Origin of the sequence: Nocardioides panacihumi, from assembly GCF_039530925.1 — a bacterium.
GTDB lineage: Bacteria > Actinomycetota > Actinomycetes > Propionibacteriales > Nocardioidaceae > Nocardioides > Nocardioides panacihumi.
This window is the reverse complement of sequence record NZ_BAAAPB010000001.1, coordinates 1,401,957-1,459,627: the sequence shown is the minus strand read 5'-3', so window position 1 is coordinate 1,459,627 and position 57,671 is coordinate 1,401,957. Positions and strand designations below refer to the sequence as shown.

Annotated in this window: 44 protein-coding genes and 1 pseudogene (2 of these 45 cut by a window edge); 17 read left to right on the top strand and 28 right to left on the bottom strand. The window is 69.3% G+C overall.

What is annotated here, in order from left to right; translation table 11 throughout:
• Window positions 1-1,156: the 5' portion of a TRAP transporter substrate-binding protein gene (locus ABD205_RS06825; protein WP_344043725.1), read on the bottom strand. The gene continues 263 nt to the left of window position 1, outside the view; 1,156 of the gene's 1,419 nt are visible here — the first part of the coding sequence; the start codon lies at window positions 1,154-1,156; the stop codon falls past the left edge of the window.
• A gap of 84 nt (window positions 1,157-1,240) precedes the next feature.
• Between ABD205_RS06825 and ABD205_RS06820 the strand changes: the two genes are divergently transcribed.
• On the top strand, window positions 1,241-2,959 hold the full coding sequence (locus ABD205_RS06820) for a sensor histidine kinase (protein ID WP_344043723.1): 1,719 nt from the start codon (window positions 1,241-1,243) through the stop codon (window positions 2,957-2,959).
• Window positions 2,947-3,597, top strand: coding sequence for a response regulator transcription factor (locus ABD205_RS06815; RefSeq protein WP_344043721.1), 651 nt, complete (start codon window positions 2,947-2,949; stop codon window positions 3,595-3,597). Before ABD205_RS06820 ends, ABD205_RS06815 begins: the two co-directional genes overlap by 13 nt.
• A gap of 93 nt (window positions 3,598-3,690) precedes the next feature.
• On the opposite strand, the gene ABD205_RS06810 is transcribed toward ABD205_RS06815, so the two are convergent.
• Both ABD205_RS06810 and ABD205_RS22625 read right to left on the bottom strand, forming a co-directional pair.
• Entirely contained in the window at window positions 3,691-5,835 is a 2,145-nt protein-coding gene (locus ABD205_RS06810) for a glycoside hydrolase family 32 protein (RefSeq protein WP_344043719.1), read from the bottom strand.
• A gap of 41 nt (window positions 5,836-5,876) precedes the next feature.
• A pseudogene (locus ABD205_RS22625) lies at window positions 5,877-6,140 on the bottom strand (hypothetical protein); the annotation flags it as partial.
• A 157-nt stretch (window positions 6,141-6,297) separates the two neighbouring features.
• Here ABD205_RS22625 and ABD205_RS06805 point away from each other — a divergent pair.
• The gene (locus ABD205_RS06805; RefSeq protein ID WP_344043717.1) at window positions 6,298-7,293 is read left to right on the top strand and encodes a carbohydrate kinase family protein; all 996 of its coding nucleotides are present in this window, start codon (window positions 6,298-6,300) and stop codon (window positions 7,291-7,293) included.
• Here ABD205_RS06805 and ABD205_RS06800 read toward each other — a convergent pair.
• A complete protein-coding gene (locus ABD205_RS06800; protein ID WP_344043715.1) occupies window positions 7,271-8,827 on the bottom strand; it encodes a glycoside hydrolase family 68 protein in 1,557 nt (518 codons plus the stop codon). The two genes, ABD205_RS06805 and ABD205_RS06800, sit on opposite strands and share 23 nt — an antisense overlap.
• Window positions 8,828-9,042: 215 nt before the next feature.
• Here ABD205_RS06800 and ABD205_RS06795 point away from each other — a divergent pair, with 215 nt between their 5' ends.
• The gene (locus tag ABD205_RS06795; RefSeq protein WP_344043713.1) at window positions 9,043-10,617 is read left to right on the top strand and encodes a glycoside hydrolase family 32 protein; all 1,575 of its coding nucleotides are present in this window, start codon (window positions 9,043-9,045) and stop codon (window positions 10,615-10,617) included.
• Here the strand turns inward: ABD205_RS06795 and ABD205_RS06790 are convergent, their stop codons facing one another.
• The 12 genes from ABD205_RS06790 to ABD205_RS06735 all read right to left on the bottom strand — a co-directional run bounded on the left by ABD205_RS06790 (window position 10,618) and on the right by ABD205_RS06735 (window position 24,293).
• On the bottom strand, window positions 10,618-11,646 hold the full coding sequence (locus ABD205_RS06790) for a LacI family DNA-binding transcriptional regulator (RefSeq protein WP_344043711.1): 1,029 nt from the start codon (window positions 11,644-11,646) through the stop codon (window positions 10,618-10,620). It lies immediately after the preceding gene.
• A gap of 9 nt (window positions 11,647-11,655) precedes the next feature.
• Window positions 11,656-13,116 (bottom strand): glycoside hydrolase family 32 protein, encoded by a 1,461-nt coding sequence (locus tag ABD205_RS06785; RefSeq protein ID WP_344043709.1) that lies wholly within the window; start codon window positions 13,114-13,116, stop codon window positions 11,656-11,658.
• Window positions 13,113-14,162, bottom strand: coding sequence for a LacI family DNA-binding transcriptional regulator (locus ABD205_RS06780; RefSeq protein WP_344043707.1), 1,050 nt, complete (start codon window positions 14,160-14,162; stop codon window positions 13,113-13,115). Before ABD205_RS06780 ends, ABD205_RS06785 begins: the two co-directional genes overlap by 4 nt.
• Entirely contained in the window at window positions 14,159-15,058 is a 900-nt protein-coding gene (locus ABD205_RS06775; protein ID WP_344043705.1) for a carbohydrate ABC transporter permease, read from the bottom strand. The genes ABD205_RS06780 and ABD205_RS06775 overlap by 4 nt, the downstream gene beginning before the upstream one ends.
• Complete coding sequence (locus ABD205_RS06770) at window positions 15,055-15,930, bottom strand: carbohydrate ABC transporter permease (protein WP_344043703.1); 876 nt, start codon at window positions 15,928-15,930, stop codon at window positions 15,055-15,057. The genes ABD205_RS06775 and ABD205_RS06770 overlap by 4 nt, the downstream gene beginning before the upstream one ends.
• 62 nt (window positions 15,931-15,992) lie before the next feature.
• Window positions 15,993-17,333: an ABC transporter substrate-binding protein gene (locus ABD205_RS06765; RefSeq protein WP_344043701.1), complete on the bottom strand. Its 1,341-nt coding sequence runs from the start codon at window positions 17,331-17,333 to the stop codon at window positions 15,993-15,995.
• Window positions 17,334-17,376: 43 nt separating this feature from the next.
• Window positions 17,377-18,804, bottom strand: coding sequence for a GH32 C-terminal domain-containing protein (locus ABD205_RS06760; RefSeq protein ID WP_344043698.1), 1,428 nt, complete (start codon window positions 18,802-18,804; stop codon window positions 17,377-17,379).
• 184 nt (window positions 18,805-18,988) lie between these two features.
• A complete protein-coding gene (locus tag ABD205_RS06755; RefSeq protein ID WP_344043696.1) occupies window positions 18,989-19,921 on the bottom strand; it encodes a carbohydrate kinase family protein in 933 nt (310 codons plus the stop codon).
• Window positions 19,922-19,923: 2 nt separating this feature from the next.
• Window positions 19,924-20,850 carry a carbohydrate ABC transporter permease gene (locus tag ABD205_RS06750; RefSeq protein ID WP_344043694.1) on the bottom strand — a complete coding sequence of 309 codons (927 nt, stop codon included), beginning with the start codon at window positions 20,848-20,850 and terminating at the stop codon, window positions 19,924-19,926.
• Window positions 20,847-21,713, bottom strand: coding sequence for a carbohydrate ABC transporter permease (locus ABD205_RS06745; RefSeq protein ID WP_344043692.1), 867 nt, complete (start codon window positions 21,711-21,713; stop codon window positions 20,847-20,849). Before ABD205_RS06745 ends, ABD205_RS06750 begins: the two co-directional genes overlap by 4 nt.
• Before the next feature lie 104 nt (window positions 21,714-21,817).
• Window positions 21,818-23,140, bottom strand: a complete 1,323-nt coding sequence (locus ABD205_RS06740) for an ABC transporter substrate-binding protein (RefSeq protein ID WP_344043690.1) — start codon at window positions 23,138-23,140, stop codon at window positions 21,818-21,820.
• A gap of 118 nt (window positions 23,141-23,258) precedes the next feature.
• Complete coding sequence (locus tag ABD205_RS06735) at window positions 23,259-24,293, bottom strand: LacI family DNA-binding transcriptional regulator (protein WP_344043688.1); 1,035 nt, start codon at window positions 24,291-24,293, stop codon at window positions 23,259-23,261.
• A 175-nt stretch (window positions 24,294-24,468) separates the two neighbouring features.
• Between ABD205_RS06735 and ABD205_RS06730 the strand changes: the two genes are divergently transcribed.
• The 3 genes from ABD205_RS06730 to ABD205_RS06720 all read left to right on the top strand — a co-directional run bounded on the left by ABD205_RS06730 (window position 24,469) and on the right by ABD205_RS06720 (window position 28,866).
• Complete coding sequence (locus tag ABD205_RS06730) at window positions 24,469-25,824, top strand: glycoside hydrolase family 172 protein (protein ID WP_344043686.1); 1,356 nt, start codon at window positions 24,469-24,471, stop codon at window positions 25,822-25,824.
• A 4-nt stretch (window positions 25,825-25,828) separates the two neighbouring features.
• Complete coding sequence (locus ABD205_RS06725) at window positions 25,829-27,079, top strand: glycoside hydrolase family 32 protein (RefSeq protein ID WP_344043685.1); 1,251 nt, start codon at window positions 25,829-25,831, stop codon at window positions 27,077-27,079.
• 251 nt (window positions 27,080-27,330) lie between these two features.
• A complete protein-coding gene (locus tag ABD205_RS06720) occupies window positions 27,331-28,866 on the top strand; it encodes a GMC family oxidoreductase (RefSeq protein ID WP_344043683.1) in 1,536 nt (511 codons plus the stop codon).
• 40 nt (window positions 28,867-28,906) lie between these two features.
• Here ABD205_RS06720 and ABD205_RS06715 read toward each other — a convergent pair whose 3' ends face one another.
• Entirely contained in the window at window positions 28,907-29,620 is a 714-nt protein-coding gene (locus tag ABD205_RS06715) for a winged helix-turn-helix transcriptional regulator (RefSeq protein ID WP_344043681.1), read from the bottom strand.
• Between the two features lie 319 nt (window positions 29,621-29,939).
• Here ABD205_RS06715 and ABD205_RS06710 point away from each other — a divergent pair, with 319 nt between their 5' ends.
• The gene (locus ABD205_RS06710) at window positions 29,940-31,454 is read left to right on the top strand and encodes a PucR family transcriptional regulator (protein ID WP_344043679.1); all 1,515 of its coding nucleotides are present in this window, start codon (window positions 29,940-29,942) and stop codon (window positions 31,452-31,454) included.
• A 126-nt stretch (window positions 31,455-31,580) separates the two neighbouring features.
• Here ABD205_RS06710 and purU read toward each other — a convergent pair whose 3' ends face one another.
• Both purU and ABD205_RS06700 read right to left on the bottom strand, forming a co-directional pair.
• Window positions 31,581-32,432 carry a formyltetrahydrofolate deformylase gene (gene purU, locus ABD205_RS06705; RefSeq protein ID WP_344043677.1) on the bottom strand — a complete coding sequence of 284 codons (852 nt, stop codon included), beginning with the start codon at window positions 32,430-32,432 and terminating at the stop codon, window positions 31,581-31,583.
• A complete protein-coding gene (locus ABD205_RS06700; protein WP_344043675.1) occupies window positions 32,432-34,882 on the bottom strand; it encodes a GcvT family protein in 2,451 nt (816 codons plus the stop codon). Before ABD205_RS06700 ends, purU begins: the two co-directional genes overlap by 1 nt.
• A gap of 344 nt (window positions 34,883-35,226) precedes the next feature.
• Between ABD205_RS06700 and ABD205_RS06695 the strand changes: the two genes are divergently transcribed.
• The 6 genes from ABD205_RS06695 (at window position 35,227) to ABD205_RS06670 (ending at window position 42,762) form a co-directional block, all read left to right on the top strand.
• Window positions 35,227-36,126: a bifunctional methylenetetrahydrofolate dehydrogenase/methenyltetrahydrofolate cyclohydrolase gene (locus ABD205_RS06695; protein ID WP_344044471.1), complete on the top strand. Its 900-nt coding sequence runs from the start codon at window positions 35,227-35,229 to the stop codon at window positions 36,124-36,126.
• Window positions 36,114-37,931 carry an aldehyde dehydrogenase family protein gene (locus ABD205_RS06690; protein ID WP_344043673.1) on the top strand — a complete coding sequence of 606 codons (1,818 nt, stop codon included), beginning with the start codon at window positions 36,114-36,116 and terminating at the stop codon, window positions 37,929-37,931. Before ABD205_RS06695 ends, ABD205_RS06690 begins: the two co-directional genes overlap by 13 nt.
• Window positions 37,932-38,017: 86 nt before the next feature.
• Window positions 38,018-39,316, top strand: a complete 1,299-nt coding sequence (locus ABD205_RS06685) for a flavin monoamine oxidase family protein (RefSeq protein WP_344043671.1) — start codon at window positions 38,018-38,020, stop codon at window positions 39,314-39,316.
• A gap of 20 nt (window positions 39,317-39,336) precedes the next feature.
• Window positions 39,337-40,842, top strand: a complete 1,506-nt coding sequence (locus tag ABD205_RS06680; RefSeq protein WP_344043669.1) for an APC family permease — start codon at window positions 39,337-39,339, stop codon at window positions 40,840-40,842.
• Window positions 40,843-41,175: 333 nt separating this feature from the next.
• On the top strand, window positions 41,176-41,628 hold the full coding sequence (locus tag ABD205_RS06675) for a pyridoxamine 5'-phosphate oxidase family protein (RefSeq protein ID WP_344043667.1): 453 nt from the start codon (window positions 41,176-41,178) through the stop codon (window positions 41,626-41,628).
• Window positions 41,629-41,778: 150 nt separating this feature from the next.
• A complete protein-coding gene (locus ABD205_RS06670; protein WP_344043665.1) occupies window positions 41,779-42,762 on the top strand; it encodes a TIGR03619 family F420-dependent LLM class oxidoreductase in 984 nt (327 codons plus the stop codon).
• On the opposite strand, the gene ABD205_RS06665 is transcribed toward ABD205_RS06670, so the two are convergent.
• Window positions 42,737-43,723 (bottom strand): LLM class flavin-dependent oxidoreductase, encoded by a 987-nt coding sequence (locus ABD205_RS06665; protein WP_344043663.1) that lies wholly within the window; start codon window positions 43,721-43,723, stop codon window positions 42,737-42,739. The genes ABD205_RS06670 and ABD205_RS06665 overlap by 26 nt on opposite strands.
• A gap of 101 nt (window positions 43,724-43,824) precedes the next feature.
• On the bottom strand, window positions 43,825-45,372 hold the full coding sequence (locus tag ABD205_RS06660; RefSeq protein WP_344043661.1) for an AMP-binding protein: 1,548 nt from the start codon (window positions 45,370-45,372) through the stop codon (window positions 43,825-43,827).
• A gap of 97 nt (window positions 45,373-45,469) precedes the next feature.
• Between ABD205_RS06660 and ABD205_RS06655 the strand changes: the two genes are divergently transcribed.
• Window positions 45,470-45,898, top strand: a complete 429-nt coding sequence (locus ABD205_RS06655) for a pyridoxamine 5'-phosphate oxidase family protein (RefSeq protein ID WP_344043659.1) — start codon at window positions 45,470-45,472, stop codon at window positions 45,896-45,898.
• On the opposite strand, the gene ABD205_RS06650 is transcribed toward ABD205_RS06655, so the two are convergent.
• The 5 genes from ABD205_RS06650 to ABD205_RS06630 form a co-directional block, all read right to left on the bottom strand.
• Window positions 45,870-47,663: a sensor histidine kinase gene (locus tag ABD205_RS06650; RefSeq protein WP_344043657.1), complete on the bottom strand. Its 1,794-nt coding sequence runs from the start codon at window positions 47,661-47,663 to the stop codon at window positions 45,870-45,872. The two genes, ABD205_RS06655 and ABD205_RS06650, sit on opposite strands and share 29 nt — an antisense overlap.
• Window positions 47,660-48,394, bottom strand: coding sequence for a response regulator (locus tag ABD205_RS06645; protein ID WP_344043655.1), 735 nt, complete (start codon window positions 48,392-48,394; stop codon window positions 47,660-47,662). The genes ABD205_RS06650 and ABD205_RS06645 overlap by 4 nt, the downstream gene beginning before the upstream one ends.
• A gap of 604 nt (window positions 48,395-48,998) precedes the next feature.
• Window positions 48,999-50,000 (bottom strand): 3-hydroxyacyl-CoA dehydrogenase, encoded by a 1,002-nt coding sequence (locus ABD205_RS06640; protein WP_344043653.1) that lies wholly within the window; start codon window positions 49,998-50,000, stop codon window positions 48,999-49,001.
• Window positions 49,997-51,244, bottom strand: a complete 1,248-nt coding sequence (locus ABD205_RS06635; protein ID WP_344043651.1) for an iron-containing alcohol dehydrogenase — start codon at window positions 51,242-51,244, stop codon at window positions 49,997-49,999. The genes ABD205_RS06640 and ABD205_RS06635 overlap by 4 nt, the downstream gene beginning before the upstream one ends.
• Window positions 51,241-52,731 carry an NAD-dependent succinate-semialdehyde dehydrogenase gene (locus ABD205_RS06630; RefSeq protein WP_344043649.1) on the bottom strand — a complete coding sequence of 497 codons (1,491 nt, stop codon included), beginning with the start codon at window positions 52,729-52,731 and terminating at the stop codon, window positions 51,241-51,243. The genes ABD205_RS06635 and ABD205_RS06630 overlap by 4 nt, the downstream gene beginning before the upstream one ends.
• Window positions 52,732-52,882: 151 nt before the next feature.
• Here ABD205_RS06630 and ABD205_RS06625 point away from each other — a divergent pair, with 151 nt between their 5' ends.
• Complete coding sequence (locus ABD205_RS06625) at window positions 52,883-53,584, top strand: GntR family transcriptional regulator (protein ID WP_344043647.1); 702 nt, start codon at window positions 52,883-52,885, stop codon at window positions 53,582-53,584.
• Window positions 53,585-53,702: 118 nt separating this feature from the next.
• The gene (locus ABD205_RS06620; protein WP_344043645.1) at window positions 53,703-55,445 is read left to right on the top strand and encodes a sigma-54-dependent Fis family transcriptional regulator; all 1,743 of its coding nucleotides are present in this window, start codon (window positions 53,703-53,705) and stop codon (window positions 55,443-55,445) included.
• Window positions 55,446-55,512: 67 nt separating this feature from the next.
• On the opposite strand, the gene ABD205_RS06615 is transcribed toward ABD205_RS06620, so the two are convergent.
• Together ABD205_RS06615 and ABD205_RS06610 are read right to left on the bottom strand one after the other, a co-directional pair.
• Window positions 55,513-56,568: an ABC transporter permease gene (locus tag ABD205_RS06615; protein ID WP_344043643.1), complete on the bottom strand. Its 1,056-nt coding sequence runs from the start codon at window positions 56,566-56,568 to the stop codon at window positions 55,513-55,515.
• On the bottom strand, window positions 56,565-57,671 hold the 3' portion of the coding sequence (locus tag ABD205_RS06610) for an ATP-binding cassette domain-containing protein (protein WP_344043641.1). 1,458 nt of this gene lie beyond the right edge of the window; only the last 1,107 of its 2,565 coding nucleotides appear in the window; its start codon lies off the right edge, out of view; it ends in the stop codon at window positions 56,565-56,567. Before ABD205_RS06610 ends, ABD205_RS06615 begins: the two co-directional genes overlap by 4 nt.

Below are 57,671 nucleotides of genomic sequence, written 5' to 3'. Positions count from 1 at the left end.
TCTGCTCGTCCATGCCGGCCTCACGCAGCTCCTGCTCCGTGAACGTCGTGCGGTACGTCCCGTCCAGGACCGCCGGGTCGATCGGCGTGCCGATGTCAGCCGCCGGAGCCTCACTCCGGCACTCCTTCGTCGTCGTGGAGGGCGTCGGTACGTCGGCCTTGAGGGCCTCGATCTTGCGGATGGTCGGACCGACCTCCGGGTCGGCGAGCATGCTGGCGCGCACGGGTTCGGCCGACCGCTCGAGCTCGGCGACCACCGCTGGGCCGGCCAGGGTCACCCCCTTGCCCTCGACGCAGGCGGTGCCGAGCAGTTGCGCTTCGCGGGGGCGCGCCTTCACCAGCCAGTCGCGGGTCGCGATCGCCGCCGAGGCGAGCGCCTTCCGGGCGCTTCCCGGAAGGCGGTCCCAGGCGCGGTCGTTGACCACGAGGGTGTCGATCTTGGCGTACATCGTGACGTCCGCGGTGATGATCGCCGGTGGCCCGAACGACCTGTCCGCTCCGGACTCCGCCCCGGCGAGGGTGCCCGCGGCGTACCCGGCGTTGAGGTCGGCGCCATCGAGCCAGACCGGTTCGCTCCCGAGCGCCTGGATCGTCGCGTGGACGTCACGTGAGTACGGCACCTGGAGCTGCACCCCTTGGAAGTCGGCCGGGGTGAGGATCGGCTTGCCGAACCCGATCGGGTGACGGAGCGTCTCGGGCCAGAGCGCGAGGCCACGGACACCGGTGCTGTCGAGCCCGGCGAGCAGCAGCTGAGCCAGCTCTCCGCCGACGACGCGATCGACGAGATCGTCGCTGTCCACGAGGAAGGGCGTCTGCAGCGCCCTCAGCCCCTCGACCTCGAGGTCGTCCCAGCTCCGGGCCGGCACGTTGCCGAGGTCGAAGGTCCCGTCCTGGACGAGACGGGCCACGTGCTGGTCGAACTTGCCCCCTTCAGCGCCGGCCTCGTAGCTGGTCCGGACCCGCACACGGCCGTCCGACTGGTCGGCGACCGCCGCGACGAAGTGCTTGATCGCGGGGTCCTGGGCAGCGCCGCGAGAGTCGGACGTGCCGAGGCTCAGCGTGATGACCGGTCCTGATCCACCGGACTTGTCCGTCCCCACCAGGGTGCACCCGGCGAGCAAGAGCCCGAAGGCAACAGCTGCGAACGCGGCACGCATGCTTGATGATGCACCTCCACCGACATCCTGGGGATCCGTGCCAGCCACAGTGGCCGCGCCTCCGGGGCGGTGCCACGATGTGGCATGGCCCCCGTGGCACGGCCCGTCCTCTGGTCGGTGGTGGTCGGCAGCGCCGTCATGCTGACGCTGCTGCCCCGCGGCCACGCGTGGCTGCCGACGTACTCCACCGTCTCGCCCCGGCTCGCCGCGGCCGAGGTGGTCGCCGCCCTGGCCCTGCTGACGGCGACGGTGGTCGGGCTGCTGCTCGACCCGACCAGGCCGGGACTCGTTGCGCTCGCCCTGGCCGCGCCCGTGTGGACGGTCCAGGACTGGGCGGGTTGGTACGACGGTCCCGGGTTCGCGCCCACCGCCGCGATCGTGCTCGCTCCCCTGCTTGTTCCGCTGCCCGTGCACGCCGTGCTCGCTGCCGCACATCCCCACCGGCGGGTGCCGCTGTCCTTGGTCGCGCTGTACGTCGTCGCCGGCGTCGTCGCCCTCGTCCACGCGCTGTTCGACGACCCGTTCCTCGATCGGGACTGCTGGAGCACGTGCCTGACCACAAACGTCCTGCTCGTCAGCGCACGGCCCGACGTCGTGCACGGCGTCGCGCTCGTCTGGCTGCTCGTGACAGCGACCGTGGGTCTCGCGCTCGTGGGGCTGGCCGTCCGGTGGGCCTGGGTCGCGACCCGAGCCGGGCTCCGGATGCGCGGCCCCGCGATCGTGGCCGGGTTCGCCCTCGGCGGTGTGTTGCTGGCCCAGTCGGTGGCCCGGTGGCGACGCCCTCGTGTGGACCCCGGGACATCGCTCGACGCGGGGCTCTACCTCGCCCTGGCCGCGGCGCTGGTGCTCGTCTCAGCAGGCTGGGCAGCAGGCCCGCTCCTCGACCGCTGGACGCGCCGAGGAGTCGCTCAGCTGGTCACGGGGCTGGGCGACGCCGCGGCAGCCGGCACGGTCGCTCGGGTCATCGCCGCGGCGACGGGTGACCCGAGCGTACGAGTGGTCTACCGGTTGCCGGCCGGCGGGTACGCCGACGCGGCGGGACGTTTCGTCGACGCACCTCGGCCCGGACCCGGCGCCTTGCCGGTGCTCCGCGACGGCCACGAGCTGGCCCTCGTCCTGCACGACCCGGACGCCACCGGCCCCGACGGCATCCGGGCAGCGCTCGGGACGGCGTTGACGCTTGCGCTGGACAACGAACGGCTGCGGGTGGAGGGGCTTGCTCAGCTCGCCGAACTCGAGGCGTCCCGGGCCCGGGTGGTGGAGACCGGCGACGCCGAGCGTCGCCAGCTCGAGCGCAACCTGCACGACGGCGCCCAGCAGCAGATGCTGGCCCTCGCCTTCGACCTACGGCGCGCGGTCGCGAACGCCCACACCCCCGATGCGTGCGCGGTCCTGACCTCCGCCGAGGCCGAGGCACGGGCAGCCCTCACGGAGCTGCGCGAGCTGGCCCACGGCATCCACCCGGCCGTACTCGAGGAGGCTGGGCTCGTGCCCGCGCTCGCCACTCTCGCCGACGGTGCTCCGGTGTCGGTCAAGGTTCAGGAGACGCTGGGGGGCCGACTCCCTCCAGGCGTCGAGCGGACGGCGTACGTCGTGGTGCGCGATGCCGTCGCCGCTGCGGCCGCGACCGGCTCGCCGGGCGTGGACGTCACGCTGACCGAGGCCGACGGTGACCTGGTGGTCGAGGTGCGGGGTGCCGGGCCCGGCCCGTTCGGGTCGGTCGAGGACCGGGTCGCGGGCGCGCGGGGTCACGTCGCGTTGGAGCCGGACCGGCTGCGGGCGGTGATCCCGTGCGTGTCGTAGTTGCGGACGACGTGCTGCTCACCCGGGCCGGTGTGGCCGGGTTGCTGGCCGAGGCGGGGTGCGAGGTCGTCGGTGAGGCGCACGACCTCGACTCCGCGCTGCGCGAGGCCGCGCTGAGCCGACCCGACGTCGTCGTGCTCGACATCCGGATGCCGCCGACCCACACCGACGAAGGGCTCGTGGCGGCGGCCCGGATCCGGCAGGACCTCCCGGGCACCGGTGTGCTGGTGTTGTCGAGCTACGTCGAGCCGACTTACGCCATGCGGCTGATCGAGGACCACCTCGAGGGCGCCGGCTATCTGCTGAAGGAGAGGGTGTCGGACCCCGCGGTCCTCGTCGACGCGCTGCGCAGGATCGCGGACGGCGAGTGCGTGGTCGACCCCACGATCGTCGCCCTGCTCGTCGGCCGACGTCGGCGTACCGATCCGCTTCACGGCCTGACCGACCGCGAGCGCGAGGTCCTCAGCCTGCTGGCCGAGGGCCTGTCCAACAGCGCGGTGGCCGACCGGATCACGGTCACTGAGCGAACGGTCGAGGCTCACACGAAGCTGATCTTCCAGAAGCTGGGGCTCGAGGCCGACCCCTCGTCCAACCGCAGAGTGCAAGCGGTACTGACCTACCTACGATCAGCGTCGTGAAGCCGGCAACACGTGCAGGTTTCCGAGCGCCTGAAGCGTGTGCGCAGGAGCGTTCGGATCACAAACGCCCCCGCGCAGCCTGCACTCGGTGGTCTATGAAGCCGGCCTGTCGGAGAAGGTGACCTGGTCGACGGCGACGTGACCCCAGGAGCCGGTGTTGTTGTCGACGACTTGAAGCTGTGCGGTCTGGCCTTCGAGGTCTCGGACGTCCCAGGAGGTCCACGAGAGGTGCTCGGCATCCTGTCCGGCCGTCGTGCGGACGACCTTGCCGTCGACCACGAGGTTGAGCGTCGTCTGGTTGTCCGGCTCTCCGAGTACGGCGCTCGGGACACTGCTGAACAGGACCTGGTCGACCATGAGGTGACCCCAAGCGCCGGTGGCGTGGTCGACGATCTCGAGGTGTGCGGTCCGGCCGACGAGGTCGTGGACGTCCCAGCTGACAGGAGCCATGGTGCTCGAGTCGTTGCCCGTTGCCGTGCGGACGACCGCGTTGTCGACGACGAGGTTCACGGCGGTGGCACCAGGGCCGAAGTATGGGTGCTTGCCGCCTGCGACGAGGAAGTCGAGGTAGTCGCGGGTGATGGTGAACTCGGGTGAGCGCACGGCACCCGTCGCGGTGTCGGCGCCGGCGTAGGTGTCGAGCACCTTCGAGCCGACCTGGTTCGGAAGGGAGTCAGCGCTCGGTCCGCGGCCTGCGAGGTCGCCGGAGGCGGTCCATCCCGGGCCCCAGCCGCTGCCCTCGAAGCCGGCGAACAGGTCGGATGGTCGCGGATGGTCGCCGCCTCCCACCAGCGCGTTGATGTAGTCCTTGCCGATCGTGAACGACGGAGAGGTGAGGGTGCCGGTTGCGGTGTCGCCGCCGTTGAAGCTCGTCGCCAGCTTGGAGCCCTCGTAGCCGCTGACCGGCTGCTGGCCAGCGAGCGTTCCGGAGGCGGGCCCCGACCCGAAGGCGGTGCCGGTGGTGGTCCAGCTCCCGTAGCCCGAACCCTCGAAGTCCTGGAACGGACTGTTGGGGTTGGCGGCCGTCTTGATGTCCTCGAACTCACGGATGGTCGTGTTGGCGAATGATGCGCTGCCGCCGGCGCTGTAGAGCATGACGCCGGTGTCGTTCGGGTCGAACATGACCTGGTTGGACAGCACGGTGCGGCCGTCGTCGGCGAAGACCTCGACGCTGGAACGGTCGACAAGGATCCGGAGGTGCATCGAGGTCCTGCCGGTCCCGATCGGGGCCTGTGATTGCTTGAGGCTTCCGAAGGCGTGGGCGGTGAAGTCTGACGCGGTGCGGTCGACGTAGAGGTTGCCCTGGTAGTAGCCGATGTTGGTCTTGTGGTCGAGGTCGGCCGAGAGGCCGACGGCGACGCCGACGTTGTTGGCCGTCGCCCAGCTGACGTCGGTGTCAAGCTCGTAGGCCGCGCCGTGGTACGGCAGCACGAGCTGCCCGTCCACGCTCTGCGTCGGCACACTCCAGGTGTGGCTGGTGATGCCGTCGAGGCCGACGCTCGGCTGCGACAGCAGGGAGTAGTTGCCACTCCCCTCAGCCTTGAGCGTCAGATCGCGTACGACAGACATCTGTCCGTTGTAGGTATCGGAGACGTCGGTCTTGATCGGGTGTGGTGCGTAGTTCCAGTTGTTCATCCAACCGATGGCGTGACGCACGGTGTCGGGGTTGGCCGTGTCGGGCCAGGTCACCGCCGCGTACCAGTCCCATCCCCAGTCGAGCCACTGTGGGTCCGTCTGGTCCGCGGTGTACGAGGCGCCGTTCCACGACCCGGGCCAGTACGCGTAGGTGTCGGGCTTGCCCGTGTAGTCACCCTGCATGCTGGCGCCGAGCACCCAGTGCCAGCTGCCGTCGTCGGCCTTCATCCGGAAGAGGTCGGGGCACTCGAAACCGCCGATGTTGGGATTGGTGTAGGCGAAGGTGGACCTGTAGGTCCAGTGCTTGAGATCGGTCGACGTGTAGAAGACGGCCTTCTGCTGCTTGCCGATGACGGCGACCCAGGTTGAGTGGTCGGCGTCCCAGACGATCTTGGGGTCCCGAAACCAGTTGGTGCTCTCGTCGTTGGTGATGACGGGCGGTCCGTACGGCGTGAAGGTGTTGCCGCCGTCGGTCGAGTACCAGAGGTACTGCTCCTGCTGGAAGGCGTCACCGTCGGTGGGCTGGGTGGCCAGCGCGACGACGGCCCCCGCGCCGAAGCCGGCGGTGTTGTTCGTGTCGACGACAGACGAGCCGGTCCACACCGGGAAGCGGGTGGAGAGCGGGATCGCCGCCCCGCCTCCTCGAAGACGACGTTGTCGTCGGTGGTCACGTGGCGCCAGCCGCCAGGTCCGTTGTCGAGGTCGCTGGCGAGGTAGTAGAGGTTGGTCGTTCCACCGGCCTGGATCGGACGTTGGGGGTCGCTCAGCCAGCCCGCGGACGGGGTGAGGTGGTAGACCGCACGCTGCGACCCGGTGAGCGCTGTCGTCTGGGTCGAGAGCCGGGCACCGGCCAGGTCGCCCGACCTCTGGCCGAGATCGTTGCCGGCGAACGCGGCGGCGAGGGCCACGGTCGCTCCGATGCCGATCAGGCGCCGCCAGCGGACACCCCGTTCTGTCAGCTTCACGCGCACTCCTTTGTCGCTTCGAATGAGTCTGATCAAACGCTTGACCAATGTGGCGCCCGTCACTGTATGCTCTGATCAAACGTTCGAGCAAGGAGTTGGCGTGAACGAGGCGGACGAGGCTCTCGTCGTGGGCGAGGCTCTCGTCGACGTCATTCGCGACGGCCGCGGCGCCGTCAGCGAACACGCCGGAGGGAGCCCCGCCAACGTCGCGGTCGGTCTTGCCCGGCTGGGTCGACCGACGACGCTCCTGACGAGGCTCGGCGAGGATCGGCACGGGCGTCTCGTCGCCGAGCACCTGCATCGCGAGGGCGTCGCACTGCCCCTGGGGAGACAGGCGGCGGCGACGTCGTACGCCGAGGCGCTGATCGGGCCGGACGGCAGCGCCGACTATCGGTTCAGCCTCGAGTGGACCCTCCCCGAGCTGCCTGACCTCGCTGAGGTCGCTGAGCTCCCCCGGCCGATCGTCGTCCACACCGGCTCGCTGGGTGCGGTCGTCCCACCCGGTGCCGACACCGTGATCGACCTCCTCAGCGCGCGCAGGGGCGAGGCGACGGTCACCTACGACCTCAACATCCGCCCCGCTGTCATGGGAGAGGGCGCCGACCTGTGGGCACGCGTCGCCCGGGTCGTCGCGCTCGCCGACGTGGTCAAGGCCTCCGACGAGGACCTCGCCCACCTGGTGCCGGGCGCGACGGCGTCGGACGCGGCGCGCCGGCTCCTCGACCTGGGGCCCGTCGCCGTCGTCGTGACCGGCGGCGGCGAGGGCGCTGTCTGCCTGACCCGCCACGGCTCGACGTCGACGCCTGCACCAGAGGTCGTGGTCGCCGACACGGTCGGCGCCGGCGACTCCTTCTGCTCGGCGATGATCGACCGGTTGTGGGAGTGGGGCGCACTCGGCGGCTCGGCGCGCCCGACCCTTCGCTCCCTGGACCTGGCCGCCTGGTCCGACGTGCTGGACCATGCCGCCGCCGCGGCCGCGATCACCGTCAGCCGGCCGGGCGCGAACCCGCCGACCCGGGCCGACCTGGAGAGTGCCCCGGGCCGGCGGCCCGGGGCACTCGGATCGGACCGGGTTACGGCATCAACTCGCGGTTAGCGGGCAGGTCCGCGTAGCCCCCGAGCCCGTCGTGCCCGTAGGAGCGGTCGACCTTGGTGGTGTCGCCGTCGATCTGGAGGCGGACGGTCGGGGCGAGGGTCCCGCCGCGACGCAGGTCGTTCGGACCGCCGATCGCGTCGATGAACGACTCGACCAGACCGTTGGGCATGACGTAGTGGGAGTACGCCTGGAACTCGTTGGCGGTCTGGTTCGGGTCAGGCGCGAACGGGGTGCCCGCCGGGTAGTTGAGGTTGGTCGGGTTGCCCAGCGCCAGGCCGGAGCCCCGGTTGACGGGCTGGAAGTCGCTGCGGATGCCGTTGCCGACGAAGCCGTAGACACCTTCCGGTCCGTCGATGCCGGACGCGAAGGTCGAGCGGTGGCTGATCGTGAACAGGTAGTACTTGCCGTCCTTCATGTAGATCTGAGGCCGCTCGGTCTGGTCGGTGACGCAGTTGGCCGAGAGGATGGGCGGCAGGAAGTGCCACCTGGTCAGGCTCTGGTTGTCGGCGACGGCGAGCCCGATGTTGGCCATCTGGTACATGGCTCCGTTGTCCATGACGGTCTTCAGGTTCTCGGCCCGCGGATCACCGGGCCGGTAGCCGAGGTCGTCGTCGGTGCAGTCACGGCCGCCGCGCTGCACGGCGCTGTTGCCCTCGAAGACCATGTAGGTCTTGCCCGGGTGAGCGGGGTCCTCGAAGGTGAACGGGTCGCGGAAGTTGAAGAACTCGTTCTGGTCGCCGTTCTGGTACCACTTCCCGTCGGCCTTCAGCAGCGGGTCGACCTTGTTGAAGCCGGTGAAGCTGACACCCTTCTTGTCGGCGTGGATGTGGCCGACGCTGAGCGCGATCTCCGGGTCGTACGGCTTGCGGTCACTGCCGTCCGGATTGCGGTAGAAGGCCACGTCGGTGAAGAAGAGCTTGATCTTGCCGCCGGGGTAGACGCGGGCTGACCCCGACCACTGCGTCTGATGGCTGTAGGACTGGTCCGGAAAGATCTTGCCGGTCACGCCGTCGGGGAAGACGAGCCCGCCGTACGTCCAGCCGCCGTTGGCGGGGCGCTGGTCAGCCGGGATGCCGGCCTTGCGGTAGAAGAAGCCGATCTTCGCGTAGACGTGGCGGGCGTCGAAGCCGAGGCTGCGGTCGGCGACCAGGGAGAAGGCAACCTCCCAGCCGTTGACGCTGTACTGGTTGGCCTGGGCGTCCGTGAGCGGCCAGGTGTCCCACGCCCAGACCTTGCCGTTGCTCATGTCCGGGAAGTCGTGCGAGACCGCCGGCATCGTGTAGTCGGTCGGCATCGAGTTCTGGCCGGGCCCTGCCGTCGGGTCGGACATCGCCTTGAGCTGGCGCGCGTCGGCGCGGGTCCAGCGGGAGGTGAAGTCCGAGTCGGGGTCGTGGGCCTGCTGGGTGTGGATCGTGGGCTCGGGGAACCCGGGGTCGGCGGCCCTGGCGGGGCCGGTGTTCGTCAGCAATGCGGTCGAGAGGAGACCCGAGAACGCGATCGCCGAGAAGGTGCGGGAGAGCTTGCTTGTCACCATCGTCGCTTCCATTTCGTAGGGGATGGATGTCGACGTGGTGCACGTTCCAAGCACGACCGTAACTGGCTCACAGCGCTGGCACAGGGTGTGATCCCACGGTACGGACGAGTAATGATCATACTTTTGCAAATCGTTTTGTGCATCCGTAATGTCCAGGGAGTCGGCGTGGTGCACGTTCCCCTCACACCCCCCGACCTCGACCCCGACGGAGCCTCGTGACCCACGGCCACCGCTCATCGACCGTCCGCCTCCGGATCGTTCTCGTCCTCGTCCTCGCCGCGCTGGCGGCACTCGTCATCGCGATCGCGTCCGGCGCGATCGAGACCCGGCCGGACACCCGTCCGGACGCACGGCCGGACCGGCCGGGCTGGCGACCGCGACTTCACCTCACGCCCGCCCACGGCTGGATGAACGACGTGCAGCGTCCGCTCCTCGTCGACGGCCGCTGGCGCCTCTACAACCTGGTGAACCCCGACTACCCCGGGGCAAACGGGACCTCCTGGCAGGCAGCCGAGTCGACCGACCTGGTGCACTGGAAGGTCGCCGGCACCGCCATCGAGAAGTACCGCAACGGTCTGGGCGACGTCGAGACCGGCAGTGCCGTCGTCGACACGCACGACACCTCCGGCTTCGGCCCCGGCGCTGTCGTCGTGATCGCCACCCAGCAGCTCGACGGGGTCCAGCGGCAGTCCCTCTTCTACAGCCGCGACGGCGGTCGCACCTTCGGTTCCTACCGAGGCAACCCGGTGCTGGACAACCCGGGTGCCGCCGACTTCCGCGATCCCAAGGTCGTCTGGGACGGCCGCCGCCACCAGTGGCTGATGGTTCTCGCCGAAGGACAGCGGATCGGCTTCTACACCTCCCCCGACCTGAAGCACTGGACCTACGTCTCCGACTACGCACGAGGGGACCTCGGCACCCTGGAGTGTCCGGACCTGTTCCGGATGAGCGTCGTCGGCGACCCCTCGCGGACGACGTGGGTGCTCGGCACCAGCGCGAACGGCGCCTCGTCGGGAGGCACGGCCGGCTACGCCTACTGGACCGGCCGGTGGGACGGGCGTCGGTTCACGGCGGACCGCCCGGACCCGCTGTGGCTGGACCACGGGTCGGACTTCTACGCCGGCGTCACTTGGTCGGACCCGCGAAGGTCCGTGTCCGGTCAGCTCGCCGAACGGTACGCGATCGGGTGGATGAACAACTGGTCCTACGCCCGCGACGTCCCCGGCCTTCCCTCGACCGGTGGCCCCAACACCCTCGTACGCCGCCTCCGGCTCGCGGACGTGGCCGGCCGACCGACCCTCGTCTCGTCGCCGATCGGCCTGGGCGCTGCCGTCGAAGCAGAGGTTCGGGGCCACACCGGCTCGGTGAGCAGCACGGCCACCATCGGTCGCACCGATCGGCGTACCTTCCGTCTGCACGTCCGACTGCGTCGGCACGGCGCTCAGGAGTCACGGATCGTCGTCGGCGCAGAGGACGGCTCGCAGCTGACCATCGGTTACGACTGGGGCCGACGCCAGGCGTTCGTCGTCCGCGACGCCGACGCGATCGCCAGGCGGATGCCCAAGACCTACCGACAGGTGCGGACCGCCACCACCGACCCGCTCGCCGACGGGTCGGTCGATCTCGACCTGGTCGTCGATGGCGCAGCAACCGAGGTCTTCGTCAACCACGGTGTCGCCAGCCTCAGCGATCTCGTCTTCCTCGGGCCGGGCCCACGCACGATCAACGCCGAGTCGGTCGGAGGGTCGACCGACGTCGACGCCGCCGACCTGTCGGTCCTCGGCGGGTGATCAGCGAGCCGGCGGGGTGACCGAGTCTCGCTCGACCAGGCGGCACTCGACGAGGGCCCGCTCCACCGGGTGGTCCGGGTCGGAGATCTGCGCGAGCAGCTGCCCGGCCGCCCACCGCCCCATCTGCTCGTGAGGCAGCGCGATGGTCGTCAGTCCGGGGAGGAGCGCGTCGGCGACCAGTGGCAGGTCGTCAACGCCGATGACCGAGACGTCCTCGGGCACGCTCAGCCCGAGACCGGCCGCCGCCTGGTAGACACCCATCGCGATCTGGTCGTTGAAGCAGAACACCGCCGTCGGACGGTCGGCGCGATCGAGCAGCACGGCTCCGCTGGCGCGACCGCCCGCGGCGGTCGAGGCCGACCGCGCGAGCAGTGGCTCACCGGCGATCCCGGCGGCCTCCAGCGCGCGACGGAAGCCGTGCTCGCGCCCCGTCGAGGCGGGTACGCCGTCGACGGTCTGGGCGAAGGCGATGCGCCGGTGGCCCCGGGCGAGCAGGTACTCCGCCGCCACTGTGCCGACGGCCTCCTCGTCCGGTGCGACGACCGGGACGTCGGAGGACTCGGTGGCGGCGTTCACGACGGCGAGCGGGATCCCGGGCAGCATTGGCGGGGTCACGAACTGGTGCCACATCCGCGCATAGAGAACGCCTTCGACGTTCCGCTGGCGCAGCATCGCGAGCAGCCGGAGCTCTCGGTCCGGGTCGCCGAGCGAGTCGACGGCCACGAGTGCCAGCCCCTGCTCCTCGAGGGCGTCGGCGGCGCCCAGCACCAGCCTCCCGGCGTACGGCGTCGTCACGACATGATCGCCAAGAAGGCCGATCAGACCGGTGCGCCGGAGGCGGAGCCCTCGGGCGCTGGGATCGGGGACGTACCCGAGCGCGGTCGCGGCGGCGACGATCCTCGACCGGGTCTCCTCGTGGACGGGGCGCGACCCGTTGAACGCCTGCGAGACGGTGGCCGGGGAGACCCCGGCCGCGGCGGCGACGTCGCGGATGCCCACCCGCCGCTGCACGTCCCGTTCGCCGGCCACCGGGACACCCTAGCCGCGGGGCTCCTCGACCGGATCGGCGCAAGGAACGAGCTCCCAGGCCTCGACAGCGTAGGCGGCCTGCCCGGTCCCGGACGTCGTGACCTCCAGTCGCCACGGCCCGGCCCCGACCGGGTAGAAGCGCGCGGTCACTGCCTCACCGGTGGCCAGGAAGACCTCCACGACCGAGTGGTCGAGGACGGCCCGCACCTCCACGCTCTCCCCCGGACCGATGCCGGTGGCCAGCCGCCACTCGCCGCGCTTGGCACGCAGGTCGAGCGACGCGGACTCCCGGCTGACGACGAGCTCGCCGGTGGTGCCGTCCAGGACGATGTCGAGGTGCTCGCGTCCGTCCGCCGAGGTGACGAGTCGCCACCCGGACGTCGCCCGCCCGCTGCCGGCCCAGGCCAGGCGCCCGACGACGTCGAGGCAGCGCGGGACCTCGCCCAGGACGACGGTGCCGGCCGCCGTGCCCGACGCCTCGACGACCATCTCCCCACGCAGGGCGTCCACCTCGCGGGCGGGGCGCTGGGCGACGCCGGTGCTCGTCAGGGTGAGCTCCCTCGGCAGCGAGAGCATCCCGGCCCAGCCGACCTCGTCCGTCCAGGAGCTGACCGCGCCGACGCGCGGCTCGTCCCGGGCCTCCCAGACCCAGCCCCAGACGAGCCAGCGACCGTCGGGGGCGTGCAACAGCGCGGGCGCGTAGAAGTCGGGCCCGTGGTCGAACCGCTGAGGCGCGGTCGCCTCGAACGCGTCGCCCCGGTCCCGGCCGACGTAGACGGCCGTCTGGCCAGCACCCTCCTCCGGGTCCCAGGCGCTGAGGACCAGTGCGCCGCGCTGGACCCCGAAGTCGGCGTACTGCACGCACTCCCAGCCCTCCTCGGTGTCTCCTCCGCCCGGCAGCGGCGTGGGAGGCTCTGCGAGGAAGGGGCCGCCGAGCTCCCAGCGGCAGAGGTCCTCGGAGAAGTACTGCATCGCCGCGCCCCGGCCGTCGGCCAGGGCGGCGCCGACGAGCATGCGCCAGCGGCCGCCGTCGCGCCACACATACGGGTCGCGGAACATGACCGTCTCCGGAGGGGGCTCCTCGATGAGGAGACCGGGCCGCTTGGAGAACGTCACCCCGTCGACCGACGTCGCGGCCGCCACCGGCTGCCACCACCGGTCGTCCCGCTTGGCGGAGTAGAACGCGACCATCCCCTCGTCGGTGCTGACCGCGTTGCCGGACCACACCCCGTCGGCGTCGTCGCCGGCGGGGGTGGGCGCGAGGGCGACGGGCAGCTGCTCCCAGGAGACGAGGTCACGGCTCCGGACGTGGCCCCAGTGCATGTTCGCGTGCCGTGCGCTGTCGGGGTTGTACTGGAAGAAGACGTGATACCAGCCGTCGTGGAAGACCAGCCCGTTCGGGTCGTTGACCCAGTGCCGGGGCGGACGCAGGTGGACGGCGGGCAGGTGTCGGTCGACCGCCACCGTCATCCGGGGTCGCCGGCGGGTACGACGGCGGGCCGGGCGATGGAGGCCCGCTCGACCGGGGGGCAGCCGACCAGGACGCGCCCGTCGGAGGCGGGCGCGTCCAGGCCGAGCAGGACCCGGACGCCGGCGACACCGAGCTCGTAGTGCGGCAGCGCCACCGTCGAGAGCGGCGGGCGCAGGTGGGCCGCGATGACCTCCTGGTTGTCGAAGCCGACGACGGAGATGTCGCCGGGGACCTTGAGGCCGCGGTCGCGGAGCCCGTCGTAGAGGCCCATCGCGACCCGGTCGTTGTGGCAGAAGATGCCCGTCACCCCTTGGTCGAGGAGCAGTGCAGCAGCGTCGTACCCGCCCTCCTGCTCGGGCCGGGCTTCGACGACCAGGGCGGGGTCGAGGTCGATGCCGGCTGCGGCCAGCGCCTCGCGGTAGCCCCGGAGGCGGCCGTCATGGGCCGGTGAGGGGGTCGTGGTGTTGATGAACCCGATCCGCCGGTGGCCCTGATCGATCAGGAGCTGCGTCGCGTCGCGTCCACCGGCGATCTCGTCCGGGACGACGGCGGGGAGGTCGGCCGCCGCGTAGCAGTTCACCAGGACGCAGTCGCTCTCGTCGAGCCCCTCGGGCACCTCGACCTCACGGTGGTACCAGGTGGAGTAGAGGACGCCGCGGACCTTGTGCTCGAGCAGCATCGCGATGGCCTCGTGCTCGGCGTCCTGGTTGCCCTCGGTGTTGGCGACCAGGAGGACGAAGCCGTGCTTCCAGGCCTCGTCCTGCGCCCCGTGGATGATCTGGCCCGCGAAGGGGGTCGACGCGATGGCATCGGCGACGAGGCCGATGAACCTCGACTGGCCGGTGACCAGGTCCTTGGCCATCGCGTTGGGTCGGTAGCCGAGCCGCGCGATGGCGTCGTGGATCCGCACCCGGGCGTCAGCGCCGATGCGGGCACCCTCTTTCTTGTTGAGGACCACGGACACGGCCGAGACCGACACCCCGGCCGCCTGCGCGACGTCGCGCATCGTCACCGCCCGTTGGGACTCCCCGTCAGCTCGTCTCATCCCTTGTTCGCACCGCTCTCGAGTCCGTAGATCATCGCCTTGTTGAGCACCAGGAACACAAGAAGTAGAGGCGTGACCGTGACGCATACCGCCGCGAAGGTGGCGGTCCAGTCGGTCTTGCCCATCGCTCCGATGTAGTTCTGAAGGCCTAGCGGGATCGTCTTCAGGTTCTCCGAAAGGACGAAGGTGTTGGCGAAGATGAAGTCGTTCCAGATGAAGATGCTATTCACCATCACCACGGTGACGATGGTGTTGACCGACAACGGGAGCGTGATCTTCGAAAAGATCCGGTACGGGCCCGCTCCGTCGAGCGACGCCGCCTCGTAGGTCTCGCGCGAGATGTAGGAGAAGAACGAGGAGAACAGGTAGATCGACATCGGCAGGGAGAACCCGGCGAGCGGGATGATCATCGACTGGTAGGTGTCGAGCAGACCGACCTTGGAGTAGTCGATGAAGAGTGGCACGAGCGCGACCTGGACGGGGACGATGATGCCCAACAGGAACGCGGCTCGCACGACCTTGCTGCCGCGGAAGCCGAGTACCTCGATCGCGTAGGCGCCCATCATCCCGCACACGACGATGAGGAGATCAGCGCCGGCGGTCACGATGATGCTGTTGAGGACGTAGCGGCCGAGGTCACCCTGCTCGAAGGCTCGGCGGAAGTTGTCGAGTGTGAACGAGTGGGGCATGCCGAAGGCGTTGTTGGCGGCGAAGTCGTGGGCGTCGCGCAGGCTCGTCGTGAACAGCCACACCAGCGGGTAGACCTGGATGACGACGAGCAGGGCCACCAGGACCCGCGATGCCAGGCGATGGAGGTCGAGACGGCCCGGCCGTGCGGGCGCGGATGGGGACGACGGGCTCTCCGCGCGGCGGGACTCCATCAGCTGGGTGGTCATGACTCGGCCTTCCGCTGCAGGAGCAGCACGATCAGTCCGACCGCGACCAGGCACTCGACGACGATGAACACCGAGAGGGTGCTGGCGTAGCCGTAGTTGGTGCTGGTGAACGCGGTCTTGTACATGTAGGTGGTCACAAGCTCCGAGGACTGCCCGGGGCCGCCGTTGGTGAGCAGGTAGGGGATGTCGAAGCCGCGCAGGGCGTAGGTGGTGGCCATGATCGTCGTGGTCAGCCACACCGGCCGGATGTAGGGGAACCGGATGTGCGCGAACAGCTGCCACCGATTGGCTCCGTCGAGCCGTGCGGCCTCCTCCAGCTCCTTCGGAACCGCGATGAGGGCGGCGTAGATGATGACCATGTAGATGCCGATGAAGCGCCAGCCCTCGGGTGTGGAGACGGCAGCCAGGACGGTGTGGACGTCGGAGAGCCATGGCCGCGCGAGCCCACCGAGCCCGACCGCGTGGAGGATCGAGTTGATGAGTCCGTCGGTGGCGTAGATGCGCTGGAACAGGAAGGCGATCGCGACGGTCGAGATCACGGCGGGCATCAGGTAGAGGACCTTGATGACCTCGCGGCCGCGGGTCAACGACGCCAGCAGAGTGGCCACGACCAGGCCGCCACCGAGCTGAAGGACGAGGCAGATCGCGACGTAGACCAGCTGGTTGCCGAAGGTGGTCCAGAAGCTCGGGTCGTGCCGCAGCATGTGGGTGTAGTTCGAAAGTCCGACGAACTCCATGTCGGTGATGCCGTCCCAGGAGAAGAAGCTGAGGAAGAGCGACTGGAGAATCGGCAGGAGCACCGCGGCGCCGTAGAGCAGCAGGGGCGGCAGCAGGAAGACCAGGACGGAGAGCCTGGAGCGGTGCGGAAGCACGGGTGGTCCCTTCTTCGAGGGGAGCCGGCCGGGCGGCCGGCTCCCCTCGTGTCACTTGACGGTCACTTGAAGTACTTCGGTGCGTTCTCGTCGAGCGCCTTGTCCATGGTGGAAACGAACTCCTCGGGTGTCACCTGGCCTTGCACCAGCAGGGTCAGCTGCTGCTGCAGCGTCGTGTTGGTTGTCGGGTCCAGCTGGGTGTCCCACGGCATGGCCAAGCGCTTGCCGACCTTGTCAGCATCCGCGACCGCCTTGCTGTAGATCGGGGTGGCGTTGCTCGGGATGGTCGGCGCCGGGGTCGTGGTGGGGCCGAGCGCTCCGGTGGCGGCGTACGCGGCGGCGTACTTGCTGAGCGCGAACTTCAGGAAGTCGCGCACGAGCGGATCGAACGTCTTGGCGTTGACGGCCATCCCGATGCCCGAGGGTGCGACGTACTCGTTGGGGTCGGTAACCGAACCGGAGACTGTCGGGAGGGTGAAGTAGTCGACATCGTTACGAACCGCTGGGTCGAGTGCGTCCGTCGCGAGGCTGCCGAGCTCCCAGGACCCGATGCCGTAGACGGCTGCCTTGCCGGAGGTGAACAGTGCCTGGGCGTCCGCGTAGCCGACGGAGGAGAACCCATCCTCGAAGCACTTGGACTCGCCGAGGTCGCTGAGCCAGGATGCGGCCTTCTGACCGGCGGGGTCGCTGAAGCTGGCCTTTCCGGTCTTGAGGCTCTTGATGTAGTCAGGGCCGGCGACGCGGAACGGCTGATAGGCCATGTACCGCTCGAGGGGCCACTGATCCTGACCGTCCAGCGCGATCGGGGTGACGCCCGACTTGCGCAATGCGGTGCACATGGCGGGGAAGTCGTCGAGGGACGTCGGCACCTTGACGCCGGCCTTCTCGAGGAGCGCCTTGTTGTACCAGAACACCTCGATGCCGTACTCGAACGGAACCATGTAGAGGGAGCCGTCGTCGAAGCGCTGGTAGTCGAGCGCGGAGGGACGGTAGTTGTCGTAGACGCCCAGGCTCCTGAGGAGCTTGTCGGCGTCGATCATGCGGCCCTGCTTGGCGAGCTTCTCGGCGAACGGCGTGGCGTCGGTGTCGAAGAGCTCGGGCAGCTTGTTCGCCGCCGCCAGCGTCTCGTACTTCTGGATGTAGGACGGCCGGTCGGGCGTCGTGATCAGGTTGAGCTTGAAGCCGGGGTGGTCCTTGGCGTACTCGCCGGCGAGGCTCTCCATTGTCTTGATGACGGCGCCGTCGGCAGGCCGCGACAGCAGCCAGGAGATCGCATGCGGCTTGATCTGGCCCTTCGGGTTCACGTCCGTCGGACTGGTGCCGGTGTTGCCGCTGCCTCCGCAGGCGGTGGCGGTGAGGGCGACCGCGAGCGCAGCGGCGGCCGACCACAGTGTCTTCTTCATGGGTACCTCTCCTTTGAGATGAATGGTCGCGCCCGAACGCGGTTCAGGTGGTGGATCGCCGGCGAACGGTGAGGTTCTGGAACTTCACCGCGCCCTCGCCTGCGAAGATTCCGAGGCGGTCGTGGGAGTCGTCGTAGAGCCGGGTGCTCAGGCAGACCTCGCGGTTGAGCACGATGACCGCAAGGTCCCCGTCGAGTACGACCTCGATCACGTGCGACGTGGCCGCCAGGTCGGCGGGCCGCTCGAGCTCGATGACGTGCGGGACGTCACCTGAGACCTGCCACTGGGCCGGCCCGGTGCGGTGTCGGGGCCAACGGTCGAAGACCATCCGGTCACGCCGGGGCTCCAGCCGTATCACGTACCCCTGATCGCCGTCCTCGCTCGCACGCAGCAGCAGGCCGCACTCGGTCGTCCCGGGCTCGAACTCGATCTCGGCCCGGATGTAGCACTGGGCCGGCAACGGCTCGGTGCCGACGACAGCGTTGTAGCCGTCCGGGGCCTCCAGAGCTGTCGGCACGAGGCCCAGCTCGACGCTCTCGTCGAACGTGGCGATGATCTCCTCAGGGACCGAGAACGCCAGGGAACCGTCCCACCCGGCGCGCGCCTCGAGCAGCGACATCGTGCCCGCCCACTGCCAGGCGCCGTCATCGGTGTCGCCCTCGCGACTCGCGATCCAGCCGACGAGGATCCGGCGACCATCGAGCTCGGCAGACTTGGCGGCGTAGAAGGCGCGGCCGTCGATCGTGTCGCGGTCGGGCACCATCCACGGGCCGTCCGGGCTGTGGGCGATGCGGTAGCGGGTGGTGAACGACTCGGAGAACTCGGAGTAGACCAGGTACCACCACTTGCCGATCGAGAAGACCTCGGGGCACTCGTGGGTGATGTAGCGGCGCGGGTCCCAGAACGGCTCGACCGGCTCCCAGGTGACCAGGTCGCGCGAGGTCATCTGGGCGATGACCCCGCGTCGACGGTCCGGACCGTCCTGGTGCCGGGCGGCCAGGAGCATCCGCCACACGCCGGTCGAGGGGTCCTGGAAGACGAAGGGGTCGCGCCAGTCGGCGGACTCGTAGCCGGATGGCGCCCCGAAGGTGTGCTCGGGGTGCTTGTCCCAGGTGGACATGCCGTCGGTGCTCGAGGCGTGGGCGACGAGCTGGAGCGGCAGTCCGTCCGCTCCGACGCGGTCGGGGTTCTGGGCGGTGTAGAAGAGGTGGTGGGTGCCGTCGGCGCCCTCGACGATGCTGCCCGTGTAGGCGTTGAAGTCGGCGTCCCCTCGGGTGCCGTGAGGCAGTGCGATGCCTCGGTCCTCGAAGGTGACGAGGTCGCGCGTCGTCACCAGCGCCCAGGGGGTCCCGGGCTTGGGCGACTCGCGGAGCTCCAGCAGGTAGAAGAGCATCAGCTCGCCGTCCCGGCTGAACGGGATGACGTCGCCGACCCACCCCTGCGGCGGCTGGAAGAACACACGATCCGGCACTTGCGACTCCTTGATCAAACGATTGAGCACGACCATAGTGGCGCCGGTCACATCTGGTCAAGCGTTTGATCACGGAAAGCGACGCGACTCCGACGGCGCCTCTCGTCTGCGATGTGCGTGCACAGACGCGCTGAGCACGCCAGACGTCGACGTGCGCGCCCGCGGCCCGTCGACGAAGGGCCCGCTAGGCGAGCTGGCCCCGGTTCACGGTCACCAGCTCAGCCAGCCACGGCGGATCGGCCCCGGGCCGGCCGACAGTGATGGCTGCGACCTTCGCCGCGCTCCGCCCGAGCAGATCCAGCTCTTCCGGCCGGAGGGGCTCACCCGACCGCACCGCGTCCGTCAGGTCGCTGAGGATCACCTGGTGGATCAAGGCGCCCATGAAGGAGTCGCCGGCGCCGATCGTGTCGACGACGGTGGTCCGGGCCGCCGGGACCTCGACGAGGAAACCGCCCGAGGCCATCGTGCAGCCATGTCCGCCGCGGGTGATCGCGACCAGGGCCGGACCGGCGGCCAGCAGGCGGGCTGAGACCTCCCGATCCGTCATCCCGGGGTACAGCCACGCCGCGTCCTCGTCGCTGAGCTTCACGATCCGCGCGAGCGGCAGCAGCCGCTCGAACGCCGCCCTGGCCAGGTCGAGGTCAGGGAGCATCGTCGGGCGGATGTTGGGGTCAAGGGTGACGAAGGATGTGCACGCGGCGTCCTCGAGCCGACGGCGTACGAGATCGGCGCCCGGCTCCAGAAACAACCCGATGGAACCGGCGTGGGTGAAGGTCGCGGTTGGCGGCTGGACCGGCGTCGGGTCCCATTCCAGGTCGAACTCGTAGTGAGCCGAGCCGTCAGGCTGCAACGAAGCCGTGGCGGTGGAGGTTCGTATGAGCCGGCGCGCCCCCGGGAGGAGCTCGACTCCGGACTCCTCGAGGTGGGTCTGGATGAGGTCGGCTCGCTGGTCGTCCCCCAGGCCGGTGAGCAGCTGGGTACGCACGCCGAGTCGAGCCAGGGTCACAGCGACGTTGAGCGGGGAGCCGCCCGCCGTCTCGGCGACGACGCCATGGGGGTCGCGGACGACGTCGACCAGCGCCTCGCCGATGACGAGAGCCTGCGGAGGGGAGTCCACGGTCAGCCCTTCACCGCCCCGGCCGTCAGGCCGGCGATCACGTGGCGCTGGAAGAGCGCGTAGATGGCGAGCTGCGGAAGGAGGACGAGCGTTGCCGCAGCCATCATTCCCCCGTAGTTGACCGTGTACTGCCCCTGGAAGCGCGAAACGGCCAGCGAGACCGTCGCCAGGTTCGGGTCATTGATGAGGATGGAGACGAACGGGAACTCGTTGAACACGTAGACCACATTGAAGATGAGGACCGTCGCGATCACCGGCCGCATCGTCGGCAGCACGACCGACCAGCAGACGCGGAACAGGCCAGCGCCGTCCATGATCGCGGCTTCCTCGAGCTCTGCCGGGAACTCACGGAGGAAGCCCGTGAGGAGCAACGTGTTGAACGGGATCGACACGGCGATGTAGGGCAGGATCAGCGCCGCGTAGGTGCCGAAGATGCCGAGTGCGAGGTCGATCCGGTAGATCGGGAACAGCAGCACGTAGACCGGCACGGCGAGGCCGGCGAGGAAGTAGAACCGCACAGAGAACTGGGCCGCTCGCCGGCGAAACACCATGCGGGTGAGCGCGAACGACGCCATGAACGAGACGACCGCGCCGATCGTCACCGAGGCGACCGCAACGATGATCGTGTTCTTGTACATCTGCACCAGCGGCAGGGATGCGACCACATCCCGGTAGTTGTCGAAGGTGAGGCTGCGCAGCGAGAAGGGGTCGGACAGGATCGTCCTGCTGGGCTCCAGCGAGAGCAACGCGATCCAGAGGATCGGCAAGATGATGAGGAACGTGATCAGGTAGGCGGCGGCACCCCCCGCGTACAGGCCGACGCGCCGCCTCCTCATCGAGCGGAGGTCGTTCGGCGCACGGCGGGTGGGAGTCACCGGAGTCCTCGAGAGTTCGGGGTTGGGCGTCATCGGCGTCGTCGTCTGGGTCATGCGATGCTCCGACGTCGAGCAGCGGCCAGGTACGCGAGCGACGTGAGCGCGCCCAGCACGAAGATCACCACGGCGATCGCCATGCCGGAGCCGTAGCGCTGGTTGGTGAACGTGACGAAGTACATGTAGCTGACCAGGGTCTCCGATCGATGGACGGGACCTCCGCCGGTCAGCATGTAGACGAGCTCGAAGATCTTGAAGACGTTCGTGATCAGGAGGATGGTCACGATCGCGAAGGTCTCCTGCATCATCGGGATGGTGACGTACCTGAGTCGCTGCCACGTGGTGGCCCCGTCCAGGGTGGCGGCTTCCATGACGTCGGCGGGGAGCAGTTGGAGCCCGGCGTAGAAGATCGTCATCGCGAAGCCCACACTGCTCCAGATGAAGACGACCGAGACGGCGTACGGCGTCAGGGTGTTGCCGCCGATCCATTGGACCGGCCCCATGCCGAACACGTCGAGCACGCGGTTGAGCAGACCGACGCGGGGGTCGAGGATGAACACCCAGATGAGGCCGACGAGGATGGGCGCGATGATCGCCGGCCCGAACACGAGGGCCCGGAGTGCGCCGGCCCCCTTGCGCTGACGAAGCAGCAACGCCAGCGCGAACGATGACGGGACCAGCACGAACAGGCTCACGACCAGGATCACGACGGTGTTCCGGAGCGACTGCCAGAAGAACGGATCGTCGAGGAGCGCCGTGTAGTTGTGGAGCCCGACGAACCTGGCCGCGCCGAAGCCGGCGGAGTTCGTGAGGCTGTAGACGATCGCGTACCCGACGGGGTAGACGAAGAAGCCGGTGAACAGGATGAGAGCCGGTGCGAGCATCAGCGCGATCTTCCAGCGGGAGCTGATCCAGACCATGCGTGTCGTCCTCTGGGGTCGAGAGCCGCGGGATGCGGTTCGGTCGGTCGGGGTGCGCCCGGGAGACCCGGGCGCACCCCAGCTTCCAGTGAGCTTCGGGACGCCTACTTCTCAGCGTCGAGGGCCTTCTGGACCAGCGCGACCGCCTTCTCCGGCGTGAGCTGATCCTCGATGACGCCATAGATGCTGTCGTACATCGCGCTCGACACAGCGGTCGAGACGAGCAGATCGGGCTGCGACTTCGGGCTGCCCAGGCTCGGGTTCGTCGCCACATCCAGGGCCGACTTGAGGACGCTCTGCTTGGTGGCGTCGATCTGGGGCTGGTAGTCGGTGACGGGGGGCTGTCCGTTGTCGACGAGGAGCTGCTGCGCCTGGTCGCTGTAGTAGAAGTCCAGGAACTTCTTGACCGCGGCGAGCTTCGCCTTGTCCCCGGAGACCTTGTGGTCGACGACCAGGGGTGCAGAGGCGACGTTCATGACGATGTTCTGGTTGCCGACGCCGTCGTCGAAAGTGGCGCCGTTCCAGAAGGTGGTGTCGGCCGCGACGGAGGAGTCCTGGATCGCGCTGGAGGCCCAGACCCCGGCGTCGAGCATCGCTGCCTTGCCGTTCAAGTACTGGTCGACGGCCTGCTGGTAGGTCTGCGTGGAGACGTTGGTGGCGAAGGCGCCTGCATCACGCAGGTCGGCGATGTGCTGGTACATCCGAACGAAGTCGGCGTTGTCGTACTTCTGCGACCCATCGAGGATCCCGTCGATCTTGTCCTCGAAGCCGAACCGGTCGAGCCAGACCAGGAAGGACCAGACGCTGAAGGAGGACTGGTTGGCGCCATCGGAGATCGTGACGATGCCCTTGCTCTTGAGCTTCTTGGCGATGGCGACCAGGTCGTCGAAGGTGGCCGGCTCCTGGAGGCCGTTGTCGGAGAGGATCTTCTTGTTCACCCACAGACCGGTGAGCAGGCCCTGGTAGGGCACGCCATACACCTTGTCGCCGGCGGTGAAGTTGCTGACGGTGCTCTGCGGCAGGTGCTGGGTGATGCCGAGGTCATCGAGGGTCGGCTTGAGGTCCATCAGCTTGCCGGCCTTGAGCATGTCCTCGGCCGTGGCCTTGTAGACCCAGAAGACGTCGGGGAGCGTGTCACTCTGCGCCGCGATCGAGAGGCTCTGCAGGTGCTCTGCGACCGCCTGCCCACTGACCTTGACGTGGATGTCGGGGTTGGCCTTCTCGAAGGCCTGGACGATCGCCCACGTGGCCGGGTCAGCGGTCTTCACATCGGGGTTCTGCATCGAGAGGGTGATCGTGGTCTTGCCGTCGGCGCTGCCGCCGTCGCTCGCACTGCTGCAGGCAGCCATTGCGAAGACGGACATGACGGCGAGAGCGACGCCGGCGATCCCGCGTGGGCGTCGGCTCACGAGCTTGCGACCAAACATGGGCTGTTGTTCCTTACTGGAGGCGGGCGAAGGGGCGGTCGGCACCGAGATCATCGAAACGTTTGCGCGAATCGTTTCGCCGAAAATACGTGGCAGGCGTCACACCTGTCAAGCAGCCCTACGAACTCCGACTCCCGGTGTCGGCCGTCGCCGCGAACAGGTAGTCCTCGCTCGAGGAGCGCAGTTCCAGTCGCTGCTGGAGGCGGGTGATCCGCGGGCTCTTGCCAGGCGTCGCAAGACGCGCGAGCAGGAGGCCGACCGCTGCAGCGCCCATCTCGAAAGCAGGCTGGCGAACCGTCGTCACCGACGGTCGGAACAGGTCGGAGTGGTTGAACCCGTCGAACGTGGCGAAGGCGATGTCGCCAGGCACGGAGACGCCTGAGTCACGAAGCGACTCCAAGGCCGTGACAGCCAGAGGGCTACTCGCCGAGATGACACAGGTGTGGCCGCCTCGACCGAGCGCCGCGGTCATCCCGGCCCGGATCGACGCGAAGTCCGGGCCCTCCAGCAGCTCGGAGGAGGCTGGATCCGTGCCCGCGCTGCGGATCGCGTCCTGGAATCCGGCGAGACGTTCTCGCAGGGTGGGAACCCGCGTGTCACCCGCAACGACGAGGAAACGGCGGTGCCCGGCGCCCAGCAGGTGCTCCGTGAGCCGACGCATGCTCTCGCGGTTGTCGGCCCCGACCTGGTCGCACGGAGCGCCGTCGAAGACACGGTCGAGCAGGACGACCGGCGGATTCTCGGCAGCGAGGTAGGCGTCCACGTCGGAGGAGGACTCCGCACAGCGCGCCAGGACCAGACCGTCGACACGGCGCTCCAGGAGCGTCTGCACAGCGCGCTTCTCCCGCTCGGGATCCTCGGCGGAGTTGGCGAGGATCAGCGTCAGACCCTCCGCAGCGGCCGCGTGCTCGACGCCGTGCACCATCTCCGCAAACGCCGGCTCGCCGGCGTCTGAGACCACCAGGCCGATGCTGTCGGTCCGCGCTCGGCGCAGGGCACGCGCAAGGGCGTCCTGCCGGTAGCCGGTCTGCCCGATCGCGTCGAGAACCCTCTGACGCGTGCTGGGCTCGACATTGCGCGTGCCGTTGAGCACGTGCGAGACGGTCGAGGTCGACACCCCCGCTAGTCGCGCGACCTCCACGATCGTTGCCATCGAATCTCCGTTCAAACGTTTGCTACCGCTAGCGAATGGCCCGCGCGCACTCGTGTTTGCGCAGAACATACCCGCCTTTCGCTTCCGATTGCGTGACGAGACTCACCTTGCTTACGATGCGACCACGGAAGCAAACGTTTCGATGGCTTCGGGACCTCCCTACGAAAGGAAGATCATGACTTCAGACTCCCCAACCGGCGGACTCCTGGGAGACCTGACCAGGGCCCGCCCGGGGCGGTCGGCCCGCGCATCCAGCTTCGACCAGACTGGACGCAACCGCGACAACTGGATCGTCATGCCGGGCGAGGAGCGCACCCTCGCCGACCTCGAGGGCCCCGGCTTCATCACCCACATCTGGATGACACAGTCCTGCCGAATCCAGCCTGGCCCCGGGCAGATCGACCCAGCCGTCGTCGGCGTGCCGATGCTCGAGATCCACAACGCCCTCGGAGTCAGCTGGGAGGTCGTGGACCCGGACTACTACCGCAAGATCCTGCTGAAGATCTATTGGGACGACCAGGAGACTCCCAGCGTCATTGCGCCCCTCGGCGACTTCTTCGGGCTGATGAACTCTCTGTCCGGAAGCTTCGACTCCCTCCCACTGTCGGTGTCGGCCAAGGAGCCCGAGCTTCACACGTTCGGCGGCAGCGCCGCCTTCAACAGCTACTTCCGTATGCCGTTCGGGTCGAGGGCACGCGTCGTCGTCGAGAACCAGAACGACATCCCCTATCTGCAGTACTTCTACATCGACTACGAGCTGTCGCCGACGCCCCTGCCCGAGGACACCGTCTACTTCCACGCGCACTGGCGTCGGGCCCTGCCGAACGTCGGCTGGGGTCCGGACCTGCAGGCCAACAGCATCGAGACCACCGTCGCCAACCTCGACGGCGCCGACAACTACGTCGCCCTGGAGACCGAAGGTCGCGGCCACTACGTCGGTTGCACGCTCGCCGTACGCCATTTCCAGGGCTCCTGGTGGGGCGAGGGCGACGACATGATCTTCATCGACGACGACACGTGGCCACCGAGCCTGCACGGCACCGGCATGGAGGACTACTTCGGCCACGCCTGGGGCATGCAGCACAACGCCTACCAGTTCAACGGAACCATGGTGCACGAGGAAGACGTGCCGGGCTTCCACCACAGCTACCGGTTCCACATGGTCGACCCGATCCGCTTCGAGAAGAGGATCAAGGTGACCTTCGAGCACGGCCATGGCAACCACCTCTCGGATGACTGGTCGTCGACGGCGTACTGGTACCAAACCCTCCCCTCGCCCGTGCTGGACGTACCGGACGTCGAGCAGCGCCTCCCGCTCCGCCCCGTCGACCGCGTCATCGAAGCACCGCTTCCCGCGCTGACCGACGAACAGCGAGTCGCCCGTGAACGCGCCGAGGACCGCATGCGCCAGTTCGTCGCCGCCCGCGATGCCCTGCGACTGGAGCGTCGCGAACAGGTCGACGAGTGGGAGCGCGGCAACATCGAGCAGGCTCGCGCCATCCGTCGTTCCTACGACAACGGACGGAAGTGACCAGATGCGACCGCGCCTCCACTTCACCGCGGACCGGGGCTGGATCAACGACCCGCACGGGGTCACCTTCCACGCCGGCGAGTACCACCTCTTCCACCAGTACGTGCCGGAAAGCACGGTCTGGGCACCGAACTGCCACTGGGGCCACGCCGTCAGCCCCGACCTCCTGAGCTGGACCCATCGCGACATCGCCATCGCTCCCGGCGACGGAGACGAGGGCATCTGGACCGGCAGCCTCGTCGACGACGGCGGCAGTACGCGGATCTTCTACACGTCGGTCGCCCAGCCGGACCTGGGCCTCGGTCGCGTCAGGATCGCGACGCCGACGGACCCCACGTGGAACACGTGGACCAAGGGCGACATCGTGGTCCGACCGCCCTCAGAATTGGACCTCATCGCGTTCCGCGATCCGTTCATCATGCGCGAGGACACCAACTGGCGGATGTTCGTCGGGGCGGCGACTCGCGACGGGGTCGCGCTCGCCCTCACCTACACCTCCGACGACCTGGAGTCCTGGACGTACGACGGGGTCGCCCTGTCCAGGTCCAGCGATCAGGTCGATCCGGTCTGGATGGGCGCACTCTGGGAATGCCCGCAGATCTTCGACGTCGACGGCCACTGGGCCATGGTCAGCTCGGTCTGGGACAACGACGTCCTCCACTACGCCGGCTATGCGGTCGGCGATCGCGACTCCTACGGCGCCGGTCGCTTCTCGCCGACGGAATGGGGTCAGCTCAGCTTCGGCGGCTCCTACTACGCGCCATCGTTCTTCCGGGATGAAGACGGTCGGCCATGCCTGATGTTCTGGATGCGCGGCGTCGTCGACGCCGGGGCCGGGTGGGCCAGCTGCCTCAGCGTGCCCCACACGTTGGCGGTGCAGGGCGGGCGACTCGTCGCCTCACCTCATCCCGAGCTCGAGGTGCGTCGGCAGACACCTCTCGGCTCGGGAGAGCACGCGGCCGCGTTCGACCTCGTTTGGAATGTGGCATCTCCGGACGAGGAACTGCTCCTCGAAGGGCCCTCCGGCAAGACTGCTCGCTTGACTGTGTCGAACGGAGTGGTCGCGCTCGAGCGCCCGGGTCAGGAGACGTGGACGATGCCTTGGAGCGGTGAGCGTCTCCGAATGCTCGTCGACGGCTCCGTCGTCGAGGTCTCCTCCCATCGCGGGATCCTGGGTGGGCCCATCGACCCGACGACCGCTTGGAGGTCGCCGAACGGCGACGTCGAAGCCTGGCTTCTCGTGCCCAGGCGCTGACCTCAGCTCAGCCTCACCCGCTGAGGACGCGCCGACGCTAGCCGGATCGTACCGATGCTCAGCCGCATCACGGACGCGCAACCAGGCCGTGCCACGACCTACGAGCGTGTGCGTGGCAATCGGTCGATCGTGAAGTCGTCGTGCTGAGTTGCGCTCCTCGCGGGCCGACCGGTTTCGGGGCTGGCAAGTCTGTTTTTCGAACTACCGGCGGTCTCGAGGCCGGGTCAGTCTTGGCACCGGGAGGTGCCGAGATGGCCGGATACGACGTCGCGATCGTGGGTGCCGGGAGCGCAGGGTGCGTGCTGGCCTCGCGGCTGACCGAGGACCCCGGATGCCGGGTGGTTCTCATCGAGGCAGGGCCGGACTATCGGGCCGCACACCTTCCGGCTGACCTCGCAGACGGTCTGCATGGGACGAGTACGGCGACACACGACTGGGGATTGACGGGCGTGGGTGTGTCGGGGGCGCCGCCGCTCGCGCTGCCGCGGGGGCGAGTCACCGGGGGCTCCTCGGCAGTGAACGCTACGTTCGCGCTGCGCGGGCATCCCGCGGACTACGACGGCTGGGGGTTGCCGGGCTGGAGCTGGGACGACGTGCTGCCCGCGTTCGTGCGTCTCGAGCGGGATCTCGACTTCGCTGCGGCCGACCATCACGGCGGTGAGGGCCCGGTGCCGATCCGCCGGTACTTGGGCGGTGAACGCTCCAGGCTGACCGCCGCCGTCGAGGAGGCGTGCGTCTTGGCGGGCATTCCCCGGATCGAGGACCACAACAGCCCGGGTGCGGTCGGCGTGGCCGCCCTGCCGGTCAATTGTGTCGACGGTCGGCGGATCTCTGCCGCGCTGGCCTATCTGGAGCCTGCCCGTGACCGACCGAACCTCACCATCCGAGCCGACTGCCTGGTCCGAGAAGTCACCCTCCACGGCGGGCGCGCGGTCGGCCTCAGCACCTCCGACGGGGACAGGATCTGGGCCGAAGAGGTCGTCCTGGCCGCGGGGGCGTACGCGTCCCCGGGTCTGCTGCTGCGCTCTGGAATCGGGCCCGCCGACGACCTGACCGCGCTGGGCCGCGGCGTGGCTGTCGACCTGCCGGGCGTGGGCGCCAACCTGGGCGACCACCCCTGGGTCTCGATCGATCTGCCGTGTCCGGCACCCGACGGTGACCCGGCAGTCTTCCAGTTGGTGGCGACGGCACGCAGCAGCATGGCCGCACTCGACGCGCCGCCCGATCTCCAGCTCATGGTCTGCGGCCCCTACCCGCTCGGCGACGGGTTCGGGTTCTCGGTTGCGGCCGCGCTGGTCAAGCCGGCGTCCCGAGGACGGCTCCGGCTGGTCACTCTCGACCCCGCCGCGGCGCCCCACATCGACCTCGGCTTCTTCCGAGACGGCGCCGACCTGCCCCGGCTGCTCGAGGGCCTGCGGCTGGCCGACGTCGTGACGCAGAGCGGCCCGTTGCCGCAGCTCACGCACGGAACCCGGCACGGCCCGCCGCACGAGCTGATCCGGGGCGATGCCGAGGCGACGGCATGGATCCGGTCGGCGACCAACACCTACCACCACCCCGTCGGCACCTGCGCCATGGGACTCGACCCGTCCGCCGGCGCCGTCGTCGATCCGGATGGGCGCGTGTACGGGGTTCCGGGTTTGTCCGTGGTGGACGCCTCCGTGATTCCAGAGCTGCCGTCAGCGAACACCAACATCCCGACGATCATGCTGGCCGAGAAGATCGCTGCGCGCCGTACCGGAGCGGGCGCCGAGGTGCGCAGAGCTGCCGTGGTGGGCCGGGGATGATGTCCACCCTGGAAGCCTGTTGCCCGTGTGCCGGGCGTGCTCAGCTTCGGACCGTGGCGGCCGCCCGTCGGCGCTCGGCGCCGCGCACAGCGGGTGCGAACGTCGACCACGCGAACCAGCCGGGAGCCTGCTGAAGCGCCGCGGCGTCGCCAGTCAGCTCCAACCGGCCCGCGTGCTGGGCCGCACCGATCGAGAGGTCCCCGAGGTAGACGCGGTACAGCGTCTCCGCATCGCAGCAGAAGGCAACGTCGGTCGGAAAGCCGGGGTCGTGCCGGCAGATCGAGACCTCCTCGGTGTCGATGACCAGCCAATACCATCTGGTCGTCGACCGTCCGAGCACCTCGAAGGCCACGACCACCCGCCGGGCGGGCAGCCGGTCCCGAGCGAGATGGCGGCTGATCCAGCGCACCACCAAGTCCGGGTCGAGCTCGTCGGGATCGGGATCACCGAACGCCCAGGTGACCGCCCAGTCCCCCAGCGCCTGCATGACCGGGCGAAGATCGCGTCCGGCTGCCGTCAAGCGGTACTCCACGAGGCCGTGTGTCTCGCCGGAGACCCTTTCCACCAGGCCCAACTTCTGCAGGTGGCGCAGCCGTTGAGACAGCACCGACCGGGAGATGCCGGGCAGGCACCGCTCCAGCTCGTTGAACCGGCAGACGCCGTGCAGCATCTCTCGGGCGATCAGCAGCGTCCACCGGTCGCCGAGCAACTCCGCGCCGCGCGCAATCGGGCAGTACTGGCCGTAGCCGCGCACCCGTGCAGTCTAGTCTCGCCTCTCCTGACTCGGTCGCATCCCTCAGCGGCATCGACAGCGGTCGGGCGACCGCGTCGAAGCTCATCCACGCCGCCGACCCCTTGGCCGAGCACGTCGCGTTCACGCGATTCGATGCCTGAAGCACAGGAATCGTCGCGGCTGAGCGCCGGTCTATCGCAGGGGATCCTCAGTCCGCCGCGCACGCCTCGGCCTGGGCAGGGCACGCGAGCCGACGAGCGCGTTGAGCGCGACCGGATGGCGAGCGCCGGCTGAAGTGAGATCGACAGTTCACGCGTCAACTACATGGGAACATCAGCGCGTGAGCCTCACCGTCGAATCGCTGATCAGCGACCCTCTGCTGCGCACGCGGCTTGCCGCCGGAAAGTCCGGACTGGATCGCACGGTGTCCTGGGCGCACACCTGCGAGGTGAGCGATCCGTGGAACTGGCTCGGCAGCGGCGAGCTGCTCATGACGGACGGGTACAGCTTCCCGGCGGAACCGTCCGGACAGGTGCGCTTCATCGAGCATCTGTTCGCCGCCAACATCGCGGGGCTCGCACTCGGTGAAGGATTCGAGGCTCCACCTCTCACGAGGGAAGCGATCCAGCGGGCGGACGAGCTGGGCTTTCCCGTCCTCACGACCGCTCGCCACGTGCCGTTCGTCACGATCGCTCGCGTGGTGGCTGACGGCAACAGCGAGAGGGGAGGTACGCGGGCGGCCCGCGTACTTCGCCTCTATGACATTCTGCGCCGTTCGCACGGCCGCACCACGACCGACGGTCTGTTGACCGAGCTCGGTCGAGAGCTCAATGCCGATCTGCACGTCATCGAGCTGTCGCACGGACGCGAGCTCCTGTTGGCGCCGAAGCCCCTTTCAGACGACCTCCGAGCGGCCGCAATCGAACGGGCGCGGGCGCAAGCCGGCCAGCTGTCCGGTTTCAACCGCTTGATGACCGACGCCGGTCCGGTACTGCTCGTGCCGGTAGGAACACAGAACACGGCCGCGCTGCTCGTCGCTGTCCAAGAACTACAGGAGACGCCGGACCTTCTGCTGGCTCAGCATGCGGCGATGATCGTTGAGGTAGAGGTCGAGCGGCGCGCCGCCCGCGCGTCCCGGACGCGGGACCGTGGGGCGGTGCTCGCGCGCCGAATGCTCGATGGCAGCGTCGAACCGGAAGCCGCCGCTGCTCAGCTCCGTGCTCTCCGACTGGGCGACGGGCCATGGCGAGTCACGGCCTGGCAGGAGATCGATGTCGGGGCTCCCTCGACGGGCGCCGGCGCCGGACCGCTCGCGGACGCGCTCGCCTTTGTGCCGTGGCCCCACCTTTACGCCTACATTCGACAGACGCATCTCGTGACGGTCGACGAGTCGCAGTTCGCCGACGGGCTTGGATTGGACCACATCGGCGCCCGGGTGGGCGTCAGTCAGCCGTTGACGTCGCCTTCTCGCTTCGCCGACGCCTTTCGCGAGGCCCGCTGGGCGCTGGAGAGTGCGAAGGCGACGGGGGCCGCGGTGGTCGTCTACGGATCCCACGGCTCGTACTTCATGCCGAACACCGTCGCGGAGGGAGAGGTGGCGGTCCGGCGACTTCTAGGACCGATCCTCGACTACGACAAAGCCAACAACACGAATCTCGTGCAGTCCCTGCAGGTCTACTTCGAGGTCAACCGTTCCTGGCAGGAGGGTGCGCGTCGCCTCGATATCCACAAGCAGACGCTGGTGTATCGCATGAAGAAGATCGAGGAGCTGACCGACGCTGACCTGAAGGACTTCGGGGTGCAGGCGGAGTTGTACCTAGCCCTGCGTACGTGGCACCTCCTGAACGCGGGCTGACCGTCCGGTCTCGTCAGGCGGCGTGCTGAGTCCCGGCCGGCGATCAGCCGCTCCCCCCTGGCCTCGAGGCGCGGATGCCACTTGCTTGCCGGCATCTCGAGGGTCGGGGCGGCACACCGTTGCGAGTCATCGGAAGACGACGGTCTTGGTGCCGTTCAGGAGCACTCGGTGCTCGGCGTGAGCGGTGACGGCCCGCGCAAGAGCGAGCGCCTCGAGGTCTCGGCCGAGCTCGGTCAGGTCTCTCGCCGACATCTGGTGATCCACCCGGCTGAAGTCCTGCTCGATGATCGGACCTTCGTCGAGGTCTCCAGTGACGTAGTGAGCCGTCGCCCCGACGACCTTCACCCCGCGCGCATGCGCCTGGTAGTAGGGGCGAGCACCCTTGAAGCTGGGCAGCAGGCTGTGATGGATGTTGATCGCTCGCCCTGCCAGCTCACGACAGAGGCGGTCGGAGAGGATCTGCATGTAACGGGCGAGGATGACCGAGTCGGCGTCGTAGGCGGCGACGAGTTTGCGCAGTTCCTCCTCAGCGCTCTCCTTGGTCTCTGGCGTGACGGGCACGTGGTGGAACGGAATCCCGTGCCACTCGACCAGCTCGCGGAAGTCATGGTGGTTGGAGACGACTGCGACGACCTCGGCGGGCATGGTCCCCGTGCGCGCCCGGTGCAACAGGTCATTGAGGCAGTGCCCCTGACGCGAGACCATCACCAGGATGCGGTCGCGGCGCCGGGGGTCGTGGATCGACCAGCTGGCTCCCAGCACGTCGCCGACTCTTGCGCCGAACTCGGCACGCACGGTGTCGAAGTCGAACTCGGAGTCCGAGGCAGCGTGAATTCGCAGGAAGAACTGACCGGTGTCCTCGTCGCCGAACTGCTGGCTGTCTCGGATCGTGAAGCCGCGGTCTGCGAGGAAGCCGGCGACGAGCGCGACGATGCCCGGCCGATCGTGGCACGAGAGGGTGAGTACGAGCTCCTGCATCAGGACTTGGGCCTTTCGGACTTCGAGTCGTAGAGCGGGCGAAGGGACGCCGTGGCCCTGACCCGACGGCCGCCGGTCTCGATGGAGAAGTCCTCCCCCTCGTACCAGCCGCGCGGCAGTACCTCCGGGGCCACGACCCAGCCGAGGCCGACGGCGCCGCCGAGGTGGTGGCCGTACATGGCCGAAGCGACGCGTCCGACGAGTTCGCCGTCGCGGTAGATGGGCTCGTCATGGAACAGCAGCGGCTCGGGGTCGTCGAGGAGGAACTGCACGAGGCGACGGCGCACGCCGGTCTCCTTCACCGCCGCCAGGGCGTCGCGACCCACGAAGCCGCCTGGCTTGTCCCACCTCACCGTGAAGGAGAGACCTGCCTCGATCGGGTTGTCCCCAGCGGAGATGTCGTGACCCCAGCTGCGGTAGGCCTTCTCCATGCGAAGCGAGTTCATGGCGTGGTAGCCGACCGGGCGCAGGCCGAAGTCGCTGCCGGCCTCGGTGATGACGTCCCACACGTGCCTGGCCATTTCGCTGGGGACCAGCAGCTCCCAGCCGAGCTCGCCGACGTACGTGACGCGGGTCGCGCGCACGAAGCCGAAGCCGAGGTCGATCTCCCGCGAGGCCCCGAACTCGAACGCCCCGGCGCTCAGGTCCGCGTCGGTCAAGGGCTGGAGGAGGCGGCGTGCGTCCGGCCCCATGACCGCCAGCATCGCCATGGTGCCGGTGACATCCGCCACGGTGCAGAACTCCTCACCGCCGATGTGGCGGCGGAGGTGGGCCAGATCATGGTTGACGGTCGCCGGGCCGGAGAGGACCAGGAACTGATCATCGGACAGGCGGGTGATCGTCACATCGGCCTCGATGCCTGCGTGACCGTTGAGCCACTGCGTGTACGTGATCCGTCCGACTTCACCGTCGATGTCGTTGGTCGACACCCTGTTCAGCACCTGCACGGCGTCCCGACCCTGAACGAGCAGCTTGCCGAACGAGGAGGTGTCGATCATCCCCACACCGTTGCGGATCGCCTCGTGCTCGGCGGCGGAGTGCTCGAACCAGTTCGGCCGCTGGAACGAGTACTCGTACTTCCGCTTCACCCCACTCGGCGCATACCAGTTCGCTCGTTCCCAGCCCGCGAGCTCTCCGAAGACCGCGCCGGCCGACTCGGTCCGCTCATACAGAGGACTCACCCGGAGCGGACGGGCGCTGCTGCGCTGCTGGAACGGCCAGTGGATCTCATACGACAGGTCCAGCGACTCCACCACGCGTTGCTCGAGGAAGCGCCGGTTGGTCTCATGCCGCTGTGTCCGGCCCAGGTCGGTCTCGGGAAGATCGATAGGACTACGGCCGTCGACGATCCAATCGGCGAGCACCGACCCAGCACCTGGCCCAGAGAGGAACCCGACGGAGTTGAATCCGGCGGCGACGAAGTAGTTGCGGAGGTAGGGCGCCTCGCCGAGGTGGTACTGCCCGTCGGGAGTGAAGCTCTCCGGACCGCAGAAGTGCAGGCGGATCCCGGCATCGGCCAGGATGGGGACCCGCTCCATCATGCGCTCGTAGAAGGGGCCGAGATGGTCCCAGTCCTCAGGTAGCTGCACGAAGCCCTGGTTGTCGGGGATTCCCCGGGAGCCCCAGGCGTAGCTGCCCGGCTCGAAGAAGCCGACCATGAGGGCGCCGGCCTCGTCCTTGACGTAGGAGTACTCGTCGCCGCTCTTGACCGTCGGAAGGTTCCGTGGCAGGCCCTCGATGGCTTCCGTGACGACGTAGTAGTGCGCGAGGGCCTGAAGCGGGACGTCCACACCTGCCTTGGCACCGAACTCACGGCCCCACATACCGGTGGCGTTGACGACGTACTCGGCCTCGATGTCGCCCTCGGCGGTGCGCACGCCCGTGACGCGGCCGTTGCTGGTGAGGACGTCCTCGACCCCGACACCCTCGATGATGCGTACGCCGCGCGAGGTGGCCCCGCGGGCCAAGGACATCGTCGTGTCGGTCGAGCTGCCGCGCCCGTCCTTCGGAAAGTAGAGGCTTCCGTGAAGCCCGTCGGCGCTCAGCAGTGGATGCAGCTCGAGCGTCCGGTCGACGCTGCACAGCTCCGCCTCGATGCCGTTGGCGCGAACCGAATCTGCGAGGTGCCGCATCTCTTCGAGCCGCTCGGGCGAGGTGGCCAGGTTCATCGTGCCGGTTTGTACGAAGCCGGTCGAGAAACCGGTGTCGCTCTCGAGGTTGTGGAAGACCTCGAGGCTGCGCTGCACGACCTCTCGAGTCCCCCACGTTCCGCGCGCCTGGGTGACCAGACCGGCCGCGTGCCAGGTGGTGCCTGACGTGAGCGTGTTCCGCTCCAGCAGTACGACATCCGTCCAGCCCCGACAGGCCAGATGATAGGCGGTGCTGGTACCGATGATGCCGCCTCCGACGATGACGACCCTGGCCCGAGCCGGCAGCTCGCGTGCTCCCATGTGATTCACCTTTCTGCTTGCCGTGACAAGCCTCTTGACGGCGGCCTGCTCGCTCCATGCGCCGATCGCCACAAACGTGAGCGGGACACTGTCCGATCGGTCAATGGGCCGGCCCGCTCGGCTCAGGCTGACCGTGTGAGCTCGGCTTGAGCGACCGATTGATCAGCGGTCGTCTGCCTGTTCGATCGACCAGTGGCTCGAAGAAGGCGCGTTGAGCGAAGGTGTGGCGGACCGAGCCCGCACGTCGAGGCGTGCCGTCTGCCGCCACACGTTCCGGGCGGGTCGGTCGTCAGGTACGTCGAATCGTGGAGCCACTGACGGTGGCCCGGGAGAGGTATGTGGTGGTGGAGACACGAGCAGCAGTCATCGACGGAAAGGCAGCCGCCCAACGCGTCAAGGAGTCACTGCGTCCGCGCATCGAGAGCCTGACCGCTCTGGGCCGCAAACCCGGTCTCGGCACGATCCTAGTGGGAGACGATCCCGGCTCGCACTCCTACGTGAGGGGGAAGCACCGCGACTGTGCCGAGGTCGGCATCGACTCGATCCGCATCGAACTGCCCTCTGACGTCACGGAGGCGGACGTGCTGCGGGCGGTGGATCGCCTCAACGCGGACCCCCGGTGCAGCGGGTTCATCGTTCAGCTCCCGCTCCCGTCCCATGTCGACATGCACGCCGTCCTCAACGCTGTCGATCCCGACAAGGATGCGGACGGCTTGCATCCGGTGAACCTCGGGCGTCTGGTGCTCAACCAACCCGGCACCCTGCCCTGCACCCCGCACGGGATCCTGGAGCTGCTGCGTGAGCACGACGTCGCAATCACCGGATCCCAGTTCTGCGTCATCGGCTGCGGCACCACGGTCGGACGTCCACTCGGACTCATGCTCACCCGTCCGAGCGAACATGCCACCGTGACGATGTGCAACGAGGCGACCGTGGACGTCGCGGCGCACACCCGGGTCGCCGATGTCGTGATCGCCGCGGCCGGCGTCGCGCATCTGGTAAAGCCGTTCTGGATCAAGCCTGGAGCAACCGTGCTGTCCGTTGGCATCACACGGACGGTGGAGGGCATCTTGGGCGATGTCCACCCCGCCGTCGAGGGCGTCGCGGGCAAGTGGACCCGGGCCACCGGCGGCGTTGGACCCATGACCCGCGCCATGTTGCTCAAGAACGTCGTCGAGCTCGCCGAGCGCGCCGCCGGGCTCGAGATGCCTGTCTCGACCAAGTACGCATCTTGGTACGTCTGATCCGAAGACGGTGGAACGACGGTCCTGGCACGCCGATCAGGACAGGACCCGAGCAAGGGGACGTTGTCTCATCGCACAGGCCGCAGCCCGGCGATTGGGCGAAAGCGCAGTGGCCGACGATGCCGCGCAGAGCATGGAATGCGGACCCAACGAGAGTGCGCGGAAGTGTGCGGACCGCGAAGGCGACAGACCTCCCCCGCCACGCGCTCGCGTCCTTGCACAGCCACTGCGATTCACCGAGGAGCCCCGATCCCATGAGTGTTGATTCCTTGTCCACCACGCGGCACGCACCGTCTGCACCGGCTGCAGCCGCGTTGGCCCGGGTCTCCGACCACCTTCTGGGACCGACCGGCCTCGTCGCAGCAGGAGGGACGCGACGCCAAGAGGTGCACGACCCGGGGACGCAGCGAAGGCTCGGTAGCTTCACCGACCCCACCGCCGCGCAGATCGACGAGGTGGTCCGGGCTGCGAACGCCGCACAGAGTCGCTGGAACGACTGCACTCCCCTCGTGCGAGCCGAAGTGCTGCATGAGGTGGCGGCGAGCATCCGAGAGCGGCGGCGCCTGATCGCCGAGCTTCTCACGCTGGAGACCGGGAAGCCGTTCAAGGAGTCGGCGGACGAGCTGACTTGGTCTGCCTCGGCGCTCGACTACTACGCCGAGATCGGTCGCCACTCGATCGGCACCATCCATGGAACGGCTGCCGCCGGGCAGACGCAGTTCACCATCAAGGAGCCGATGGGGACGGTCGTCATCGTCCTTCCGGCGAACTTCCCTCTTCTTCTCATGATGTGGTCGGCGGCCGCCGCGCTCGCGGCCGGCAACTCGGTGGTCGTGAAGCCGTCGGAGAACGCGAGCCTGACCACCCTCGTATTTGCCGAGGTGTTTGCGGGCCTTGGTGACGGACTGGTCCAGGTCGTGCCTGGTGGCGCGGACGCGGCGAAGCAGTTGGTGGGCCACCGCGACACTCACATGGTGGCGTTCACGGGCAGCGTGCCGACGGGACGCGCCGTGGCCCAGGTCTGCTCTGAGACCTTCAAGCCGCATCTGATCGAGGCGTCCGGCAGCGACGCGTTCATCGTCATGCCGTCGGCTCCCATCGAGGTGGCGGCGCGAGCGGCGACCTTCGCCGCGTTCCTCAATGCCGGTCAGGTTTGCACCTCGGCAGAGAAGATCCTGGTGCACGAAGATGTGTATGACGAGTTCGTCGCAGCCATCGTGCGCAACACCGAGGCTTTGCGGATCGGGCACGGGCTGGATCGAGTCGACATCGGCGCGATGGAGAACGAGCGAGAGCTCCTCCGCGTCGAGCGCCTGCTGGCCCGCGCCGTCGAGCAAGGTGCACGTGTTCTCACCGGCGGGTCACGACCGGAGCTCGACGGCGAGCTTGCGAACGGGTTCTTCTTCACTCCCACCGTCATCGACGGCCTGACGGCCGAGTTCGACCTCTACGGCGAGGAGGTCTTCGGGCCGATCGCCCCGATCTACAAGGTGTCGAGCTTCGATGAGGCCCTGGAGCTGACCAATGCTTCGCCCTACGGGCTCGGCTCGACCCTGTACTCGACCGACATTCGCGAGATCGACCGAGCGCAACGCGAGATCGTCGCCGGCATGGTGTGGGTCAATGCGCCGCTGCTCGACAACGACGCCGGCCCCTTCGGAGGTCGCAAACTCTCCGGCATCGGCCGGCAGCTCGGAGCAGAGGGCCTCGACACCTTCCGCCACTCCAAGCTCGTCATGATCGACCCCGCCTGCTCCGAGCAGGACTTCTGGTGGTTCCCGTACCAGGACGACGAGGCCTGGTGACCGGCCCGCAGTTCCGCGTCTGAGGTCCCATCGCTCGGGCACCCGCCTGAGACCCATCACTCATTGCAAGGACAGGAGAAGTAACGATGGCGTCAGTTGACGTGATTGTCGTCGGAGCCGGGTTCGCCGGCGTCACCGCCGCACGAGAGGCTGCGCAGGCCGGCAAGAGCGTGCTCATCCTGGAAGGGCGCGACCGTTCCGGGGGTCGCACCTGGTACCGCTCGTTCAAGGGTCGGGAGAAGCAGCTCGAGTTCGGCGGCACGTGGATCGCGCCCGACCAGCAGCCGTACGTCAAGGCGGAGATCGAGCGCTACGGGCTCGATCTCTTCCAGAGCCCGTCCTACGAGAAGTTCGGCTGGGGCATCGGGGGCGAGGTCGACACGACGCCGTTCCCGTTCCGCCCTGACGAGTGGGCTGCTCTCGAGCGGATCATCGCGCGCATCGACAGCGACTCCGACCGGATCAACCTCTTCAACGAGCCCCTGGGCCAGCCGGGTCTGGACGACCTCGACGTCCCGTTCACCGACTATGTCGACCGGACTCCCCTGCCGGACCGGGTTCGCGACTTCATCCTCGCCTGGCCGGCCTTCTACTTCGGCGCCTATCCCGAGAAGCTGTCGGCGCTGCACGTGCTCTCGTGGAACACCGGCTTCGGCAGCACAGCCGGGTGGTACCTGCTGCTCGTCGACAAGTTCGTCGGCGGCACGTGCACGCTGATCGAGCGCATCCTCAACGACCAGCCGGTCGAGGTCGAGTACAACGCCGACGTCGCGTCGATCGTGGACGACGGCGCGTCCGTGTCGGTGACGACCCGCGCCGGCGCCTCTCACCAGGCGAAGGCGGTGATCGTGACGGTTCCCGTCAACACGTGGGACCGCATCGAGTTCGACCCGCCGCTTCCTCCCTCCCACCAGGCGATGGCGGTGGAGAAGCAGGCCGGGGAGTCGGTGAAGGTCTGGGCCCGGGTGCCGCGACAGGAGGGGGCCTTCTTCGGCGTCGGCATGCACACCGTGTTCAAGTGGCTCGCGGCCGAGTACACCACCGACGAGGAGACCTACCTCGTCGGCTTCGCCAGCGCGGAGGCCGACCTCGATGGCAACGACCTCGGCGCCATCGAGCGCGCCGTGCAGGAGTTCCTGCCGGGTGTTCCCGTCCTCGACGCCGACTTCCACGACTGGAACAAGGACGAGTTCTCGAAGGGAACGTGGATGGCCTACCGCCCCGGACAGGTCATGGCCCACTCCGCGGCGCTCCAACAGCCGCACGGGCGGATCCTCTTCGGCAACTCTGATCTGGCCTCCGGGTGGGCCGGCTGGATCGATGGCGCCATCGAGTCCGGCATCCGCGCTGCCGCGCAGGCGACGGCGCTCCTCTCACTCGCGTAACGAGACCCTGGAGAACTCAGATGAGCTTTCACGACACGACCGCGGACACCCACCAATACCCCAAGACGCTGCGATGGTGGGACGGCTGGGTGATCAGCCTGTCGATCCCGGCGATCCTCTTCGTCCTGATCGGTTCGGCAGTGGGATCGCTCGGCGCCTGGACGGCGGCTGCCCTGCTGGGCATCGTGGCCGTCGCCGGTTGCCTTCAGAACTACATCTACTCCGAGCTGGCCGGCATGTTCAAGGACAAGGTCGGGGGCATCTCGATGTACGCCCACCAGGGCTGGCGCACCCGTCTGAGTGTGGTCGGCCCCCTGGCCACGTACGGCTACTGGTTCGCCTGGTCGAGCGCCCTCTCCGTGTACGGCATTCAGATCGGCGCGCTCGTCAAGGCTCAGTGGTTCGAGGGGCAGACCTGGACCGTCCACATCGGCTGGGTCGACTTCGGGTTCGAGCATGCGGTGGCTCTCGGCGTCCTCCTCATCACCTGGGGTGCGAACGTGCTTGGCATGCGGCTCGCCATGTGGGTCATGTACGTCGCCGGCGCGCTGACCCTGATCCCGGTCATGATCTTCGCGCTTGCGCCCCTGCTGTCATCGGACTGGTCGCTGTCGAACCTGACGTGGAACCTCAGCGCGAGCGGATTCCCGGAGTGGAAGACGGCGCTCGCATGGATGTTCGTGCTCGCCTGGTCCGTGTACGGCATCGAGGCTGTCGCGTCGTTCGTTCCCGAGTTCCGCGACACCGCACGAGACACCAGGATCGCGCTGCGCATGGCGGGCCTGTTCGTCGTCGCTGTCTACCTCCTCGTGCCGTTCGGGATCGGTGGACTCGTCACGCAGAAGGAGGCGGCGACCGACCCCGTCACGATCTATGTCGGAGCGTTCGAGCGGATCGTTCCGGGCGGATCCTGGATGGTCAGCGTCTGCGTCATCGCCGGTCTGTTCATGATCATGCTGGCGACCACGGCGGACGGTGGCCGGGCGCTGCACGGAAGCGCCATCTCCGGGTTGTCTGTCAAGCAGATGACGAAGCTCAACCGCTTCGGGGCGCCGGGAGTCGCGATGTCGCTCGACATGGTCGTGAACGCGTTGCTCATCGTGTTCGTCGGCAGCTCGCTCGCCGTGATCGTCGCCGGCGTGACCGGGTATCTGCTCGCTCATATCCTGGCGCTCACCGGCTTCCTGCTGCTTCGGCGTGACTTCCCGGACGTGACACGACCCATCAAGCTGGGGCGGAAGTGGACGTGGATCGCGGTGGTGTTGGCGACGTTCGACATCGCGCTCCTCGTCGTCGGCACGGTCAGCACCGGTATCACCGGATACGGGTCGATCGTCGACGCGCTGATCGGCTTCGCGATCCTGGGGACGTCCCTGGTGCTCTTCTACTTCAGGCGCGTCCACCAGGACAAGCAGAAGTGGGTGTGGCGTGTGCCGCGCAGCGCCGTGCTGGCCGAGCTCGCCTACTCACCTGTCCTGCAGGACACGGCGAACCCGGCCGGTACACCGGAGCCCGCGGCCAGCTAGCGCTGGCCGGCACTTCCCGACACACCTCTCGAAGCGTCGCCTGACGCCGGTTACCAGGCTCTGTGGAGTCGGCCGAGGTAATCGGCGGCAGGCGATGCTCGTCTGATGTCGCGCAGAACTTGTGCGGTCCATCCCTCGACTCGTCGTCGCGACAGCTAGTCGAGGGCTCGCAGACCCCCGCAGCCGGGTGCCTCCGCGTCGCACCGGCGAAGGTCGCGGATCCGCCGGCGATGTGCCCGACGGACCCCCAACCCGCCGCACGTAGGTCGACCCCCGCCTGGGCTGGACATCACCAGCCTTTCGTGGGCTGAGCAACGAAACAAGGAGGAGACGATGGCTGAGCTGGAGTGGCGCACGGTGGCGGACCGCTTCGAGAAGGCGCGCAACTGGTGGGTGCACACCACGGGACCCGCGGGGCCGCACGCGGTGCCGGTCTGGGGTGTGGTCCTCGCCGAGACGCTGACTTTCTACGGCGACCCGGAGACGGTCCGCTCCCGCAATCTGGCGTCGGATCCGCGGCTCGTGGTGACACTGGAGGACGGCGAGCGCCCACTGATCGTCCACGGCATCGCGCACCGCACCGGGAGGGCCAGCGAACGCCCGGACATGGTGAAGGCGTACCAGGAGAAGTACCGATGGAAGCACGACGCCGACTACCTCCTGGACACCGACTACGCCGCCCAGGCCCAGACCTACGAGGTCGAGCCGGGCAAGGCGCTGGCGTGGGAGGTCACCGCGCTGGACCGATGGGAGATCAGCCGCTGGCGTGCGAAGGCTCAACGCTGAGTCGTCGGAGAGGGGACGTCACCGTCGAACAGGGAGCTCGGCCGATCGGGCCAAGGCGAACCGGATCATGCCTTCGCGTTGGCAACGACGGCTGAGACTGGATCTCTTCGCGTCGGCTCGAAGCGACCCGTCGCTGGGAGGATGGGCTCTGTGAGTGACGATCTTCCGCTGCTCGGGTTCGGCCTGCCGGTGTCGGGAGCGTGGGCCACACCCGCCACGATGATTCGTGTCGCGCAGCGCGCCGAGGAGCTGGGCTACGCGTCGTTGTGGACGTTCCAGCGGGTGCTCTCCCCGGTCGCGGACGGCCCTGACACGGAACACGGCCCCGGGGCGCGCGCGGCCGCGGACCCGTCGTACCGCCGTGTCCACGATCCTGTCGTGCCGCTCGCGTACGTCGCCGGGCACACCGACCGGATCGGCCTGGGGACAGCCACCGTCTGCGCGCCGTTCACCCCGCCCGCCCTGCTCGCGAAGACCATGCTGTCGCTGGATCAGGTGACCGGCGGCCGGCTGAGCGTCGGCCTCGGGATCGGCTGGATGCCGCAGGAGTACGCCGCCGCCGGCATCCCGTTCGCTCGACGCGGCGAGCGGATGGAGGAGTATCTCCGCTGCCTGAAGGTGCTCTGGACAGAGGACCCGGTCGAGTTCGCCGGCGACTTCTACCAGGTGCCCCGCTCGCACGTCGGCCTCGAGCCCGTGCAGCGGCCACACCCTCCGGTGCTGCTGGGCGGCGCGGCACCGGCGGCGCTGCGGCGCGCGGGACGGCTCGCCGAAGGCTGGATCGGGAGCGGCGGTCAGCCCCTGAGCCGGATCGAGCGCTCGGTCGAGCTGGTGCGGGAAGGGGCCGCGGAGGCCGGTCGGGATCCGGACCTCCTCCGGATCCTGGTGCGGGCCGTGGTCCACCTGACCGACGAGGACCCTGGGCCCGGCCGAGCGCCGTTCCACGGCACGCGTGCCCAGGTGCTCGACGACCTCGCCCGTCTCCGTGGCCGCGGAGTGACGGAGGCGTTCATCGACCTGAACCTGTCCCCGAAGGTCGGCTCCCCCGCGGTCGACGCGGACACCGCGCGTGCCCACGCCGACGCGGTCCTGGAGGCGTTCGCGCCGGTCAGGCTGCCTCCACCTTCGGCATGATGTCGTTTTTGAGGCGCTTGAGGTCGTCGAGCGTCTTGGAGACCGGCACGTCGGCGAAGGGCGGCCACAGGAGCGGCATCGTCATCCCCGCCTCCTGGTAGCGCTTCAGCATGTCGGTGATCTGCCGCTCGCTCCCGACGAGGATGTTGGACGCCTTGCCGTTGTCGGTCTGGTCGACGTCCTCGTCGGTGATCGTGAACCAGATCATGCTGCACATGTCGAGGTCGTCGATCGACTTGCCGAGTGCCTCCAGCTCCCCTGCGATGGCGGTGCGCCACTCGGTGAACTCGCGCGGCGTGTCCTGGATGCCGATCCAGCCCGCGAGGCCGTACTTCGCGACGCGCTGGGCGGAGCGCTTGGGGTCACGCAGCCCGCTGAAGTAGATGGGCGGGCCCGGCTTCTGCACGGGCTGGTGCCCGAAGCCGCACGGATCGAAGTCGGCGAACTCACCGTGGTACTCGAAGGTCTCGTTGCCCCAGATGCCCTGGCAGATCTCGATCGTCTCGCGCACGTGGGCGTGCCGCCGCGGGAAGATGTGCGTCGCGCTCGCAGCAGCGAACTCCTCGGGCATCCAGCCGGCGCCGACGCCCACGTTGAGCCGGCCGCCGGACAGGTGGTCGATGGTCGCGCACTCCGCCGCGAACACCCCCGGCGAGCGGTACGGCGTGTCGGTGATGCTCATCCCGATCCGGACCTTCTGGGTCCGAGCCGCCAGCCACGGGAGGAGCGGCCAGCCTTGGAACCACTTCCCGTTCGACTGGACGGGGAGCTGGGTCGGGAACTCCTTCATCATCCCGAACGAGTACTGGAGCTCGCCGCGGTCGGATGCCTCGGGCACGACCACCCGGTCGAGCGTCCAGACGGAGTCGAGCTCGAGCTCCTCGGCGAGATCGGTCAGGTCGGCGAGCTCCTGGACCGTCACGTGGTTGCGGAAGTTGGGCAGGTAGAGAGCGAGCTTCATCGCGGCAAGACCTCCATGTGAGGGTGCGTCGCCTGTGACGCTGTTCAACAACCAACTACCTGGGACGAGCGGCCCGCAAGGGTGCGGAGATCATGGTTTGCTCAACGCATCGAGGGGCCGTCCTCAGCCCGCAGCCGCTCGCGCAGCTCCCGCTTGAGGACCTTTCCGTAGTTGTTGGTGGGGAGGGCGTCGACGAAGTGGTACTCCTTCGGGCGCTTGTAGCGGGCGATGCGGTCCGTGCAGGCCCGGTCCAGCTCGTCGGTCGTCGGCCGAGCGCCGTCACCGGCTACGACGAAGGCCACCACCGACTCGCCCCATTCCGGATCCGGTCGGCCGACGACGGCGACGGCATCGACCTGGGGATGGTGCAGCAGTGCCTCCTCCACCTCGCGGGGGTAGATGTTCATCCCGCCGCTGATGATCAGGTCCTTGGACCGGTCGCGCAGGGTCAGGAAGCCGTCCTCGTCGAAGCTGCCGATGTCCCCGGTGTGAAGCCAGCCGCCGCGCAGTGCCTGCGCGGTCGCCTCCGGCTGGTTCCAGTAGCCGGCCATCACCACGTCGCCTCGGACCACCACCTCGCCCGCCTCGCCCGCCGGCAGCTCGACGTCGTCGTCGTCGACGACCCGCACCTGGACGTCGGTGCGCGGGAACCCGACGCTCTCCATGCGGGCCCGCCAGCGGGGGTGGCTCCTGTCCGCGTGGTCGGCCTTCGACAGGCCGGTGATGGTCATCGGCGTCTCGCCCTGCCCGTAGATCTGGGCCAGGCGCGGTCCGAAGACGTCCAGAGCGAGCTCGAGGTCGGAGAGGTACATCGGAGCTCCGCCGTAGATGATCGTTCTCAGCCCCGGCAGGTCCGCGCCGGCGAGGGCGGGGTCGGTGGCGAGTCGCTTGACCATGACGGGCGCTGCGAAGAACGACATCCCCGGCCACCGCTCGGTGAGCGCGGCGAGCTCGGCACCGTCGAGCGCACCTGACGTCGGCGTCACGCCGACCGCCCCGCGGGCCACGTGCGGGAGCCCGTAGAGCCCGGCGCCGTGCGAGAGCGGCGCGGCGTACAGCACGCTGTGGTTCTGCTGCACCGGATCGATGTCGGCGAAGTAGCTCAGGGACGCCATCAGCAGGTTGCGGTGCGTGAGGGTCGCGCCCTTGGGCTGGCCGGTCGTGCCGCTAGTGTAGAAGAGCCACGCCGGGTCGTCGGCCGCGACGTCGACCAGCCGCGCCGGAGTGGCCGCGGTCAGCCTGTCCCATTGCGGCCCGGGCGCCAGGATGATCGTGCGCACGGACTCGACCGCCTCCCTCAGAGGCTCGACGTCCTGGGCGTGCTCCTCGTCGGTGACGACCACCTTGGTCCCGCTGTGCTCGAGGATGTAGGCGATCTCCTCACGGTGCAGCCGCGCGTTGACCGGTACGGCGACGAGGCCGGCGTGCCAGGCGGCGTACGTCGCCTCCAGGTACTCCGGCCGGTTGCGCATCACGACGGCGACCCGGTCCCCGGGCCGGAGCCCGAGGTCGTCGCGGAACGCCCCGGCCACGGCGGCGACCCGGGCGGCGAAGTCGGCCCACGTGGCGTGAAGCCGGTCGCCCTCGGCCAGCGCCGGCCGGTCCCGCAGCCGGCGTCCGTGGCGCTCGACCCACGACGCGACGTTCATGGGGTCAACCTTCCCAGTCACGCTCGACCGGTCAAGGCGGTGGCGGACCCGTTGAGGAACCCGTGAGGAACCCGGGCAGCGCTCCTAGCATGGGGGGATGCGACTGGACGAGGACGAGGCCCGCGCCCGCCTGGTCGCCGGTACGCATGGCGTGCTGTGCACCCTCCACCCGGACCGCGGCCCCGACCCGCAGCCGGTCGTGTTCGCGGTGAGCGACGACGGACACGTCGGGGTGCCGATCGACCGCGTCAAGCCCAAGACGTCGTCCCGGCTGCAACGCGAGAGGAACCTGGCCGCCGACCCACGCGCCTCCCTGCTCGTCGAGTGGTGGGACGACACGGACTGGTCGCAGCTCTGGTGGGTGCGTGCGGAGCTCCGCCATGTCCCGGATCCGCCGCCGGCCCTGGTCGACGACCTGACCGAGCGGTTGGCGCGCACCGTCCCGCAGTACGCCGACAAGCCGTTCCACCGAGTGCTCGTCTGCCGCATCGTCGGCGTCACCGGCTGGTCCGCCGCCGAGTCCTGACGCCCGGCTCCTCCGCGAAGGTCGGGGAGGGGCTGGCGGGGAGACCCGTCACGACGTCGGGGGCACGAGGGATCCGAAGCACCATGGAGGTGCCGGTGGTCCCGTTGCGCCCGACGGACAGGCTGCCGCCCATGGCGGCCATCAGTCCGTGAGCGAGGCCGAGGCCCAAGCCGACGCTCTCCTCCTCGGCGGACGCGGGAAGTCCGTCCGGCTGGCCCTCTCGACTCGTCGGCACGGCCCGGACGAAGGAGGTGAAGATCCTGGGGAGCAGGTCGTCGGGGATGCCTGGCCCGTCGTCGCCGACCGTGACGACCAGGTCCGCCCCGGCCATGCCCGCGTCGGCGCGGACCTCCACCTGCCCGCCGACCCGGCCGTGCCGGATCGAGTTGCCGACGAGGTTGAGCAGCACTTGGCGGAACCGCCTCCGATCGGCACGGACGACCTCGTCCGTGAGGGTGTGCGACAGCGCGAACTGCCGTTGCTCGGCCTTCGACGAGAGCAGTCCGAACACCTCGAGCACCACGTCGCGGACGCACACCGGCTCCAGCGCGAGCGGGAGGGCACCGGCATCGACGCGGCTGAGGTCGAGCACGTCGGTGAGCAGGTCCATGACGTGCCCCGCAGCCGCACCGATGTGGTCGAGCGCCTCGCGCCGTCGGGCCTCGTCGAGGTCGATGGTGCTCAGCAGCTCGGCGAACCCGACGATGCTCTGGATCGGGGTGCGGGCCTCGTGACCCACCGCCGCCAACAGCTCCGACCTGGCGTGGGACAGCTCTTCGGCGGTCCTACGCGCGGTCTCGGCCTCCAGCCGCGCACGCCGCTCCTGCTCGGACGCGCGGCGTTCGGTCAGGTCGAACAGGTTGACGACGTACTGTGCCGGTCTCCCGTCCCGGTCTCGCAGCAGTGAGACGGTGACCTCGACCGCGATGTCACACCCTCCGTCAGGGTGCCCGTCGTCGTGCAGCACGGCCTCGAAGGTGATCGGGGCGGCTCCATCGAGCTCGAGCTCGTCGAGCCCCGACCAGGGCGAGCAGCCGGCCGGGGTCAGGATGTCCTCGAGCGCGCGGCCGGTCAGGTCCGGGTGGCCGGTCAGCGCGCTGACCGCCGTGTTGCTGGTGACGATGGTGCGGTCGAGACCGAGGATCGCCATCCCCATCGGGTTGTCGTCGAAGGACCTGCGGAAGCGCTCCTCGCTCTCCACCAGGTCACCGAGGAGACCCGCGTGGGCGATGGCCACCGAGGCCAGGTGCGTGAACCGGTCGACCAGGAGCTGGTCGCGCCGGCTCGGGCGGTACGGCCGCGAGTGGTAGACCGCGAAGGTTCCCACCGGCAGCCCGTCATGCCCGTCGATCGGTGTGGACCAGCAGCTGCGCAGCCCGGCGGCTCCCGCGAGGTCGCGAAACTCGTCCCAGCGGGGGTCGATGCGCACGTCGGAGGCCACGATCGCCGTGTTGAGGGCCGCCGCCGCACCGCACGAGCCGGCTGTGTCGCCGATCGACATGCCGTCGATCGAGGCGACGTACGGTGCGGGCAGGCTCGGTGCGGCGCTGTGGTGCAGGGTGCGGTGCTCGCGGTCCAGGAGCAGGACCGAGCAGCGGGCGCCCGGCATCAGCTGCTCGAGCGAGGTGAGGATCTGCGCCAGCACGTCGCGCAGCGGCGCGGCGCCGGCGATCAGCTCGAGCACCTCGGTCTGCCGGTCCAGGACCGTCCGGGCGTCCTCGGGTCCGAGCCGCTCCTGCAGCTCGGACGGCTCGGCCGCGCTCATGGGTCGTCCGCCAGCTGGTAGCCGACGCCGCGCACCGTCCGAAGCAACCGTGGACGCGCCGGGTCGTGCTCCAGCTTGAGCCTGAGCCGGTGCACGTGCTCGGTGACCGTCGCTTCGCCGAGCCAGTCCGAGGAGGAGTTCCACACCCGTTCGAGCAGCTGGGCGCGCGAGAAGGCGTGGCGCGGATGCGCCGCCAGGAAGAGCAGCAGGTCGAACTCCTTGGGCGTCAGCTCGACGTCTTCGCCGGACAGGAGCACCCGCCGGCTGGCCGGCTCGATCCGGAGGGAGCCGATCACGACGGCCTCGTCCGACGGCTCGGGGGCGCTGCGCCGCAGCACCGACCGCACGCGCGCGGCGAGCTCGCCCGGCGAGAACGGCTTGACCAGATAGTCGTCGGCTCCGAGGTCGAGCCCGACGATCCTGTCGGTCTCACCACTGCGCCCGGACAGCACGATGATCGGGAGGTCCGACCCGCCGGTGCGCCCGTCGCGCACGGACCGAAGCACGTCCAGGCCGCCGACCCCAGGCAGCGACAGGTCGAGAACCACGAGGCTCGGACGGTCGTCCCGGATCCGGCGCAGTGCCGCGCGTCCGTCATCAGCCTCCACCACCCGGAAACCGGCGTCGTCCAACTGCCAGCGGACGACGGTTCGCACGGCCGCGTCGTCGTCCACGACAAGGACCACGGGGGCGACCCTGTCGGTGGTCCCGCCGGTCACCGTGTGACTCATAGGTGATCCGTACCACAAACGCGGTCCGCGGTCACCGGGCCGCATGCGTGGCCGCGGTTGGGCTCCCCCCGCGGCGGCGTTTCGGCCGGAGGAGCTGACGCCAAGCCTGGGTCGCACACCGTGCTCGGCGTCGCGTCGAGCGAACTGGCTGACCGCTCATAATCAACCGGACCGCGAATCAGAGCAGCGCAACGCGCTGCGCGGCCCAGGTTTACAGTCTGGGTAAAGGGATCTTGCGGCCTGGGCGATCAAGCGAACACACGTGCGCTCGGACACGGGTTGGACATGAGACGGCCGTCTCACCCTTCGAATCTCGAAGGCCGTCTCGCTCCGTGGACCCCGGTCGGTAAACAAGGCTTCCAGGAGCCCGGCGAGCGACGTCGGCGCCACCCAGTTCTCTGAATCTAGCCTACGTCGACTCGTGCCTACGTCGACTCGTGCGGGTCGATGCCTGGGGAGGCTGTCCCGGAGCAGTTGGCGAGCAGGCCGGAGCTCGTAGTACGTGGGCTAGCCGAGCTCGGTATCTTCGTCCTCGGCGTAGCGGTCGACATAGACGACGGTAATCGCCTCCCCCGCGACGGCCTCTAGGGTCCAGAGTCGGCGGTCAGGAGCCCGCGCGGCCGTCGCTGCGTGCGCGCTCCCAATGCGGGGTGAGCGCCAGCAGCTGCGCGTCCCGCCAGCGCACCCGTTCCTCCCACTCCTTCAGTGGCAGGAGGGACCTGCGCTGATCGGCCACGGTCGCGACCAGCTCGGGCGTCCAGGGATCGTGCTGGCCGCGCTCGGCGCCCATCCGCTCGTACGCCGGCCCCATCTTCTCGGCGTGCGAGGCGACCCCGCCCCGGGTGTTCAAGTCGACGGTCTCGAACGGCCCGAGGAGGCTCCACCGGCGTCCGAGGCCGCTGCGCACCACCTCGTCGACCTCCTCCACGGTGGCCACGCCGTCGCGCACCAGGCAGTAGGCCTCGCGGAGCACGGCGCCCTGGAGGCGGTTGAACACGAAGCCCTCCGGCTCGTGGCGGACGACAACCGGTCGCATCCCGGCCGCCGCGTAGAGCGAGCGGGCCCGATCGAGCACCTCGGCGTTCGTGCGCGGGGACGGCACCAGCTCGATGACGGGCAGCAGGTGCGGCGGGTTCGCAGGGTGCGCTACCAGCAGGCGGGCGGCGATGTCGTCCGACAGGTCGGAGGCGAGCGTGCTGGGCGGGATGGCCGAGCTCGCACTGGCCAGCACCGCGTCCGCGGGCAGCGCCGCCGCCGCCCGCTGGAACAGGTCGCGCTTGAGGTCGAGACGCTCGGGGGCGCACTCCTGGAGCAGTACGCCCCCCACGCAGGCCTCCTCGAGGACGTCGGAGACCTCCACCCGGCTCCAGACGTCAGCGGCCGGCGCGTCGATCAGGCCGTGCTCGGCGAGGAGCTCCAGCCGCTCTCGGAGCTCCTCGCGTGCCCGGATCCGCGCGTCGGCGACCGGGTCCCACAGGCGCACACGCCAGCCGGCGCCGGCGAAGCGGGCGGCGAACCCGACCCCGATGGAGCCGCCGCCCGCGATCACCACGCGAGCCGACTCGTCCTCGCTCGGCAGCCCCGGGGACGGCGACGGGTCGCTCACTCGGTCCACCACGACCGGTCGTTCGCATACCCGTGCTCGAGGATCGACACGACCGCCGCGTGCGTCAGCTCGCGGGGGTTGTTGTCGGTCAGCCGGGTGGCGAGCATCGCCTGCGAGGCCACGAAGTCGAACTGGTCCGGGGTGAGCCCGAGCGACTTCAGGTCCAGCGGGCAGCCCACGGTGTCGAGCAGCTGCTCGACCCGCTCGATGCCCGCCTTCGCAGCGTCGAGCTCGGACCCGGTGCCGTCCGCGACGCCCAGGATGCGGCCGATCTCGGCGAACTCCGGCGTCCGGGTGGGTAGGTTGAAACGCATCACGTAGGGCAACAACGCCCCGACGCCGAACCCGTGGGCGGTGTGGGTCAGCGCGCCGATCGGCGACTGGATGGCGTGCGCCGCGGCGGTGCCGGCGGTGTTGATCGCCATGCCGGCGTTGTAGGCCGCAAGCATGGTGGCGGAGCGCGCCTCGAGATCGCCAGGCTGCGCCACGACCGCCTCGAGCGAGGTGCTGAGGAGAGCGAGCCCGCTGCGGCAGAAGGTGTCGGTCAGGGGGTTCTTGCCGACATACAGCTTGCTGGCCAGGTCCTCCGGGGTCCGCTCCTTGACGCGGTCGGTGAACGTCTCGACCAGGTGGGTCATCGCGTCCGCGGCGGTCGCGGCGGTCAGGCCGGGTGGGCAGGTGAGGGTCAGCTCGGGGTCGATGACGGCGGCATGCGCCTCGAGGTGCGGGTCGGCGACGCCCACCTTCATCCCCCGCTCCGCGTCGTAGACGACCGAGACGCAGGTGACCTCCGCTCCGGTCCCGGCCGTGGTGGGCACGGTGAAGACCGGCAGCCCGGGGCCGGGCACCAGGAACTCGCCGTAGTAGTCGCGGACGTCGCCGCCGTTGGTGAGCACCACGGAGACGACCTTGGCCAGGTCCATGCAGCTGCCGCCGCCGATGCCCAGGACGGCGTCCACGCCGACGTCACCGAACCGCTCGACGACGGCCAGGATGTCCTCGCGGGGCAGGTCGGGCCTGGCCTCGGCGAAGACGGAGGTGCGTACGCCGGCCTGCTCGACCGCGGCGACGACCTCCTGGAACTCCGGGGTCGTGGCCATCCGCTCGTCGGTGATCACCAGCAGGTGCCGGGCGATGTCGCGCACGAGGTGGGGCAGCTGGCGGCGCTGCCCGGGTCCGAAGAGGACGATCTTGGGCTGGCGGGTGATCCCGACCCGCGCCACCGACGTCGAGGCGGCGCTCATGCGAGCACGTCCTCGTCGACGGTGATGGCCAGATACTTCGGCTCGAGGAACTCATAGATCGCCCCGTGTCCGCCCTCACGGCCCAGCCCCGACGCCTTGATGCCGCCGAAGGGCGCGGCCGGGTCGGCCATGATGCCGCGGTTGACGCCGACCATGCCGAAGTCGAGCTGCTCCGCCACGGCCAGAGCGCGGGAGAGGTCCTTGGTGAAGACGTATGCGGCCAGGCCGTAGCTGGTGTCGTTCGCCACCTCGACCGCCTCGGCCGTGCTGCCGACGGTATAGATCGTGGCCACCGGGGCGAACAGCTCCTGCCGGCACAGATCGTTGTCCCGGTCGTGCACCTTGAAGACGGTGGGCTCGAAGAAGTAGCCCTCGCCCGGCAACGCGCGACCGCCCGTAAGAAGCTCGGCGTCGGCGTCGGCGAAGCCAGCCACCAGGTCGACGACCCGGTCGCGCTGCTTCGCCGAGATGATCGGCCCGATCTCGGTGCCGGGGTCGAAGCCATCCCCCACGCGCAGGGCCTCGGTCAGCGCGACGAACCGCTCGGTGAACGCCTCGGCGATGCTCTCCTGCACGATGATTCGGTTCGCGGCAACGCAGGCCTGGCCGGCGTTGCGGAACTTGCAGACGATCGCCTGCTCGGCGGCGAGGTCGAGGTCGGCGTCCTCCAGCACGACGAAGGGGCCGTCGCCTCCCAGCTCCATCGAGGCATTGGTGATGTGGGCAGCGGCTTGCGTGAGCAGGGTGCTGCCGACGCCGGTGGAGCCGGTGAAGCTGACCTTGCGCAGCCGGGGGTCGGCCATCAGCTCCGCCGACAACGCGGAAGAGCCGGTCGTGTGGACCAGGTTCACGACACCGGTGGGGAACCCGGCGTCGGCCAGCACCTCCACGAACAGCGCGCAGGTCAGCGGGGTCTCCTGCGCGGACTTCACCACGACGGTGCAGCCGGCCGCCAGCGCGGCGCCGGCCTTGCGGGCGATCATCAGCAGGGGGAAGTTCCAGGGGGTGATCAGCAGGCAGGGGCCGACCGGCTGGTGCGTAGTGACCACGCGGTAGGCGCCGCGCGAGCCGTGCGCGTAGCTACCGTGCAGGTGCGCGATCTGCTCGGCGTACCAGAGGAAGAAGTCGGCGGAGAGCTGGAACTCGCCGTCGGACTCGGCCAGCGGCTTCCCGCTCTCGAGCGTCATCATCTCCACGATGTGCTGCCGGCGCTCCAGCAGCAGCCGGTGGGCGCGGTGGAAGAGGTCCGCGCGGTCGCGGGGCAGCACGTCCCGCCACCCCTTCTGGGCACCGACCGCTGCGTCGAGGGCGTCGCGGGCCTCCGCTGGGGTGCCGTCGGCCACCTCGGCCACGACCGCACCGGTCGCCGGGTTGAGGACGGCGAAGGTGCGCGCCGCCTGCCGCCAGGCTCCGTCGATGAAGAGTCCGACGGGGACGTCTCGGTCACGGACGCTGGCGGTTCCGGGAGGAGCGGTGAGAGTGGTCATCGGCGTACTTCCTTCATCGGGGGCGGCGCCGTTGTTGCGCCGAAGGGCGATTCGCGTATTACGCTAAGACGGTCGACGGCCCGGAGCACGGGCCTGATTCGAATTGAGACACCTGGCTCCCGCTAAGGGGGCCCCAGCCCGCGGAGGACCCATGCCGACCGGTCGCGTCACACGTCATCCGGCGCCGTTGCGGCACCAGGTCGCCCGACTGCTGCGCGAGGACATCCTCGACGGCGTCTACGCGCCCGGCGAGCGCCTGCTGGAGACCCGGATGTGCGAGTCTTACGGCGTCTCGCGGACCGTCGTGCGCGAGGCGCTGCGCCAGCTCGAGACGGAGCGCCTGGTCACGGTGCTCGCCCACCGCGGGCCCATCGTCACGGTGCTCAGCGCCGCGGACATCAAGGCGGTCTACGACGTTCGCCGGGCACTCGAGGGACTCGCCGGCGAGCTGTTCGCGCGGGATGCCACGCCCGAGCAGGCCGACGCGCTCCTCGCTCACCTGGCGGACATGGAGGTCAGCTACGTGCGCGGGACGGTCAAGACCCGGGAGCAGGCCAAGGAGCGGTTCTACGAGCTCCTCCTGGCCGGCACCGGCAACGACGTCCTCGCCGCGGACCTCAGCACTGTGCACGCGCGCATTGCGCTGTTCCGCCGCTACGCCCTCGTGGACGACGAGCGCGTGCACCTCTCCTTCGAGGAGCTGCGCGAGATCGTCACGGCGGCCGCGGTCACCCGCGACCCCGAGGACGCTCGGCGGCGCTGCGAGCACCACATCGCCATCGCCGGACGACTCGCGGTCGAGGAGTACGAGCGCCGGCTCGACGCGGAGCCAGCACACGCCAGCGCCACCTGATAGCCGAATCCCGTATTACGAGACTCTGGCATGAGACGCCCGTCACGTGATACACATCCCCCTGGGACGCCGCGGCGGGCGCGCTCGGGCCCACGAGCTCAGAGTTGGAGAAGTGGCGATGGTGTCTTCCGACCGGGATGGCCTCGGGTCAGAGCGAAGCAAGGAGCGCTGGCTGGCTGCCGGCGAGGTCGGCACCTCCGAAGGGCTCGGCGCCGTGTCGAGCGACCTGATCAGGTCCTGGGAGCGCTCGCGCGCGGCGGTCGGCCTGCCGACGAACGTGCACGACGTGCCCTACGTCGCCGAGGACGTGCTCGACGCCCACGTGCTCGACATGTTCCAGGCGCCGCTGACCCGGTTCGCCGACGAGCTCGACGGCACCGGGCTGGGCATGCTGCTCGCCGACGCGCAGGGACGGATCCTGCAGCGCTGGGCGACCGACGGCACCGCCGCGCGGCACCTCGACAGCGTAGGCACCAACCGGGGCGCCGTGCTCGCCGAGGACCTCGTCGGCACCAACGGCGTGGGCACGGTCGCCGCCACCGGCCGCAGCGTGCAGATCGTCGGCACGGAGCACTACGCCGACCTGTATCGCAACGCGGTGTGCACCGGGACGCCGATCGTCCACCCGATGACCGGCAAGCTGGTCGCGGTCCTCACCCTCTCTTGCGGCATCACCGACAGCGTCGCGCTCGTTCGGCCGCTGGTGAAGTCGATCGCAGGCCAGCTCGAGCGGCACGTCCTCGACGCCCAGCAGCCGGAGGCGCGGATGATGCTCGCTGCATTCCTGTCCGCGGCGCGGACCGAGCCCGGGCCGGTCGTCGGCTTCGGACCCCAGGGCCTGGTCATGCAGAGCCAGAAGGCGGCCCGGCTGACCAGCGCCGACGTGTCATCGCTGGCCGAGTTCTGCGGCGGCGTACGCCGCGACGGCCGCTACTTCCTCGAGCTCTCCCACGGCACCTCGGAGCTGCGGGTCACCACCCTGGACGACGGCGCCGGCGCCATCGTCTCGCTGCAGCGCGAGCGCTCCGCGCCCGCGGCAGCGCTCGGGCCGACCCGAGCCCAGCTGGTCGGACGCGCGCCGGACTGGCTGGCTGTGCTGCAGACAGTGGCGCGCCACCGCGAGTCCCGCAAGCCGCTCGTGATCGCCGGCGAGCCCGGCACCGGCAAAGCGTCCGTCGCGCTCGGCCTCCCCTTCAAGCCCAACAGCGCACCGGCCAAGGCGCTCACCGTCGACGCGGCCGAGCGCCACCTCTCGGGCAGCCGCAAGTGGCTGCAGCGACTTGCGGACCGGCTCGACGCCGCCTCCCCGGTGATCGTGCGCGGCCTGGAGACGCTGGACGCCTCGACGCTGGACGGGCTGTCCTCGCTGGTCGAGACGCACGGCGGCAGCGCACCGGTGATGTTCACCGTCTCCGCGTCGACGACGGAGGAGGCCGCCGAGGTCGCCGGCCGTCTCAACCTGCCCCAGGTGTGGGTGCCCTCGCTCCGGGAGCGGTCGGGCGACGTCGGGGCGCTGTGGCGCTTCTTCACCGACCAGATCTGCCCCGGCGCCGGCCTGGAGCTGCGCGCCGAGACGCTCGCCATCCTCGAAGGCCACGACTGGCGTCGCAACCTCAAGGAGCTGCGCGGGATCATCGAGGACCTCACGCTGGTCGGCAAGCGGGGGCCGGTGCTGCCGCCCGACCTGCCGGCCCAGCTGCAGGGGGCACGCCAGCTGACCATGATCGAGCGGGCCGAGCTGGAGGCGATCCGCCGCGCGCTCAAGGAGGCCGACGGCAACCGGTCGCGCGCGGCGGAGATCCTCGGCCTGTCCCGGGCCACGATCTACCGGAAGATGAAGGCCTACCGCCTGACCGCGTAGACGCGCTCCGCTCGGCCCGAATACGACGAGGGGCCCGCTCCCGATGGAGCGGGCCCCTCTTCGTCCCTCAGGCCGGGACCGACCGGACCGGGCTCTCCCGCCATCGGCGCACCCGGTGGGCGAGGACGGGGACCGCCTCCCGCAGCAGGACCACGGCGACGAGCACCACGGCCTGGGCGATGAGCTGCTGGGAGTCCTGCCAGCCCAGCGAGCGGAGCAGCTGCCCGAGCTGGGTGAGGAAGAGCGCCGCGATCCCGCTGGAGACGAGGCTGGCGAGGCCGCCGGTGAGCGCCGTGCCGCCGAGCACGACCGCGGCGACCGACGGCAGCAGGTAGCTGTCGCCGAGGAACAGCGGCGGCGTCTTGGTGTAGCCGGCGAGCAGCACGCCCCCGCCGCCGTACGCCAGGCCGGCGAAGCCGTAGGCGAGCACCTGGTACAGGGTCACCCGAACGCCGTTGACCGCGGCCGCCGGCGCGGACAGCCCGGTGTAGGTGAGCCGGTGGCCGGCGATCGAGCGGCGGGTGACCAGCCCGGCCACCCCGACCACCACGACCGCGATGATCAGCGTGTTCGGGATGCCCAGTGACCGATCGAGGGCGAACCGGTTGAGTGCCGTCGGTGCGCCGGCCGGCGTACCGTTCGCGAGCTTGAAGACGGTGCCGAGCAGCACCGCGTTCATGCCGAGCGTGACGACCAGCGGCATCACGCCGCCGACCGCCACGATCAACCCGTTGACGAGGCCGACCACGCCGGGCGCCGCGACGGCGCAGATGACGGCGAGCCAGAGCGGCCAGCCGTGGTTCTGCGGCATCACCGTCACCACCGCCGCGGCCAGCGCGATCATGCCCGGCACCGAGAGGTCGAGCCCGCGCTGTTGCACGACGAGGGTCTGGCCTGCTGCGACCAGCGCCAGGACGGAGGCGAACGGCAGCATGCTCAGCAGCGGTGCCGAGCCGAGGCTGCCCGGTGCCAGCACCGGGCTCAGCGCGAAGAGCACCAGCGTGGCGAGCAGGATCGTCGCGCCTCCGCCCGAGAGCTGACGGCGCCACCACTCGGCGGCGGGAGATCCGCTGTCGGCACGCTCAGGCGTTCGGGGTGCGGAGCGGAGGGTGGGGGTGGTCATGACGCGCTCCTCAGCGGCGATCGACCCTGCCGTAGCCGGGCGTAGAGGATGGCCGCACCGAGGGTGATCAACCCCGGCAGCCAGTAGGACCAGGCCTGCGAGAGGCCCAGGAACGGGGAGACGTTGACGACCTGCTGGACCAGGAACGCGGCGGCGATGACGCCGAGGAAGGAGCCTCGACCACCGAAGATGCTCGCGCCGGCCAGGACCACCACCGTCACCGAGCTCAGCGTGTAGGACAGGCTCGGACGGCCGTCGCCGATGCCGATCTGGCTCATCATGATGAAGCCGGCCGGCAGGACCAGCAGGGAGCAGAGCACGTAGGAGCCGGCCCGGACGAGCCGGACCCGGATGCCGAGCCGCTCGGCGGCGTCCTGCCGCGATCCGACCGCGCGCAGGCTGACGCCCCAGCGGGTCCGCCGCAGCGCCACCTCGAGACCGAGCCCGACGACGACCGCGACGATCGTGACCACGGGGACGAACCCGACTGTCGACTGCAGCTTCGTGGCGATGGCGGGGAAGATGACGCCGCCGGGCGTGGAGCGCAGGCTCAGGTAGAGGCCCTGCAGTGCCATGTAGGTGGCGAGCGTGGCCACGACCGGGTTCACCCGCCACCACGTGACGAGCAACGCGTTGACCGCCCCCACCCCGAGCGCGGCGAGCACCATGAGGAGCATGCCGGCATACAGGTTGCCGCCCTCCACGATCCAGAACGACGCGATGACCACCAGGAACCCCATCAACGGACCGACGGAGAGGTCGAAGCCGGCACCGAGGACGACGACCTGCTGCGCGAGCCCGACGAAGAGCAGCGGTGCCGTCATGAACAGCAGGCTGTTGAGGTTGAACTGGCTCAGGTAGGTCGAGCTGTGCAGGCTGACGACGACGCCGAGGGCCACGAACAGCAGGGCGAGCACGGCCGAGGGCGAGTGGTCGCCGGTGAGCCAACGGGACAAGCCGCCGCTGCTCCTGCCGCGGTCCCGGCGCTCGGCCCGGGCCCGCACCGTGGTCGAGGTGAGCGCCGCGCGGGCGATCGCCTCCTCGGTCACCTCCTCGCCGCGCAGCTCCTGCACGATCGAGCCCCGCGACATGATGAGCACGCG

Bases quoted from the DNA above. Each gene is read 5' to 3' on its own strand.
- ABD205_RS06730 (WP_344043686.1), top strand. From the start codon at position 24,469: ATGACTTCAGACTCCCCAACCGGCGGACTCCTGGGAGACCTGACCAGG.
- ABD205_RS06800 (WP_344043715.1), bottom strand. From the start codon at position 8,827: ATGGTGACAAGCAAGCTCTCCCGCACCTTCTCGGCGATCGCGTTCTCG.
- ABD205_RS06675 (WP_344043667.1), top strand. From the start codon at position 41,176: ATGGCTGAGCTGGAGTGGCGCACGGTGGCGGACCGCTTCGAGAAGGCG.
- ABD205_RS06620 (WP_344043645.1), top strand. From the start codon at position 53,703: ATGGTGTCTTCCGACCGGGATGGCCTCGGGTCAGAGCGAAGCAAGGAG.
- ABD205_RS06780 (WP_344043707.1), bottom strand. From the start codon at position 14,162: ATGAGACGAGCTGACGGGGAGTCCCAACGGGCGGTGACGATGCGCGAC.
- ABD205_RS06750 (WP_344043694.1), bottom strand. From the start codon at position 20,850: ATGACCCAGACGACGACGCCGATGACGCCCAACCCCGAACTCTCGAGG.
- ABD205_RS06650 (WP_344043657.1), bottom strand. From the start codon at position 47,663: ATGAGCGCGGCCGAGCCGTCCGAGCTGCAGGAGCGGCTCGGACCCGAG.
- ABD205_RS06685 (WP_344043671.1), top strand. From the start codon at position 38,018: ATGGCGTCAGTTGACGTGATTGTCGTCGGAGCCGGGTTCGCCGGCGTC.
- ABD205_RS06700 (WP_344043675.1), bottom strand. From the start codon at position 34,882: ATGGGAGCACGCGAGCTGCCGGCTCGGGCCAGGGTCGTCATCGTCGGA.
- ABD205_RS06775 (WP_344043705.1), bottom strand. From the start codon at position 15,058: ATGACCACCCAGCTGATGGAGTCCCGCCGCGCGGAGAGCCCGTCGTCC.
- ABD205_RS06740 (WP_344043690.1), bottom strand. From the start codon at position 23,140: ATGTTTGGTCGCAAGCTCGTGAGCCGACGCCCACGCGGGATCGCCGGC.
- ABD205_RS06820 (WP_344043723.1), top strand. From the start codon at position 1,241: ATGGCCCCCGTGGCACGGCCCGTCCTCTGGTCGGTGGTGGTCGGCAGC.
- ABD205_RS06725 (WP_344043685.1), top strand. From the start codon at position 25,829: ATGCGACCGCGCCTCCACTTCACCGCGGACCGGGGCTGGATCAACGAC.
- ABD205_RS06660 (WP_344043661.1), bottom strand. From the start codon at position 45,372: ATGAACGTCGCGTCGTGGGTCGAGCGCCACGGACGCCGGCTGCGGGAC.
- purU (WP_344043677.1), bottom strand. From the start codon at position 32,432: ATGCAGGAGCTCGTACTCACCCTCTCGTGCCACGATCGGCCGGGCATC.
- ABD205_RS06785 (WP_344043709.1), bottom strand. From the start codon at position 13,116: ATGACGGTGGCGGTCGACCGACACCTGCCCGCCGTCCACCTGCGTCCG.
- ABD205_RS06655 (WP_344043659.1), top strand. From the start codon at position 45,470: ATGCGACTGGACGAGGACGAGGCCCGCGCCCGCCTGGTCGCCGGTACG.
- ABD205_RS06680 (WP_344043669.1), top strand. From the start codon at position 39,337: ATGAGCTTTCACGACACGACCGCGGACACCCACCAATACCCCAAGACG.
- ABD205_RS06720 (WP_344043683.1), top strand. From the start codon at position 27,331: ATGGCCGGATACGACGTCGCGATCGTGGGTGCCGGGAGCGCAGGGTGC.
- ABD205_RS06645 (WP_344043655.1), bottom strand. From the start codon at position 48,394: ATGAGTCACACGGTGACCGGCGGGACCACCGACAGGGTCGCCCCCGTG.
- ABD205_RS06625 (WP_344043647.1), top strand. From the start codon at position 52,883: ATGCCGACCGGTCGCGTCACACGTCATCCGGCGCCGTTGCGGCACCAG.
- ABD205_RS06615 (WP_344043643.1), bottom strand. From the start codon at position 56,568: ATGACCACCCCCACCCTCCGCTCCGCACCCCGAACGCCTGAGCGTGCC.
- ABD205_RS06635 (WP_344043651.1), bottom strand. From the start codon at position 51,244: ATGAGCGCCGCCTCGACGTCGGTGGCGCGGGTCGGGATCACCCGCCAG.
- ABD205_RS06765 (WP_344043701.1), bottom strand. From the start codon at position 17,333: ATGAAGAAGACACTGTGGTCGGCCGCCGCTGCGCTCGCGGTCGCCCTC.
- ABD205_RS06735 (WP_344043688.1), bottom strand. From the start codon at position 24,293: ATGGCAACGATCGTGGAGGTCGCGCGACTAGCGGGGGTGTCGACCTCG.
- ABD205_RS06665 (WP_344043663.1), bottom strand. From the start codon at position 43,723: ATGAAGCTCGCTCTCTACCTGCCCAACTTCCGCAACCACGTGACGGTC.
- ABD205_RS06630 (WP_344043649.1), bottom strand. From the start codon at position 52,731: ATGACCACTCTCACCGCTCCTCCCGGAACCGCCAGCGTCCGTGACCGA.
- ABD205_RS06745 (WP_344043692.1), bottom strand. From the start codon at position 21,713: ATGGTCTGGATCAGCTCCCGCTGGAAGATCGCGCTGATGCTCGCACCG.